The organism is Pseudoalteromonas sp. SA25 (assembly GCF_011378705.1).
Classification (GTDB): domain Bacteria; phylum Pseudomonadota; class Gammaproteobacteria; order Enterobacterales; family Alteromonadaceae; genus Pseudoalteromonas; species Pseudoalteromonas arctica.
In genome coordinates this window covers 1-57671 of the sequence record NZ_WTKV01000028.1, presented here as the reverse complement: position 1 = coordinate 57671, position 57671 = coordinate 1, and the positions used below count along the sequence as shown (strand labels likewise).

Below are 57671 nucleotides of genomic sequence, written 5' to 3'. Positions count from 1 at the left end.
CCTTAATGGTAGTAATCTGTGCCACGTATGTTGCTATGTGTAATTGGTTTTTCTGGCTCTGTTTGTTGTGTGGGTAAGGGCTGTTGATCTAATCCTTTTTGCAGCATCTGTTTAATTGATCGCAGGGTTGTCGTATCCATGCGTATTGCTCGGTAACATGCTCGCTCGAGGCGTTCCTTTGAATACGTTTTAGCTAAACTTAACACCCCTAAACAGGTGCGATAAGCTTGCTCAGGATGACGTTTGCTATTAAGCAATAATTCAACAACTTGATGAGTATAATCACCGATACTCAACGCCCATGAGCGTAAATTTATCGGTGACTGCTCATGCTGTTTTTGATGCGCCTTTGGCATATGATGTGTCTGTGTCGTATGTCCGCCTAAGCGGTTTGAACGAGGATGCTGTGCTATTAAGGTGCCGTCATGATAAAGCTGCACTAGCTGATTGGATATGTGTGCGCGTAATTGTTTTTTAACCCACAGATAAGGCACGCTGTAGTAATGTTTTTCTATTTCAACATGGTAATCAATATGTACACGTACCGTTTTAATTTGTGTATATTGATAGGGCTTTTTAGGTAGTGGTTTTAATGCATTTTTATCCACCATATCAAATAGCTGTTTGCGTGATTGTTGATACTGCTTCATCACCTTATTGTTCATCATATCCAGTAGCTTTGCTATTTCATGATTTAGTTGCGCTAAGCTGTGAAAGGTTTGGTTACGCAAGCGTGCCATGATCCAACGCTCAACAATTTGTACACCTACTTCAGCCTTCGATTTATCTTTGGGTTTATAAGGTCTAGCCGGAATGACAGCAACATTAAAGTACTCGGCTAACTGGTGGTACGTCGGATTTAAATCAGGCTCGTAGCGACAGGTTTTACTGACAGCACTTCTGAGGTTATCGGGAATAACAACGTCTGGAACACCGCCTAAAAATTCAAAGCAACGCGCATGACTCATTACCCAATCTTCAAGTTGCTGGCTATACGTTGCCTCGCTATAGGTATAATTTGATGCACCTAGCACAGCAACGAATATCTGGGCAGTACGCTTTTGCTGTGTCGTCGGACAAGTAATGGTAATTGTGGGGCCACAATAATCCACAAACAGCTTTTCACCCCCTTTATGTTGCTGACGCATTGAGAGTCGTTGCGTACCTAACCATTGTTTATAAGCACGGCAGAAGTGACTATAGCTGTAATAAGGCTCACCTACTTTTTCAAGTAATTCATCAAACACGAGCTGCAATGTTAGGTGTTTATGTTGTTTTAAGTCTTTAGTGATATTTAACCAATCAGGCGTTGGGTACCTTTTCTTACGTGTTGAGAAGCGTCTGAGTTTAGTGCTGAGAAATGTATTTTGCTGTTTATCATCTGGTATTGGCCATTGATTTAAACCTAACTCATTGGCCTTTTTAAGGTAATTAGCCACAGTACCAGGTGAAATATTTAAACTTCTGGCAATCTCTCGATGGGATAATTGTGCTGAATATTTCAGCCGTAAAATGGAATGTAATTTACTCATAGATATAAGTCTTGTTGTCATTATTGTTATCCTCATCAAACGATTCAGATAACGGTTTAACACACCTACAAAAATGATAAAACGTGAACTCAGTTACGAGTGGTATTAAGCTTTGATCAGCAAAATCATTAAGAGCGTAAAAGTGATCATTTACAAGTGATTTTAGTGATCAAAGCTTAATGAGAATAAGCGATCGAAGTTAATGCCACTGGGTGATCAAAGCTGGGGAGAATATGTACTAAGGGGTGCATGAAGCCTTAAATTCACACTTTTAAGGCCGTTATTTTGCCTAAAAACCACACTCAAAAGGTATGCTTGTGGTCAAAAAATCAGACTAACTAAGGGGTGTGTGAAGCCTGAAAATCACACTTTTAAGCACCGCTTTTTGCCTGAAAACCACACTTTTAGGCACGCTATTTTGCCTGAATATCACACTCAAAGGTGTGCTTGTGGTCAAAAAATCAGACTAACTAAGGGGTGTATGAAGCCTTAAAACCACACTTTTAGGCACCGCTTTTCGCCTGAATATCACACTCAAAAGGTGTGCTTGAGGTCAAAAAATTAGACTGGCTAAGGGGTGTATTTGGCCTAAAAACCACACTCAAAAGGTGTGCATGTGGTCAAAAAATCAGACTAACTAAGGGGTGTGTGAAGCCTAAAAATCACACTTTTAAGCACCGCTTTTTGCCTGGAAACCACACTTTCAAGCCCCGCTTTTTGCCTGAATATCACACTCAAAAGGTGTGCTTGTGGTCAAAAAATCAGACTAGCTAAGGGGTGTATTTTGCCTAAAAACCACACTTTTAAGCACCGCTTTTTGCCTGAAAACCACACTTTTAGGCACGGCTATTTTGCCTGAATATCACTCTCAAAAGATGTGCTTGAGATCAAAAAATTAGACTTTCAAAAGTCTGGATATGAAGCCTGGAAATCGCATTTTTAAGCACCGCTATTTCTCCTGAAAACCGCACTCAAAAGGTGTGCTTGAGATCAAAAAATTAGACTTTCAAAAGTCTGGATATGAAGCCTGGAAATCGCATTTTTAAGCACCGCTATTTCTCCTGAAAACCGCACTCAAAAGGTATGTTTGTGGTCTAAAAATTAGACTCCTCAAGGCTGGATGAAGACCAGAATTTACGTTTTTAACATCGGTTCTTAGCTAGTAAATCACATCAAAAATACGTCCCTATCAACTTGGATATGGAACACTACGGATACGTTATTTTGTCTATTTAAGTTAAATACACCTCTTTTTTTCTCCTCCGTATTTATGGTTTTGTGCAATGAACAGCTCACTTTCCGAAGCGCTTTACCTAACCACACAAGTACTTCTCTACATGAAGGGGTTTCTGTACCGCCACGCCTGTCCAAACGATGGCGTTAAGCACTTTCTACATAAAATTCATGCCATAAACACTTTTCTGTGATTGCACTAACCAAGCACTGAAAAATGTTTTCTACATAAATTTCATGCCACAAGCATTTTTCTACATAAAGGGGTTTCTGTACCGCCACGCTTGACCAAACGATGGCGTTAGGCACTTTCTACATAAAATTTCATGCCATAAACACTTTTCTGTGATTGAACTAACCAAGCACTGAAAAATGTTTTCTACATAAATTTCATGCCACAAGCATTTTTCTACATGAAGGGGTTTCTGTACCGCCACGCTTGACCAAACGATGGCGTTAGGCACTTTCTACATAAACTTTCATGCCATAAACACTTTTCTGTGATTGAACTAACCAAGCACTGAAAAATGTTTTCTACATNCTACATAAACTTTCATGCCATAAACACTTTTCTGTGATTGAACTAACCAAGCACTGAAAAATGTTTTCTACATAAAATTCATGCCACAAGCATTTTTCTACATGAAGGGGTTTCTGTACCGCCACGCTTGACCAAACGATGGCGTTAGGCACTTTCTACATAAACTTTCATGCCATAAACACTTTTCTGTGATTGAACTAACCAAGCACTGAAAAATGTTTTCTACATAAATTTCATGCCACAAGCATTTTTCTACATGAAGGGGTTTCTGTACCGCCACGCTTGACCAAACGATGGCGTTAGGCACTTTCTACATAAACTTTCATGCCATAAACACTTTTCTGTGATTGAACTAACCAAGCACTGAAAAATGTTTTCTACATAAAATTCATGCCACAAGCATTTTTCTACATGAAGGGGTTTTTAACTATTTCCGATGTTGCGCTGGTTTTTAAGCCTCCGCGCTTGTGATGTAGGAACCATTTTCTACATCTAAATAGTTTTTATATAGAATAACGTAATCACACATTTGTTAAATACTCCGATCTTCCATCCGTTATCTTAGAATTTCGTTTTTTCGTGAATAAAAAGTTTCGGCAAACCACTAAAGCATTAAATTCTAAAAACCATCTTTTTTTTGACTACTTGCGATTTTTTATTCAAATAAGCGTTTTATTTCGACAGTGGACATAAAAATACGTGGCAATCTGTATTTTTTTACAATTAACGAGAGCGTGATAAAGATGCGAGATAATTTAGCAGGGCCTTTAAATGCCACTCAAGATAACGCACTTCAGACTTTGACTGATTTAATTGATGCTAACACTCAAGCGCAAGCTGAGATAAAACGTAAAGCAGAAGACATCGTTCAGGATTACTTTTCTTGGTGGAAACCAATCCAAGTTGTCAAATTGGCCGCTGGGGAAAAAGGGGATGCTGGTTTTCTGCATCCTGCCGTTCGCGTCAGAGTGAACACAAATAAAGTCTACATCACTTGGGTGTCTCACAAGTATGAATCCTATAAGCGAATAAATCCTAAATGGTCAAAGGAAATTCCTCTTACCAAAGCAGGTTATTCAGACGCAAAACTACGTGCAAATTGCTTAGATTGGGAAGTTGAAAAAGTTCTTGACACAGAAGCGCAATTAAAACCACTGCGCACGATATTAGAAGTCCTCCATGAGCACAAAGTTAAATACCGTAAATTAATTAAAGCACTTTCAACTAAAGAGGAAAAAGCTGGATGAGCATTCGACATAAAACAATTGTTACTCCAATTAAACTGCAATCACATATTGTTCACTCATTTTTAGAAAGTGAGGGTGAGCGATTAATTTCATCTTACAGCCGCATAGGTTCGTTGTTGCTTTTAACATCTAGCGAACTAGAGCTGCATAGAAAAGTATCAACTTGGCAATCTAAATTGTTAGAACTACTAAAAGGCGAAGCGTTTAAGTTGGGCGCCCAGAAAAAAAAGTACACTGAAGAACTGCCCAGCTACGAAGAACCTGTTGTTATGACTCCTGAAGATTTTGTATTTCAAGCGGCTATTTCGCACCCCTGCCTTTGGCCGCTAATTGACTCAATTAAGAAAGTAGACTTTGAAGCGAGTGAAATCGAAAATCTTTGGCTTGCTGGGTTTATTGATGATGAAGCTCGCTATATCTGTCGCAATCGCATAGTTAATATTTTTCGCAGTTTTAACTCACGCATTGAGCGTGCAACATCTCCAGGGAAGAATCGTAAAGGAGGTCGATTTACGGCCGTGCAATTAATCCAAATGTTGCGCGGTGGTTTTGAGTTGTAGGTTGATGACAACGCAATAACGCAAGAAATTGCACGTTACAAAAAAATAGAGCAAGGCGAGGATAATGCAGACGCTGAATCTCAACCCTCTGAAGTCGAACCCATAGAGAGCACAAAGCAATCTGCCTGAATGATATGTAGAGATGCGGCGACAAAATTTAGTTGCCGCACTCCTGAGGAGGACTATGTTAAAATTCTTACTTGGTTTTCTGCTGCGCTTTGCCAAAAAGGGTTACACCTTTTGCGTGCAAAAAAGGAAAATTAATAAAGCCGCAAAAACGAAGGATGAAGTATTTTCTAAGCTAAGCGCACCTGAGCAAATTGTTCAGAGAAATTTAGAGCATGTGCTTTTAGAAAATGATGAACTTATACGTTATACAAAAACAGTTTTTGGTTTTTGTCCTGAATGGGATGATAAGGTTAATTTTAAAACGCTCTTTCTCGGTGTTATTGAGAATTACGCTCGGTACTGTTTAACGCTCCCAGCTTCCGAAGGCTATCATCATTCCATTAGCTATGGCCTAATTAACCACAGCCTACAAGTGGGAAACCTTTCTTTAAGAAAAGCAAAAAGTCTATTTTTGCCGCACAAGTTTCCTTTGGACGTTGAGAGATTAAGAAAAAAACGATACCACTACGCAGCTTGGTTGTGTGGCCTTTTGCACGATGCTGGAAAGTTACACACTGACATTCTTGTAACCGCAAAAGATAACGCTGAACTTATCTGGTATCCGACCGATGAAAGCTTGGCTAGTTGGATGATTAAAAATAACGTGAGTGAATACACGATCAAATGGAGAAGAGATCGACTTCACAAAAAGCATGAAACTGCTTCACTACATTTTTTCCAACAAGTGTTAACACCGGAAGCTCGAAAATATTTAAACACCTGCCCTGATGATTTGTTCGTGGAGATTTCCGACGTGCTTGGTGCTCACCATAGAAAAATGCAATATTTGCATACATCGTTGAGGGTTGCTGATTCCGTTTCTACTGCTAACGATATCCAAGTTGTATGGGATGAGAAGCTTGGCGCCAGAAAAGCAGCATTCCACGAAAAAATAATTAAAACGTTGCGCTCTCTGTCTTCTGATTGGTTTGAGAAGGGTAAGGCGTTTGCGATTGACGATGAAATTTACCTGAGGTGGCCGGAGTGCTTTAGCGAAGCAGCTGAAAAGTTACACGAGATTGATAAGACTATCCCAAATAGCAGTAAAGCGGTCAGAAAGGCGCTCGCTGACAGAGGTGTAATTCGCGATGTTTCGGATAATGAGTATGCCTTATTTTTTTTAGGTGAATACTCATCCGAAGAAGCTTATGAATTTTTGTTATCAAGCGAAACGAAGAAAGGTGTTGGCCTTCTTCGCGTTGAGTGGCCTTCTCATGTGATAGGAAGCCAACCTATGCCTGACAATACGCTTGGCTTACTCAAGCTTGATGTCGAAGGTAACTCGATTAATTACACCAGCAATCCTCCTGAACACATTTCCGTGAAGCTCCAAAGTGAATATTTAGCTGAGAAAGAACGTGCGAAAAAAAATGCATTAAAGCTAACAACTGAAAAGCAGGCTTCACCACAGTCTAGCGAGCCAACACAAGCGGGTGATGCTACAGCGACTACTGTAAGCGCCCCAGCAGCTAACGAGTAAGGCGATAAGCCTCACAATGAGCCAGTGCAAGCTAGTGGTCTAAATAACACGTCTGAGAGCAGTACAGGAGCCCCAGCAGCTAAAGAGCAAGGTGATAAGCCCCACGATGAGCCAGTGCAAGCTAATGGTCTAAATAACACGTCTGAGAGCAGCACAGGAGCCCCAGCAGCTAACGAGCAAGGTGATAAGTCTCACAATGAACCAGTGCAAGCTAGTGATGTAAATAACACACCTGAGAGCAGTACAGAACCACCAGCAGCTAAAGAGCAAGGTGATAAGCCTCACAGTGAGCCAGTGCAAGCTAATGGTCTAAATAACACGTCTGAGAGCAGCACAGGAGCCCCAGCAGCTAACGAGCAAGGCGGTAAGTCTCACAATTAGCCAGTGTAAGCTAATGGTCTAAATAGCACGTCTGAGAGCAGCACAGGAGCCCCAGTAGCTAAAGAGCAAGGCGATAAGCCTCACAGTGAGCCAGTGCAAGCTAGTGGTAAAGCCAATACAAACAGCGCTAGCAAACCTAAAGCAGCTAAAAAAACAAGCAAAGCCAAGTCAAAACTTGAAAAACCAGTTAATAAAAACGCTGACCTTTTTAAACCAACGATAATTGTTGACGCTAAGCCAGTTGATTTGGAGCTTGATACTGAAAATCAAAGCCCTACTTTGAATGAGGAACCATCCAAGATGGCACCAGTTTGAGTGCGCTACCTCGGAAGATATAAATGTGATCACTGAGGTACTTAAAAATGGAAATATTTTCTTTAACGACAATGAATATTTCATTCAAGTCAATGAGGTGTATGCAAAACTTGAGAACAACTTACTTGAAGAGAGATTATTTAGCAGTAAGCACCTAATAGCTAACCCCCCCTCATGCCTCAATCAAAGTACTTCTATGTGAAAGGTGTCCCCTTTATCAAAAGGGGTCAAGTACTTGCTGAATACCTAAGCAGCAAGGCTGCACACAAAAAATATCATATTAGCAGCGTGTGAAAACTCTTTAGCCAAGAATGATGGCGACGGTAAAAACAAACATTCTCCACAACCAGTAGAGCCACCAGCGCCAGCAGTAAAGACTCAGAACGAAGGTGATGCTAAAAACAAACTTAGCACTTTAGAAATGGCTCGCGTTGGCATTATTAATGAACTTAGAAAACTTGATGTATTGAACGATGAAATAAAAGCCGCTGCAAATACTCTGAATACTATTTTTACGATTGAATGTTACACGTTGAACGCCGAGAGCATTCTAATTATCGATACGAGCAAGGTTTGTGAACTACCCAGCGACATATCGCTTCGTTCTGATCACTAGGCTTCCACAGTCTAACTTTTGTGGCTAGGCTGCTTCTTTTTTCTCAGCTCTTTTAGCAAACTTCGATAGCTTGAATACTTTCGTTTTAATAGCTGATTTCTGCTGAGATATGGGGTTTACCCTTGCGACGATACCAGCCGCAATTAAATCTAATTCACCTATTCTAGCTATACTTTTTTCGCCGATAAGTCGCGGTTTTGCTGCTTTGCGCAAGCTATACAGATGAAGTTTCTATCACTCAATGTAAGCACATGATGCTGTTCGCATTTGTGACAAATTCCTATCGATTTTTCAAACCTGCCAATCTCGTGATAAAGCTTCCCTTCAAGCTCGCCTTCAACGATGGCGACCAGACCATCAATCGATTTTCGAAAATCCACAGCATCGCGGTGTAAATAAATACGCTCGGGTTCAACAAACATTTTCATCAGGCAAACTCGCGTAACAATTGGCTGAGGTAAGTTGCAGATGTTGTTGATGGCAAGCTGACTTTTACTTTGCCAACCGTGAGGGTTATCGGCTGTTGCGGCTTGATAACGTCAGGTTGTTTAGTGGTTTTGGCGCGAACAAAATTGCCAGATAATGCTTTTAGCTTGTTTTTTGCGGCATAAAATGTTGTTTTTGATAAAGCATTTTGCTGACAATACTCAGTGATAGTTAAATCACTCGATTGTTGCTCTTCTATAATATTACGCCACTGCTCAAGGCTACGTGTTTTTCTCATGGCTATCTCCTAATTGAAATTCGGAAATAGCTTAATCGTTTTGACGAATTATTAGCAGGTGCGCTTTACTAGACACTTACTTTCAAACCTCTGTAAGATAATTTCACACGTCCAGAAATAATATAAATGCTCTGTGATTTATTTTTAAAAGTACAAATATCTTTAGTTGAGCCCGCAAGTTAATTTACGGCAGCTATGAGCGATAACCCAACGATCAATGATTACGATACCAGTTAAAGTTTACCCCTTTGTTGCCTTATTATTCTTCAGAAAGAGCTTTATATAAAATGAGGAGATAGCGATAGATTAGTCAGTGAATCGATCACGAAAATTTTAATTAGCAAATATACACTTATTCAATTTTTACTGTTGACTATTTAAATACCCAAAGAGATGCTTGTCCCGAGTCCTAGGACTCGGGACAAGTTGCTGGAGGGTAGATGAAAAGTCAAGATGTTTTATTATTACTAAAATTGATCTCGCTGCATGTGGGGCTTGATGGGAAAGATGGTGATTCGGACATTATTCAAGTGGATGGTACTTGGGAGGATTGGGATGAAAAGGGGTTAAAGCCTACTTTTACCGAAATGGACCAAATTGAAAGCCGATTTTCCTTAAGAAACTTAGAAAGTTTAACTGGGATAAGTAAATCTCAGATTAGTCTTAGCCTTAATCGGATGTATTCCGTAGGGCTTGCAAAAGTAGACCGCAAACTTCAAGTACCTAAAACAAATACTAAGGCTTTATTGGAGTTTATTGCCTATGGTATTCGATACGTTTTTCCTGCAAAAGAGGGAGTGATTGGCAGAGGGATCGCTACGTCGATAGCTGCCCCTGTTCTCAGAGGTAAGTTAATGACGTCTGGAGAGCTTCAGCCTGTATGGTCAAATCCAAGGGGTAATACTAAAGGCATGTTAATTGAGCCATTACACCCTAAAGTATTTTTAGCAGTACAGCAAGATGCCCAGTTGTACGCGATGCTAGCGTTAGTTGATGCGATAAGAATAGGTCATCCACGAGAACGAAATTTAGCACTAGAAATGCTCAATAGCATATTTAAGGTAGCCAAATGAATACAATCAACCTTCAAAAAGAGATGTTAATAAAAGTTGCTACTGCACTTGGAGATGACTTAGTAAGATCAATGGTATTTGTTGGGGGTTGCACCACAGGGCTATTGGTCACGGATGAGTTTACTAAAGAGCACCGACGATGTTGATTTGATTGTTGATATCATGGGGTATGCAGCTTGGACTGATTTGCAGGAACAACTTAAAGTGAAAGGGTTTTCTATTGACATGGGCGAGGATGTTATGTGCCGCATGATACTTGATAACCTTAAAGTTGATTTTATGCCAGTTGATGAGAAAGCGCTTGGTTTTACTAACATATGGTATAAAGACGCAGTAGCAACCGCCGAAGACTACGTGCTGAATGATGCATTAACCATTAAATTAATAACGCCAGAATATTTTGTAGCCACAAAGCTCGAAGCCTATTTAGGAAGAGGGAAGGATGATGCTCTTTCAAGTCATGATATTGAAGATTTACTTAATATTTTCGATGGTAGAGCATCAATAGTTAATGATATTTTATCAGCCTCAGAAGACTTGAAAAATTATATTAGCAAACAGCTTAATAGTTTAATGGAAGATGGTAATTTTGAGTATGCAGTTCAGGGAACTGCTAGGAATAGTTTAGACAGAGAGCAGTTGATCTTTGAGCGTATCGAAGGCTGTATTGTGTATGGCTGACCCTTCTTCACTAAAACTGATACACCGGACTCAACAAGGATTCGAACGAGCAGAAAACAAAGATTATTTTTCGATAATAAATACTGACTTCGGTACTTGGGTATTCGTAATTGATATATCTACCTCATCAATCGCTACAACAAACCTAGCTAAAAGGTTTAGCGAACATTTCTATGCTTGCCTCCAAGGTTTACTTATAAACAGTGTTTAGTTTTTTTCAGAAAAAATAACACAAGATAAACCTCAATTAGAGGATTATTTTGAAGACGCAGAGAAGCGTAATCAAATTATCCAACAGGCTTTCAGCGCAACTAAAAAAGAATTGAAAATAGGTATTGCCAGCTTTTTATCACTGTACCGTAATGATAGCTCCAATAAAATTTATGGCTTCTGTGCAGGTGATTGTCGCTTAGGTTTATTCAACAATAAAAGTATTCAATGGTTATCACCTGTTCATACTGGGGCGAACCCATTGGGTAACGATTTTGAAAGTTCGATAAGCTCAGTTCCTGAACGCCATATATTAACTAAGAGTTTAAACTTAAGGCGTAAATTTGAACCTGAAACGTTTGAATTAGACTTTTTAATTGATAATATTTTTGCTTTAGCAACAGATGGCTTTTGGATGGAGTTAGATGAGGCGCAGCAGCAAAGCTTCATCAATGAACCTGATGTATGTTTGGCTGATAGAGACTTAGTTGACGATACTTCGGTATTACTTATTACCTGGTCAGCTCTAGAACAAGAGATAGAACTCACATTTGAATGTAGTTTAACGTTTGGATTAAAGTCATCACCAAAAAAATAGCAACACCGATAAATGAAAACCTACTGATTATTAACAGCAGAAGTCTTTAATTTATTAGGGATGTCTACAAAACAGAGAATAAGAATGAACATTAGCGATTAGCCAATTTAATAAGTGCTATTTACTAAAAAGTCATAGAAATCCACGAATGTAATTGATTCGCTAAAGTGAATACTCCGAGCTAGCTTTTACAACGATCAAATAAAAAGCAGATACCTAATTCGCATCTGCTTTTAAATTGTAAAACCACAGTGCTAAGCGCTGTGGTTTTTAATTTTTAACGAAGAATATTTAATTAAGCTTGAGGTTTAATTAAGTACTTCTCGCCTGTTGCTTGTTTAGAATAAGCCGCGATTGATTGTAAATGTAATACCTCAGCTAATGACACTTCGTGTGTGTAGTTGCTCGCAAATGTAGTTGTGATTTCATCAGCAACGCGTTTGCGCATTTTCATTACTGTATCTGTGCCTAATTTACCTAAAGCATTAAATAACAAGAACCCGTTTACAGCCCAAGCAAAGCCAAAGTTACGGTTTAATGTAATAGGGCCGCGGTCTAGTGCGCCATAAATATACACTTGTTTAAATGTATCAGAGCCATAAATTGTGTGCTCTTTCATATCACGCGCAGCTGCAACTTCCATACAGTTAAGAATGTCACTTGTTAGTTGGCCGCCACCAATAGGGTCAAACGCTATAGTTGCACCGGTTTCGATTATTGCAGCTGTTAGGTCAGCAAGAAAAGTGTCGCTGCTTGAGTTAACAATATATTTTGCACCCATATCGCGCAGTAACTTTTCTTGTTCTGGTTTGCGAACAATATTAATTAAATCAACGCCATCAGCAATACAAATACGGTTTAGCATTTGGCCAAGGTTAGAAGCTGCAGCAGCATGAATAATGGCTTTATGGCCTTCAGCGCGCATGGTTTCTACCATTGCAAGTGCGGTAAGTGGGTTAACAAAAGATGATGCACCTTCTTTAGCGGTAGTCCCTTCTTTTAGCTCTAGGCAACTTTGTACATTGGCACATATAAATTGACGATACGTACCGCCGCCAATTACTGCAACGGTTTTACCCATTAATGCTTGTGCGGCTGGTGATGAGCCTGCTGCCACTACGGTGCCTGCGCCTTCATTTCCTACGGGCGTTGCTTTTCCAACACGGGTTTTAAGTGATGGCATAAATTGAGCTGGAACATCGGCAGTAATTACCGGGTCTTCATCAGTACCCGATTGCTTTGCAGTAGACATATCAGCTGCGCTGAATAAAGCGCCTAAGTCTGATGGATTTAATGGTGCAGCTTCAATGCGAATAACCACTTCATCGGCATTCGGCTTTGGCATCTCGATGTTTTTTAAGGCAAGTGTTAGTTTATTGTCTTCGCTGATAGTTGAAGTAAGTTGGATATTTTTATCTGTCATAGGTGTCCCCTGCAAAGAATTAAATTTGTTAAGCCAATTACATTATGGTATTGGCGATACTGTGTTAGTAATTAAAATTTAGAATAGATTACTTTTATAGCTACGCGTTATTTAGCGTTTGCTGCTTGAATTTGCGCTTTTACTTTTTGCATAAATTCAGCCATATTTGATTGGCGATCGGCCTCTATGCTTTGGGCAATGGCTAATTGGCTCATTGATTCGTTCCACTCTTTCATACCGGGTACTTGTGCAAGTACATCCCAATCAAGCTGGCTTGAGCCAAAGGCGCTAACTATGGTGTTTACGTAATAAACATAAATGTCTGCCATTGTAAATTGCTCGCCTGCAATCCAAGGTGAAAACTTACACACGCTACTCAAAGCGGTTACGCCACGCGTTAATACTTGGCGTACTTCGGCTTTAGTTGTTTCAGGTACTTCAGCGCCTGAAAATACATAAGGGATGAACCGTCTGCTTGGCAGTTCAAAATAAAGCTCTGCCATTTTCATAATTTGACGTACAACTGCGCGCTCACCTGCATCTTCAGGGTATAGCGGGGTTTGTGGGTACGACTCTTCTATAAAGTCGCAAATAACACTCGACTCAGAAATATTAAGGCCATTAGCTGTTGTGATTGCAGGCACTTTGCCTGCAGGGCTGATTGCTAGTAACTCTTCACTACCGCCGTAAACAAGGTGTTCTTTAAATGGCAGTTGTTTGTGTAAAAGTACATGTTTAACTAGGTTGTAATAGTTGCTAGCAGCAAAACCGTGCAAAGTAATCATAAGTCAGCTTTCCATCATTAACGTGAAGATACTCATTGCCAAAAAATGCAATTTAAGTCCCTGTCTTTAGGTTGAGTACATTATTACTTGTTTTAATTTGCTTATATATAGGGGAAAATGCGAATCACTTTTGTCTTTAAGACAATAAAGCATTTTATGTAATGGAGAAGCGACTTGGATCAACTAAAAGCCATACGGTATTTTATTAAGGTGGTTGAAACGGGCAGTTTTACCAAAGCCGCCAAAGCATTTGATGTGCCGCCCTCGTCGTTGTCACGGCGAGTTGCTGATTTAGAAAAAAGCCTAGGGGCGACGCTTTTAAAGCGTTCTACCCGCATAGTTAAATTGACCGAAGTTGGGCAAATTTACTATAACGATGTTCAGCAAATATTAAATCAGCTAGAGCAAAGCCACGAAACTGTGCGCAGTTATCAAACAACACCAATGGGGCGATTATGTATAAGCTCAATGGTGAGTTTTGGTGACAAAATATTACTGCCACTGCTTGATGAATTTAGCGCGCTATACCCCGAAATTATATTAGATGTTAGCTTAAGTGATGAGCTGTCGACACTCGGGCGTGACGATGTTGATATTGCTATTCGCGGTGGCTATGCGCCAAATGAGCGCGTGTTGGCAATAAAACTGATGGATAACGGCTTTATTCCTGTTGCGTCACCGAGTTATTTACAAAAATATGGTGTACCTACTAATGTTATGGAATTAAAGGGCCACAGTGGCCTTTATTTTAAAACGCCAGCGGGGCCAACACCTTGGTTATGTAAAGTGGATGAGCAATGGCACGACGTTTCTGGGCCTGCGGTCGCTATTTCAAATAACGGATCGTGGCTGGCTAAAAAAGCGTGTAATGGCGAGGGCATTTTAATGTCAACTCGATGGGCGCTCGACTCATACCTTGAGTCTGGCCAGTTGCAAGAGCTTAAGTTTGAGCATGAATTAGCGATAAGCCAAAATGCGACTATGGCGGTTTATTTGTTGTATCAAAAGCAGCGTTATTTAGTACCAAAGGTAAAAGCGGCGGTCGACTTTTTAGTACAAAGAATAAAAGAAACAAATGAAGAGTAATGAGCGAGCAGAATAACGCTTAAGAGTCCGGTGGGTAGTAGATAAATAGAGTGGTGAATTGGTGAATTGTCGGATGGCGCTGCGCTTATCCGACCTACGCTTATTCGATTTAGATTTATGCTTATTTAATTTATTAATGGGTTGTTTGTATAAATAATAGGTAAAAAACGTCTCCTTAAGCTAAAGCTTTTAATGCTGCGACCGATAAATTACTTAATAGGGTTTAGCGATTAAGGATAATCATGGTTAATAATGCACTTGGCAGCCAGTCTAATTTAAGCACTTTACTTGCTCAATCAGTTAATAACGCTAACCAAACCTCTGTGAGTCCTTCGCTACTAACCGGTAGCGACCTTCAAGCTATTAATGATTTACAAACTAACGCCCCCAAAATATCCGATGAGTTATTAAGCCAGCTAAATAACGAAACTATTGACGAAGCACTAGTCAGTAATCAAAAAGTAGAGGACGTTTTACAGCAGCAACTTACCTCGTTATTTACAATTTCAAGCACGCCGAGCACGCTTAACTATAAACTCTCCGATGAAGAACTTGCCCTGCGCACCGTAATAAGCTCTCAGCATGAGGGGTTATTAAAAAACGAAAACAGCACCCAATTAATTGAGCGATTAAATACATCAGTTAAAAATATTCAGGGTGCTTATGCTAATACCAGCGATATTTTATCGAGTTTAGGTCAGCTTGGGCATGAGCAAAAAACGTTTTTAGCCTCAAGCCAGCAACGTGTTGAGCGCTCGCTTAATCCTTATATGGAAAGCCTTAATCGCGCAAAATACGAGGATGACGATAACTACCTGTTTGAGCTCTCGGTAAAAACTAAAGAAGGTGATGTTATAAACATTACCTTTAACTCATCGCAAGGGTACGATGAAAAAACAGGTGAAGCGATAGATGGCTTTAGCTTAAGTTACGAAGTAAATGGCGATCTATCTGAGGCTGAACATGCGGCTTTAACACAGGTTATGGCGGGTGTTGGTGAAATGGCCGATGAATTTTTTAAAGTGAGTGAAAATTCATTCAACCCTCTTATAGTCCCAAATCAAACAGACATGAGCTTAGATTTTTTAGCGGGCTTTAATAGTGAACAGTTAGCCGGTTTTAATGTGTCGTTTTCAACAACGCAAAATGATGCGCTTGATACTGCAGAGAATACTCTTGATTTAAGTTACTCCATTGATGAAGCACCAAACCAGCAAGCACTTGTGTTTAAAGCCGTAGGTGGGCAAAACGACATTGATTTTGCACTCGATATGTCAACCATTGGCGCTAAAGACACGCAGCAAATGCAGCAGTATTTAGCGTCGCTCGATCAAAGCCTGGAAGATAGCAGAGTAAACAGTACCCAGGACGATAAAGAGTCGGCATTTGGGCGCAAAGGCGACGAGGCAATGCAGCAAGGTTTTGCATTGTTTAAAGGCGCATTTACAAGTATGTCATCAGCGGCTGAGCGTTATAGCAATTTGGAGTCGCTTGCAGATCAGCACTTTAATGACGGGCGCGCCATGGTTGCCGATTTGGTTGATAACATGATTACAAACGATGTCCGTTACCAAGGGCTAGGTAATAAAGCGCCAAATACATTGGGTGCGGGGATTTCTAAGCTCGCTGATTTTGATGCTACATTTTCTTATGCGCTGGATAACGGCGATTATCAACCTAAAAGTACAATTGAGCTAAGCCAAGCGACTGAACAAGCCCAATTAGGGGAGCTTAGCGGTGTAACGCAAAGTAAAAATGTAAGCAGCCACTTTGATTATCAATACAGTCGCCCTGATTATTACGACAAAGAAGAGAGTTATAACGTAAACACCGCCGTTAAAAATAAAGAGCTTGTGGGGCTTGATCAGTCTCACGAGGTTGATGTAGATACAAAAATGTTTGAGTTTAATCCGCAAACTAATCAATACGAGCTGCAAATGGCGATGCAAGAGCAAACAGTTAGTAAAAGCGACATTCGCTTAATTGACGATATTTGGCTTGAAGAAAACGAAAACAGCTACAACATGAATAAAAAAGAGCGTGTTGAGAGCGACGAAAAGCAAGACGAGTTTAAAAAAACAAGCAGCCATTCCCATAATAAACTAGTTACCCTAATTGGTGACTTAGATAAGCTAGCTGAGAATAAAGACGTAAGGCGAGAATATTTAACTAACTTATCGCAAGTTAACTTTTTTATGGATAAAAAGTAACGGTTTTGAGTTGTTCACTCCACACTCAATATTGGGTATAGTCGTTTAATAGCTAAATTAATACCTAAATTAATACCTAAATTAAGAGCAACCTTATGTTTAAAAAATTAATTTTATTGTGTGCTTTAAGTATGCCGCTTTTAAGCTGCGCTGCTACAGCGCCATTTTCGGGCGAGATAAGTACGCAAGCACTGTTAAGCGACTACGATAAATTTAACGAACAATACAAAGCGTTCACGCCAACAGCACAAGACATTGCCCTAATGCAAAAGCTAGAAGGCAAAGAGCTAATTGTATTATTTGGAACGTGGTGCCACGACAGTGAGCGCGAAGTTCCAAAACTCATTAAGTTACTTTCTACGTCGAAAGTACAACTTGCAAGCATTGAATACGTGGCCGTAGGTTACAACAAGCAAGACGATGCAGGCATTGCAGAAGCTAACGATTTACAATACACACCTACGTTTATAGTAAAACAAAATGGTAAAGAGTTAGTACGCGTAATTGAAAAGCCAACGGGTACATTGGCGCAAGATTTAACGCAGGGTTTGTAAATAGAGCTTGTTCGTATTTGGGGTTAACGATTTAGCAAATAGGTTTATAAGTTAGCTGTTGGGCCGCTATGAATAGTTTCCTGATACTTTAATGTTTAAGGCCAAAATTTACCCCCCTTTGGCTGAGCCAAAATAGGAGTTCAGCTATGGTTTGTATATCAATTAAAACAAATAAAAAACTAATTAATCTACAAACTCGTTATGGTGTTTCTTAATATGCCTAAGGATCTACGTAAAAATTTGATTGCTGCGATTCTTAGTCCTTTAATTGCGTTACCAATCCTTGGTTTTTGTTATTTTTATGCGGGCATAGAAAACTATACTTCTGTGAGTTCGTTAATTTCAGATGTTGGTTTTGGTGTATCAATAGGGATGGGAAGTTTATTTTATTTCTATCCTTTAATGTTCATTTACGGATTACCTATTAGCTTATTACTCCAAAAGTTAAATTTATTTAAATTACCTGTAGTTTTAATCTTAAGTATACTTCCAGTTTTTTTACTTAGTCTTTTTAGTGAATTTAATCGTGCAACATTGGTTCTTCATTTATTAGTACTTTCAATGGGTTTAACTAGTTGGCTTATATATAATAAATTAAGGTAACACCACAACAAGCGATTAATGTTACACAACCATTTTCTTACTCGACTTACAGCTCAGATCAAACATTATTCACTAAATAGGCTTTTTTCGAATGCTTGTGCGGCATGTGAAGAGGGTCTGTCTTTATAGTGTAATTGGTATAATGGTCTTGATAACTCGACGTTATTTGGCTGTTTTAGCCGTGTTAATTTACCTAACTGTACTAAATCCTCAGTGACTACATTAGGCAATAAAGCAACGCCCATTCCTTGTGCTACTGCCCTTGCTATTGCTTCATTACTTCCGAGCTGCATACTATTTTTTGCTGTAATGCCATGTTGCTGTAGTAATTTAACCGAGACCTCTAAAGTGCCCGAGCCTGGTTCGCGCAGTAGCCAAAACTGTTTGTTTAACCATGCTTTTAAGTCTTTCGTGGGCTTAAAGTTACTGGGTATAACGACACTCATTAAATCGTTTTGCCAGTGCTTACTTATAATATGCGGCTGGGTTGGTGTGCCTTCAACCAGTGCTAAATCTATAGTGCATTCAAGTAGGGCGTGCTCAATTTGCGCGGTATTGGCAACTTGTACTTCTACTTTTATATGGGGGTATTGTGCGCAAAAATTGGCTAAATAGGGCGGTAGCCAATAGCTGGCAATGGTTGTACTAGTGCCTATAACGAGCGTGCCACGCTTAAGCCCTGTGCGTGATTTAATATCTTCAATGGCGGCTTTTTCAATGGCAAAAATGCTACGTGCATGATCATACAAGGCTTGGCCGCCCTCGCTTAAGGTAAGCTTTTTGCCTTTAGATGCACGCTCTATAAGTTGAATATTTAGCTGATACTCAAGCTCTTTTAAAGCTTTAGATACAGCAGGTTGGCTTATAAAAAGCGCCTCAGCTGCGCCTGAAAAACTACCAAGCTTTGCTACCGTATGAAACACCCGTAGTGCATGCAAGTTCATTGTGCCTCTCAAATTACATAATCTTAAGTTATCGAATCATGATTTTAATGTATTGGAGTTATATCTTGCGCTTTCTTAAAATGAAGTCAATTAATTACGATAACTTTATTAAGGGATGATTATGCTTAGTGCAATTAAAGATATATCACTGCACTTTAGTATTAATACTAAACAGTATACCAACTCGCGTTGGTGGCTAGGAATGCTATTGGTTATTGTTTTAGCGGGTGTTGCTGTTGCGCTGAGTAAGATGCCGGTAATACAAAGTGCCCAGTTTAGCTCCTTAACTATTGGTATTGTGCTAGGCATTATTGTAGGTAACAGTGTGTTTTCGCGCATTGCGACTCATACCGATGTGGGTGTTGATTACGCTAAAAGTATTTTACTCAAAGCGGGTATTATTTTATTTGGTTTTAGAATTACCTTTGCACAGGTAGCAGGCGTTGGCTGGAGTGGATTGCTAACCGACATTGTTATGCTCAGCGGTACGTTTATATTAGCAATGCAGCTTGGTAAACGTGTATTCAAGTTAGATGAGCAAACGGTAATATTAATTGGTGCAGGTAGCTCTATTTGTGGCGCAGCAGCTGTAATGGCAACCGAGCCTGTAATAAAAGCGCAGGCGCATAAAGTATCGGTAGCTGTAGCAACGGTGGTGGTATTTGGTACGTTGAGTATGTTTGCCTACCCAATCATGTTTGAGTATATGGGGCTGAGTGAGCACGCATATGGTATTTTTGTAGGCTCAACCATTCATGAAGTAGCGCAAGTAGTTGCAGCGGGCACAGCTGTAAGCGCCAATGCAGCAGATACCGCCGTTATAGAAAAAATGCTACGCGTGATGATGCTTGCGCCATTTTTAGTCGCTTTATCGTTTTGGCAAAGTAAAAAAAGAGCAAAGGCAGGTAATACTATAAGTAATGAGGATAATAAATCAGGTATTAGTATTCCTTGGTTTGCGGTGTTATTTATTGTGGCAAGTGGTATGCATTCACTCTCTATTATTCCTCAAGTGGCTACAAGCGCAGTTGTTTGGCTTGATAATATATTACTCACTATTGCGATGGTAGCTTTGGGTTTACGCACACATGTTGGGGCAATTCGCCAAGCGGGTATTAAACCGCTGTTACTGGCGCTGTGTTTATTTTTGTTTTTAACGTTAGGCGGTTACGTTATTAATATAGGCATTGCTGAGCTGTTTTAAATTGTGGATGAATAACCTGAATTCTGGTTAAGAGATTTAAAAACGCTATAAATATAACGATATTTAAGGCTATTTCTCTAGCTAAAAATAGCTGCTTGAGATAGATTTATTATCCAGAACTCAGGTTAACTAGATTGGCGACTTAAATTGGCCAATCAACTTCGTTTATGTTATCGAGTTGCGTGCTGGTATTTTTATTGCCTTGCCATTTATTAGTGTAAACAGCGTGTGGGTCAGACTGTAACGTTTGTTTTTCAATATTAAAGTGCCTACCACCACGCGGATCTACGCCTACACCTGCTATGTATTGCCAGTTCCCCCAGTTTGCTGCTACATCGTAATCAATCAATTGCTGTTCAAAATAAGCCGCGCCGTAGCGCCAATCAAGACCAAGTTCGTTAACTAAGCAGCTTGCGGCAATTTGCCTTGATCTATTTGATATATAACCGGTCTCATTAAGCTCGTTCATAATGGCATTGACTAATGGGTAGGGTGTTGAGCCATTACACCAGGCAGCAAATCGGTTTGGCATAAACGTAGTAAGGGGTTTTGTTTGCTTTTGGCCTTTAAAGCTAAACAAGCTTTTACCTGCCTTAAGTGCATGCCATTTAAAATACTCCCGCCATAGCAATTCAAATTTAATCCAGTAGGTAGACTCGTTTGTTATTTGGTTATGTTCGTACGCCTCAATGGCTTTATAAACTTGCCGCGCACTTACACAGCCAAAAGCAAGCCAGCTACTAAATTTTGTGGTGTTACTAAAGCCATCAAGCTCGTTTCGAGTTATTTTATAAGTACTTGGTAGCAAGCCTGAAAAGTATTGATTTAAATGTGTTTGCGCACTTTTAAGCCCGCCATGCATTACTGCGTTGTTATAATTAGTATGCTCATTAAGCTCAATTGGGTTTGCAGCACATAATGTTATAGGCTGAGGGAGTAAACCTGTAGGCAGAGCTGAGATTGTTATAGGTATGTTTATCGCCTCTACCATTTTTCTAAATGGGGTAAAGCTTTTAGGCAGCTCGTCTAAATCAAAAGGGAGGTCGCTTTGTTGAAATAAGGTGTCTTGTTGAGTTGTTTTAAATATGACATGTGGGCAATGTGCTTTTAGTCGCGCGAGTTGGCGCTGCTCATAGGTTCCAACGAATTCACTGCACACTACTTCATCAATGTGTTGCTCAGCTATGCGCTGCTTTAAAACACTAACAGGTTCGCCCTCAAGTACGTGCAGTGTTTGCCCGCGCTCAATAAGCTCTTGTTGCAGCTCATACAAGCTTTGCATTAAAAACTGTTGTTTATGCACACCATATGGCTTGTGTTGGTAGTTATTATTTTTAAACCAGTGTGGGTTTATTACAAATACAATATCGAGAGCACATTGCTCAGTAGCAAGTCCGCTTAAAATAGGATTGTCGTCTATTCGTAAATCGTTTTGTAGCCAATATAAAATGCGTTTGCTCATAGGTTTGCTCTGGTTTTTAAACTCTAAAGCTTTACGAAGCAAAAGCGGGTGAGGATTAATGGTTAGGTATTTTAATTAAGAAAGGATGAGCAAGTGTGACTTGCTCATATAGGTTTACTTAGAAGATTGAGTTGCTTGGCGTATGTTTTCAGATATATAGGCAATTAAATAAACGAAAACAGTTAGTGGTGAACCAAGTATAAATAAGGCAATTTTGTACTTATTAGCAATAGTTGATTTAGGTAATGTGATTGCAAAGCAAACGCTAATGGCTAACCAAAAGAAAGCTAAAAGTGGTGATATGTTTGATTGAGAGTTAGATAAATCACAAGTGCCAAATGAAATACTGGCAATAGATGCGTTACCTATTTCTATACACTCGTTGCTGTTGATAAGGTTTAGTGTAATTACTGTTATGATTAATACTAGTAATAGAGGTAATAAGTGTTTCATATTTTCTTCCTTAATTGTTTAATTTTATGGGTCGCTCTACAGCGCCTAAATAAATTAAACCGTTAGGTAAGAAATAACGATAACAGAGCCGTTAACTAGTTATTATAAAGTTATAAACATGGTATTACCTTGGTTATAACTTTTATAAGTCATTACTATTCAATAGGTTGTGTTTTTACTTCAGCTATAAGCTGATAACCTCGCTTCATTACAGACTTTATATATTTGGGGGTTTTTGTGTCGTTATCGTTAAGGGCCACACGTAGTTTGCTAATAACTCGCCTAATTGCGGTGTCGGTCACTATTTGATTCTCCCATACATTATTGTGTAACTCTTCAAGGCTAACTATTCTTGGTTGTTGCTCTATTAAATAGCTAAGTACCTGCATGCATTTGGGCTCTAATGTGTAGAGGTTATCTTCTTTAATTAAAGACTGCTGCAGACTGTCAAAAGTGTACTCGCCAATTGTTAGTTGACTCACCCTAGTTTTATCAATGACGGATTTTGCATAATCAGGGTTAGGTTGGGTTTTATTTTCTGTCGTATTTAAGTGTTTTTTATAAAGCCGAGATACCATTATTCCGGCTAAATTCATTAAAAGCACTAGCGGGCTGAGTGGGAATGCACAGAGAAAAAGTAAATATTTAAAACCTACGTGTAAATTTGGTTTATTAAGAGTCTGTCCGAATAACACGTTTAAAAGCATCCATATAATAAAATAAGGCGTAAGGGAAATTGAATCTGTTTGCTCCCCACAAACACCATATTTTACGCCCTCTATGTAGTTTGATACGTCTAAACAAAAAGCATTAGCTTGGCTGCTAAATAAAATGAGTGATATAAAAATAAGTAGGTGTTTCATTAAAAAGTCCATTTAGAAAGAGGCGGCAAATAATACCGCCTCCTTGAATGTTAAATAGCCGATTTTTGCTCTGCAATCCAATCGTTTATTACGTCTTCAAGTACTGCCATAGGTAGCGAGCCTTGGCCGATTACGGTGTCGTGAAAGCTGCGAATATCAAACTTAGCCCCGAGTTCTTTTTCGGCTTTTTCACGCAGTTCGCGTATTTTTATTTCGCCCATTTTGTAAGAGAGCGCTTGGCCTGGCCATGAAATATAACGATCTATTTGATCCTCCACCGAACTTTGTGGCAAAGCAGTGTGATCTGCCAAGTAGTCAATAGCCTTTTGGCGGCTCCAGCCAAAGGCATGAATACCGGTATCAACAACAAGCCTAACTGCACGCCACATTTCGTAGCCTAAACGACCAAAGTCGCTGTATGGATCTTGATAAAAGCCGGCTTCTTTACCTAAACGTTCAGTGTAAAGTGCCCAACCTTCGCCAAATGCTGAGTGGCTAAGTGTGCGTCTAAACTGGGGTACGTCTAATTCCATCGCAATCGCGTTTTGTAAATGATGCCCTGGTATTGCCTCGTGCAGGCTAAGTGCTTCTAAATTATATAAAGGCTGTAGCTTAGGTGTAGAGGCTAAAAAGTAAGTACCAGGGGAGCGATTATCAGCAGGTGGCATATAAAACGCGCCGCGACTCGCTGAGCCTTTTATTGTAAAGGTGTTACGCGGTAAATGATTGAAGTAGGTTGGTAACTTGCCATACATTTTTTGCGTAATAAAGGCTGTTTTTTCAAGTAAGTCTTGCGCGTCTGTTGCGTAAAATTGCTCATCGGTCGCTAAAAATTCTAAAAACTCAGCATAGGTGCCATCAAAACCTACTTTATCAACGATGTTTTGCATTTGCGTTTTTATACGCGCCACTTCTTTTAAGCCAAGCTCATGAATTTGCTTTGGTGTGGCATTGGTTGTGGTGTAGTAATTAACTGCATATTTGTAATACTCAAGCCCGTCTTTAACGCTTGAAATACCTGGCTCTGTTCTACAGTTCGGCATGTAATCGTTTTCAAAAAAGTCGTAAAAGTGCTGATAAGCCGGGACTACTTTTGAGCTAATTAAGGCTTTTGCTTTGTTTTGGTATGTGGCCTTTTGCTCTGCTGTAAACGTATTTGGTATACGTGTAAAGGGCTCGTATAAGGCACTGTTTTCAGGTTGCTTAACAATATGAGCGTTAATGCTCTGGCTGTAATTTTCAAATGTTTTGCAGTAGTGCGTATACCCCAGTTCAATTCCTTCCTTCATCAAGTTAATGTTTTCTTGGTTAAAGCGAGGGTAGTCGGCAAGGCTTACTAAAAATGCGTTGTAATCATCAGGTGTTAAAAATGCCATATTAGCCGGTGCTTCGGCAAAGTAGGTATGCCAGCCACTTAAAAAGTTAACCTGAAAATACTTATCTTGAAAAAGGTAGCTTTGCTGCTCTGTTTCTCGCTCGTATTTAAATAAACGGTAGTTCATTAGTTGCGAGCTGCTCAGCGTTTTAGGATCTATTTTACTTAAGCTTTTTATTACACTGTTATTGTAAGCTTGGCGCTTTGCAATGGCTTGTTCGGTCCAATTTGGTAATGTACCATTTGGCTTCCAGCCGTCTGGGTCGGTACGAAAGAATATTTTTTCGGCTTTTGCATTTTGCCAGTGGTTATCAATAATGGTTTTTAAATCTGCATTGCTATCGGCTGCGCTCGGCAGTGATGCTACAGCTAAGCAAATAGCTAAAATTGTTTTTTTAAACATAGTCATCCGTTATTGGCGAGTTTGTTATTATTTATCGCGCTTTTTTATTTTAATTTATGCTCAATATAGTACCAAGTTAACTTAATCAATGCGCTTACTTTTATAACCTGTAACTCTTGGTTTTACTTTTTGATTGAACAAATTTCACTGCGTAACTGATTGGCGTACTAGTTTATTGTTTTATCAGCGTTTAGAATGATTAAAACTTATTATAAAAAATGACCGTCATGTTTAATAAAGTAATTACCTTAATTGATGAAGCAAACAACCAAGACCCAAATACTGAGCAGCACAATAGGCAAAGCTTTCCAAAAGAAAGCTTATACGGCTTGCGTATGAGCGAAATGCTAACTCGTTTTAAACCAGATGCCGATGCACTCATGCAAGTTGCAGTGCGTGCACAGCATATTCAGCGTTGGAAGTCGCCACGTAGTGACTTTGAAATGAACAAGCAGGGTTATCATCAATGGCGCAGCGCACTTTATATTTTTCATGCGTCACTAGCCGTTGAATTAATGAAACAAGCTGGGTTTAACGATACGGACCAAAACCGTGTTTATAACGCGGTTGCTAAAAAAGATATTAAGCGCAATCCAGATAGCCAATTAGTAGAAGATGTAGCGAGTTTGGTGTTTATTGAACACTACATGCTTGGGTTTGCCAGTGCAAAACCAGATTACAATGAAGAAAAATGGATTGGTATTATTCGCCGCACATGGCAAAAAATGTCAGATGAAGCCCATGAGTTTGTACTTACAGGTAATATTACATTACCAGATCCACTTGTTGGGCTTATTCATAAAGCGCTTGAGTAAAGTAGTGTAAGCTAGGCATTAAAATAAAAAGGATTTTTAGAATGTTATGCCCACGTACAAATGCCTCTCTTGAGCCGTTATTAATTGGCGGTATTACTGTTTACACTTCAGTGCAAGGTGGCGTATTTTTTGATAACAGCCAAATTTTTAAGTTTAGCTCACCAGAGTTAAAGCATGGTCAGGTATTACTTAAGTATTTGAGTAATTATACCGAAGGTGAGGGTGATGTCTCATCGCGAGTAAATTGCCCTAAATGCCCAAGTATTGTGATGATGCGCCGGTATTTTTCGCCAGTAAAGGCTGTCGAAATAGATGAATGTCCAGGCTGTGCAGGAATATGGCTTGATAGTGGCGAGCTGGAAAAAATACACGAAAACCACCTAACACCCAAAGAGCGTAAGCTGTTAGCTCATGAAATGGCAACCAATCATGGGTTTATAACTATTAAATCACCTACTTCTAGGTTTACGCCAACTAATAAAAATAAAAGTGCGCATGAAACCACCGTTGAGAACTTGGTTCGCTTAGCTTTACTTGGTTTGTAACTCTTAATAACATATTAAAACAAAAACGGCGTACTAAAAAGTACGCCGTTTTTATTGTAATAAACTAACTCTTGAAAAGTTTATTTATTACGGTTTTCTTTAGCAAATGCACGTATTTTACGCTTTTGCGACAGTGTTACTTTATTAACACGACCAGCAAATGGGTTTTCACCTTCTCTAAATTCGATTTTGATAGGTGTGCCCATAATTTTAAGCGCTTTACGGTAATAGTTCATCAGGTAGCGTTTATAACTATCTGGTAAATCTTTAACTTGGTTACCGTGAATAACAATACGTGGTGGGTTATAACCACCGGCATGCGCATATTTGAGCTTAACACGACGACCACGAACAAGTGGCGGCTGGTGATCGGCTTGAGCCATGTCCATAATACGACGTAACATTGCAGTACTTATACGTTTAGTCGCTGATTCATACGCTTCGTCAACAGACTCGAATAAATGACCAACACCTGTACCGTGTAGTGCAGATATAAAGTGTAGGCGTGCAAAGTCAATAAAGCCTAAACGGCGATCGAGCTCTGATTTAATACGATCTTTAACGTAATCGTCTAAGCCATCCCATTTGTTCACTGCAATTACCAATGAACGACCTGAGTTAAGAGCAAAGCCTAATAAGCTTAAATCTTGATCAGAAATACCATCGCGAGCATCAACAATCAATAACACAACGTTACAATCTTCGATTGCTTGAAGCGTTTTAATGACAGAGAACTTTTCAACTACGTCGCTTACTTTTTTACGCTTACGAACACCTGCGGTGTCAATTAACACATACTCTTTTTCATTTCGAGTCATCGGAATGTAGATAGAGTCACGTGTTGTACCTGGCATGTCGTATACAATTACGCGATCTTCACCCAGTATACGGTTTGTAAGCGTTGACTTACCAACGTTAGGACGACCAATAATCGCAAGCTTTACAGGTTTGTCTGCAAATGCCTGGTGATCGGTATCGCTGTCTTCATCTTCTTCGTAAAGATTAATAAGCTCTTCGTCATCGCCTGTTACGTCTTCGTCTTGTGCAGCTAATTCAGCAATAAGCGGCTGAAGTGTTTGCTCAAGTAATAACGTAATACCACGGCCATGCGATGCAGCAATGTGATGAATTTCACCTAATGATAATTGGTAAAATTCAGCACAGTTTGAATCTGCATCAATACCATCGGTTTTATTGGCAACAACAAAACACTTTTTATCTTGTTTACGCAAGTGATTAGCAATTGCTTGGTCAGCTACGGTCATACCTACACGAGCATCTACTAAAAACAGAACAATGTCAGCTTCTTCAATAGCTAGCAGAGATTGATCTGCCATTTCGATTTCGATGCCTTCTTCTGAGCCATCAATACCGCCCGTGTCTACCACGATAAATTCATAGCCATCGTAACTAGCTTGGCCATATTTTCTATCTCGTGTTAAACCTGGAAAATCGGCTACGAGTGCATCACGAGTACGTGTTAAACGGTTAAATAATGTGGATTTGCCCACATTGGGTCGCCCAACTAGAGCGATCACGGGAAGCATAAACTACCTCTTTAAAAAACAACAAAAGGCTTCGCAGTGCGAAGCCTTAAAAAAACCATATGACTATTAGTAACTTAGTTTGGTATTTTTACCATACTAACTTCACCATCACGGGTGTATAAAATTAGCTTATCGTCGGCAACAACTGGCTCAACAAAAAAGCCCGAGCTGTCAAAGTCTTCACGAGATACTAGCTCGCCAGTTTCTTTATTTAGCCAATGTAGGTTACCTTCTTGGTCGCCTAAAGCTAAGTGGCTACCTGCAACTGCAGGGCCTGTTAGGTACCAACCGCGTAGAGCGGGTTGGCTCCAACGTTCAATACCTGAATTTTTATCTAATGCGTAAATAACACCATCGCTATCTACTAAATAAATTGTTTGTGCATCCATCGCAATTTCGCGGTAGCTGCTGTACTCGCGTTTCCATACAACATTGCCAGAGCGAATATCTACAGCGGCTAAGTTGCCGTTGTAAGCTATAGCGTAAGCGTATGGACCGCTAATAAGTGGTTGAGTGTCTACGTCAACTAGGCGTTCAAATTCTGATGCGCCTTTAGCAACCGCAATTTCTGCGCTCCATGCTGAGTAACCACTGTCTGAAATTAATACGCTCAGTTTGCCTGTTTCAAGGCCAACTAATACACCACCGTTAGCAACGGTTGGTGAGCTTTGTCCGCGTAATGTTAGTGGTGGAACTTCTTGTTCAAAGCTCCAACGCTCTTCGCCTGTATCTGGGTGAAGGGCTAACAATTTACCAGAGCCTAAATTTACAAATATTAAGCCATCGCCTGCTGTTGGTTTAGACAGAGATTCGCCTGGTACGTTTTTACGCCAAACTTCTTCACCAGTTTCGCGATCAAGAGCAATAATAAAGCCGTGTTCAGAACCAATATAAATTTTACCATAGGCTTGCAAAATACCACCTGATAATTTTGCACTACCGTTGTCAGCCCAAGGCCAAAACGATAAATCTTGGCGTACATCGGTTTCCCATTTTGTATCGCCATTATCAAGCGAAAGCGCTTCTACTTGGCCTTCGCGGCTAGCAACATACACAGTATCTTTGTAAACTGCGGGTGTTAAACGAGAAAAATAATGCTCTACGCCATCACCTACAGATTCTTGCCAAACAACGTCAGTTTCAAATTGGTTTACAATTTCAGGAAGTACTAGTTCATCTTCATCATCACTTGATGAACAACCCATCAATGTTGCCATACATAGGGCAAGGGCTGCTGTTGTAAATTTTTTCATGCCTAAAACCTTATGCCGCTGGGCTAGTTACTGCTAGGTCATCTAACTTAATTTGTAATAGTGGGTTACTTGTTAATCCACCCGCATCTATTGCTGCTTGGTATGCAGTACGTGCTTGATCTTTATTACCTTGCTCAGTGTAAATATCGCCTTTAAGCTCGGCCACGTTTGCATTGAACGCTTCAGGTAATGGTGCATTTAATGTTGTTAATGCATCGTCATATTTAGTTTGCGCAATTTGAACACGTGCTAAACGTGTAATCGCAATTGCTTTTAATTCTGTATTTGGCGTATTAGACACAACCCAGCTTAGCTTTTCGCTTGCTACGTCTAATTTTTTCGCTTCTACTGCGTCTTTTGCAGCAACGAATGCAGCAAGTGTTGCGTAGTTTGTGTCTTTATTTTCGCTAATAAACGCATCAGCTGAAGATAATACATCGTCGCTTTCAACAAGCGCTGTATATGAATCTGATGCTTTCTCAGCGGTAGTAATTTGGTTTTGGTTATATGCTTTCCAGCCATATAAGCCACCTAGGCCAACAAGTATACCTAGCGCAAGTGAAATGCCGTTTTCACGGAAAAAGCGTTTAATGGCTTCTGCTTGTTGTTCTTCTGTTGAATAAATATCCATTCTTACCTCTAATGTTCGCTTAGCCGTTAATAAGCTCAGCTAATAGCGCTTTAGCTTGTTCTAATTCTAATGTGACTTGTTCTTTACGCTCGCGTAAATACTTGATGGTCACAACGCCTTTTTCTAATTCATCTTCACCAATAATCACTGCAACAAGTGCATCGCTTTTATCAGCACGTTTTAATTGTTTTTTAAAGTTGCCGCCGCCCGCATGTACCATAACGCGTAAACCCGGTACGTCTTTACGTAGTTGTGCTGCAATTGCAGGAGCTTGAATGCTTGCTTTGTCGCCCATTGCTGCTAAATATACATCAGCATTACGACGAATGTCACCTACACACTCAAGTGCTTGTAGTAATAATACTAAGCGCTCTAGACCCATTGCAAAACCAACTGCTGGCGTTGCTTTGCCGCCAAGTTGTTCAACTAAGCCATCGTAACGTCCGCCAGCACATACAGTGCCTTGTGCACCTAAACTGTCGGTTACCCATTCAAATACAGTGCGGTTGTAGTAGTCTAAACCACGTACTAACTTTTCATTAACCGTATATGAGACGCCAGCAGCGTCTAAACGTTCACATAAATTTGCAAAATGTTCTTTTGATTCAGCATCTAAATTTTCAGACAATTTAGGCGCATCAGTTAAAATTGCTTGTACGTCTGGGTTTTTGCTATCAAGTACGCGTAATGGGTTTGAATACATACGACGTTTTGAGTCTTCATCAAGCACATCAATGTGTTGCTCAAGGTAGGCTACTAACGCATCACGGTAATCTGCACGCGCTTCGTTAGACCCTAAAGAATTTAGCTCCAAACGAACGTGCTCAGTAATACCAAAAGCTTCCCATAGTTGCGCTGTTAATAAAATAACTTCTGCGTCTATATCTGCTGTAGCAATACCAAATGTTTCTAAACCAAATTGGTGAAACTGACGGTAACGACCTTTTTGCGGACGCTCGTGACGAAACATTGGACCCATGTACCAAAGGCGTTGTTCTTGATTATATAGTAAGCCATTTTGGTTGCCAGCACGTACGCATACTGCGGTGCCTTCTGGGCGAAGTGTTAATAAGTCGCCATTGCGATCGGCAAAGGTGTACATTTCTTTTTCTACTATATCGGTAACTTCACCAATAGAGCGTTTAAATAAGTCGGTTGATTCTACAATAGGAAAACGAATTTCTTGATAACCGAACGATGCTACTGTCTCGCGTAAAATGTTTTCTACTTTCTGCCAAACTTGTGTATCGCCCGGCAGACAATCGTTCATACCGCGAACTGCCTGAATTTGTTTTGCCACTGATAAATCCTAAATGCTGTTTTTTTGTGTAATGAAAAATGCTTACACAACAAGAATGCTAAAAATTGACCCGCCATTATAGCGTTTTAGCTATAAAGGTAAACGCCAAACACCGCTGTTTGGCGCTTTATGCGGTATTTATTCGACTATTTTTATGTCAATCGGTGTTTGGCTCTGCTTTTTTTCTATAAAGTCGCGTACATAACCTTCAAGCTGGTCAACAATGTTGTTGTTATCAATGCGTGCTTTTTGGCGTTCGCCATTTATATACAAACCAGAACGACGATTTGCACCGGCAAGCCCTATATCACTCACAAGCGCTTCACCTGGTCCATTTACAACGCAACCAATTACCGAAACTGACATAGGTTCGATAATATCCTCTAAGCGCTCTTCAAGTTGGTTCATGGTGCTTACTACATCAAACTCTTGACGTGAGCAGCTAGGACAGGCAATAAAGTTAATTCCACGCGAACGAATGCGCAATGAATTTAAGATATCAAAGCCGACTTTAATTTCTTGAACAGGATCGGCAGCAAGTGATACACGCAGGGTATCGCCAATACCTTCGGCTAATAACATACCTAAACCTACTGCAGATTTAACAGAGCCTGAGCGCATGCCGCCCGCTTCGGTAATACCTAAATGTAGTGGTTGGTCTATTTCTTTAGCGAGTAAGCGATATGCTCCTACCGCTAAAAATACGTCAGACGCTTTTACTGATATTTTAAATTGGTCAAAATCAAGGCGGCGCAATATATCTACATGGCGCATTGCTGATTCTAATAAGGCTTCTGGTGTTGGTTCGCCGTATTTTTCTTGTAAGTCGCGCTCTAGTGAACCGCCATTTACACCAATACGAATAGGAATGTTGTGCTCGCGTGCTGAGTCTACTACGGCTCTAATACGCTCTTCACTACCTATATTCCCCGGGTTTATACGCAGGCAATCTACACCGTATTTTGCTACTTTTAAGGCAATACGATAATCAAAATGAATATCGGCAACTAGCGGAATCGTTACTTGCTCTTTTATACTTTTAAACGCTTCGGCTGCATCCATTGTTGGTACTGATACACGGACTATGTCGGCACCTGCATCTTGTATTGCCTGTATTTGTGCAACAGTTGCATCAACATCCATGGTGTCGGTGTTGGTCATTGATTGCACTGCAATAGGGGCACCATCACCAATAGGGACGTTACCTACATTGATTCGGGTGGATTTTCTGCGTTTAATTGGAGATTCTGAAAACATAGCGACTACTCTGCTAGTGGTAATGTAAATTTGGCTAAACGGTTTTGAGGAAATGCAGAAACATCTACAGGTTCACCGTTTAAAGTAATGTCTACAGCGTCATGCTTACCAAGCACAACTGAAAAAGGAGGCGTACCGCTTACGGTCATAATGTAGCCTGCTTTTTTAACGCCGAATGCTATTTTTTCGCCTTCGCCGTCGTAAATTTCAACCCAACTTTCGCCATTAAAGTTCATGACAATTGTACTGCTAGCATCGTCTTGACTTGCGCTGTTAGAAGCAATAGGAGCCGTTTCTTTAACTATTTCTGGGCTTGTTGATGTTTCACTAGACGTGCTTTGTGATTCTAATAATGATTCATCGTCAATTTCGGCTTGTTGCTGTTGCTCTGAAATACTGGGTTGAGCGGCTTGGCGCTCGCTCATTTTTGAGTTGGCAACGTTTATATTACTCGTTTGCTCTTCAATAGGTGTCGCGTTTTGCCAAAACCATAAAGCAGATGAGCCAATAACAATCGCTAAAATTAAATAGCTAAAAAACATTAAACGACTGTCGTTTGCTTCTTTTTCTGTACGGCGTGAAAAACTCTGCATATTAGCGGGTTTAGCCGGCTCTGGTGGGGCTGGCATCATTGCTAAAATAGGTGCGCTATCTACTTTTAATTCACGGCAATAGTTTTTTATATAGCCTTTAACAAAAGTAATAGGGCCGAGCAATGTAAATTCATCATTTTCAAGGCGTTTAATTTGAAGTTCAGACAGCTTTAACGGTGCAGCAATAGTCGCTATGCTAACGTTCGCTTGTTCTCTGTGGTTTTTTAATATTTGGCCTACAGTTGGCTGTTCGCTCTGTGTTTGCGTATTTTCTTCATTCATAATGTGTATGAGTCTGGATCCACTAGTAAAAGTTTGTGCCCTGGTTTTAGTGCTATATCAGGACTTAATTTATTCCATCGCATTAATTCATCAATTAATACATGCCGCTGGGTAGCTATATCGTAAAGGGAATCACCAGCTTTAATTTCGTAATAAATATTTGGATCGTTTAGGTATATTTTACTTCCATTCATTACTCGATCCGACTCTTTTAGACCATTCCATTGCAGGAGCTTTTGTAGTTTAACATTGTATCGCACCGAAATGCTAAATAGGTTTTCGCCAACAGCAATTACGTGAAATGGCACGCGTAAAGGCGATACTTTAGGGTTAAGCATTGGGAGCTCTGTTTTTTGTACTGCTTCGTAACTTTTAAATTCAATATCTGCATCATTTTGATAGCTGCTATTTTCAAATACAGTTGTATTTTTAGTCGCTTCGTAGAATACCACGTCACTACTATTTTTTTGAGCGGTAACTGCAGGAACTGAATTACTATAGTTACTAGTTTGCTGCGAATTAAACTGGCCTGTTTTAGGTGCGCCAAACGAAATTATTGTAACTTCGTCATCAGCTTTAGCTGGTTGTTTTGTTGCTATAACTTCTTTTTGAGGTTCGTAAACGGACTTAGCTTTTTTAGGTGCAGCTACTACGGAATCTGCAGAGTCGTGCTCAGTAGTAAGTGCAAGCATAACAGCCGATGTATCGGTAGGGTTGCTTGGTGCGACGACTTTAGGAGCTTCTTCTTTTTGAGTTGTTATTTGTTTTGCTATTACGGTTGCTTCATCGGCTTGCTTACTGACCGTGTTTTGTACTGCCTTAGCTTGCTTTTCTCTTACTATAACTGAATTTACATCTTGGTTATTTGCTATTGCGATCTTTTTATCTGTTTTTTGCTCGTCGTTTGTTACCAAGCTTGTTGAACCGTCTTGTGGTGAACGTTTCTTTCTGATTACTTTTATTTTTGGTTTTTTTGAACTAACGTGCGCGCCGCTTTCGTCATTTTTTAGTTCTTTTAACTGCGCTTTACGGTATTTTTCTCGCAGTATTTCAAACTCATTAAAACGTGTTCTTTTCTCTTTTAATGCATAGGCTTCGTTACTGCTAGAGTAAGTTTGTAAAATAGTGCTGGAAATTTTTTCAGCCTCTTCTATTCTGCCCATTCTGTTTTTTACAAGGTAGCTAAGCATTAATGCGCGAGAGGATACTCGACCTGTGCTTTCGTAGCGCTTTAAAAGTTCACTGGCTTTGTATAAGTCACTTTTTGCGTAATACAGCGCTGCTAAACTAATTAACGTAGATGTACGCTGAGAGCTGTGATTAAGTGCCTGTTGAAAGTAACTTTCTGCATTTTCAAAATCATCAAATTCAATAGCACACAAGGCTAAATTTTCGTAACTTTCGGCAACGCGAATATAACTTGGTACTTCAATGGCTTTTAAAAATTGATCAGTTGCACGATCGTATTCATCAATACCACATAAAAACACGCCGTAGTTATTAAGGGTATTAGGATCGTCAGGCTTTATTTCGAGTGCTTTTTGGTAGGCTTTATCAGCTAGCGGGTTTTCGCCTACTTGTTGATAGTAATAAGCAAGAGAGTAATGTACTTCAGGTAGGTCAGGAGCAAATGCAGCTGCACGTTCTAAATTGTATTTGGCTTGAGAGTTATTACCCGTTTTTAAATACTGTAGGGCTAAAGCAATTCGTGTTCGTGCTGCGCCAGTATTATTAATTTTATTTTCGACGACGGGCTTATTACTGCCGTTATAACTACTTTCGCTAACACAGCCACTTAAGGCAAGTGTTGATAGTGTTATAGCAAGTATAGATCGCATTACCTTATCTCTTTATTTTTAGTCCATTTCGCCTATCTTACCTAAAACCTTTATTCTTGCATCATTTATTTAAAAATAAACAACTTAACTGCCCTATATGACTTATTCACATAGGGCAGTTACAGATTATGCTTGGTGGATATTAACGCTAATTGCGTTATCGTCACGCATTTTCTTTTTAGCTAAACGTTTAGTACGGTCAACTACGTCACCGACTAACTGTCCGCAAGCGGCGTCAATATCGTCCCCGCGAGTACGACGAACAATACAGGTAACGCCTGCTGCTTGTAATACTTTTGAAAAACGGTCAATACGGCTATTGCTTGAGCGCGTGTATTCATTACCCGGGAATGGGTTAAACGGAATAAGGTTTACCTTACAAGGTGTGCCTTTTAACGTTTGCACTAATGCATGCGCCTGATCGGTGCTGTCGTTAATACCGTTAAGCATCACGTATTCAACCGTTACATCTTTATTTGCTTTTGAGCCATCGATATAACGACGACACGAGGCTAAAAATTCTTCAATAGGGTACTTTTTATTAACTGGCACTAAAATGTCACGCAGTGCGTTATCTGGTGCGTGAAGTGATATAGCCAGTGCTACGTCAATTTTCTCTTTTAGTAAATCAAGTGCAGGTACAACGCCTGAAGTACTTAATGTTACGCGGCGCTTAGATAAACCAAAGCCCCAATCGTCCATCATTAGTTCCATTGCTGGCACTACGTTTTTAAGATTAAGTAAAGGCTCGCCCATACCCATCATTACAACGTTAGTTACTGGGCGCTTTTCGCTATGACCATCAAGGCCTATATCTTTAGCTACACGCCAAACTTGACCAATAATTTCAGATACTTTTAAGTTACGGTTAAAGCCTTGTTGAGCGGTAGAACAAAAAGTACACTCAAGAGCACAACCCACTTGTGATGATACACATAAAGTAGCGCGTTCTTTTTCAGGGATCCAAACGGCTTCTACTTCTTGACCACCTTCCAGAATAAGTGCGTATTTAATAGTACCGTCGCTTGCTTGTTGGCGAACGGTAATTTCTGGCGCTACAATTTCGCACTCAGCTTTAAGTTTTTCTTTAAGCTTTTTGTTTACGTTGCTCATATCGTCGAAGTTATCTACGCCAAAATGATAAATCCATTTCATCACCTGGTCACTACGAAACGGCTTTTCACCGAACGATGCAAATAGCTCGCGCATTGCTTCTCGGTTTAAATCTAATAAGTTAATCTTTTTTTGCTCGGTCATGAAACAACCTCAATCGGTGACGGTGGAGATAAAATTTACGAGGACGAATTGTACACAATTCACTCACTTTAATCATTACGTAAAACATCATGAGTTTCTGATTAATACTTTACGTAATGACTAAAAAAGGGCCCGAAAGCCCTTTTCAATATGTTAACGAATTCGAATTAACGAGTACGTGAACAAAGCTCTTCGTCAGCGAAGAAGTACGCGATTTCGCGAGCAGCAGATTCAACAGCGTCAGAACCGTGAACAGCATTTTCGTCGATGCTATCAGCGTAGTCTGCACGTAAAGTACCAGCTAGTGCTTCAGCAGGGTTAGTAGCACCCATGATTTCACGGTTTTTAAGAACAGCGTTTTCGCCTTCAAGAACTGTAACCATTACTGGACCAGATGTCATGAAAGATACTAAAGCACCGAAGAAAGGACGTTCGCTATGTTCAGCGTAGAAACCTTCAGCTTTCTCTTGTGAAAGGTGAACCATTTTAGCTGCAACGATTTTAAGGCCAGCAGATTCGAAACGGTTGTAGATAGCGCCAATGTGGTTTTTAGCAACTGCATCAGGTTTTACGATTGAAAAAGTACGTTCTAAAGCCATCTTTATGCTCCAATAATTTTAAGTAAAAGTGTGAATATTAACGGGCGCGAATTATACGTGTTTTAAGTGAAAAATCCTAATTTTATTAAAAACCAGTTTGGTTGCCGTTTTGTGATCTCGATCAAACGCAAATTATTGACCGCATTTATACTGCCGCGCTTCTGTTTACTTATTTGTTAATGACTAATCTGAATTTTGCTTGGGATAGATTTATTTTTCAGAGTTCAGGTTAACTACTTATGCAACTGGCTTAAACCCAGTTTGATGTATGGAGCGCACATGTCACCCGCTATTTCTTCAATGCCTTTTATTCCTGAATTATTATGCCCCGCAGGCAGTTTAAAAAACATGCGCTACGCGTTTGCTTATGGCGCAGATGCGGTTTATGCGGGGCAGCCTCGTTATAGTTTGCGTGTGCGTAATAATGAGTTTGATCTAGACACTCTGAAAGTAGGCATTAGTGAGGCGCATGCGCAAAATAAAAAGTTTTATGTTGTGTCTAATATTGCACCGCACAACGCTAAAGTTAAATCGTATTTACGTGATATAGAACCTGTTATTGCGATGCAGCCCGATGCGCTGATTATGTCAGATCCTGGTTTAATTATGCTTGTTCGTGAAAAATGGCCAGCCATACCTATTCACTTATCAGTACAGGCGAATGCGGTAAATTACGCGAGTGTACAATTTTGGGCAAAGCAGGGAATTGAACGCGTTATTTTATCGCGGGAGCTGTCGCTCGAAGAAATAACCGAAATACGCACACTCTGCCCAGACACCGAACTTGAAGTATTTGTACATGGTGCGCTTTGTATGGCGTATTCGGGGCGTTGTTTACTCTCCGGTTATATAAACAAGCGGGATCCAAATCAAGGCACATGTACTAATGCATGTCGCTGGGATTACGATGTAAAACCTGGTGTTGAAAACGAAACCGGCGAAATGGTGCATAAAATTGACCCAAAACAGGTTATTCCTACACTGGGCGAAGGCGCGCCAAGTAACGATGTATTTATGCTAGAAGAACAAGGCCGCCCTGGTGAGTACATGCCTGCATTCGAGGATGAGCACGGCACCTATATTATGAACTCAAAAGATTTACGCGCTGTGCAATACGTAGAGCAGTTAACAAAAATGGGTGTACATAGTTTAAAAATAGAAGGGCGTACTAAGTCATTTTATTATGTAGCGCGCACAGCACAAGTTTATCGCAAAGCAATAGACGACGCAGCTGCGGGTAAACCATTTGATACTAACTTATTTAAAACTCTCGAAAATCTAGCGCATCGTGGTTATACCGAAGGCTTTTTAAAACGCCACGCTCACCAAGATTATCAAAACTATGAATACGGTCATTCGGTATCAACTAAGCAGCAATTTGTGGGAGAAGTACTTGAGCGCTGCGAAAATGGATTAGTTGAAATAGACGTTAAAAATAAATTTTGTACAGGTCACTCCTTAGAGCTTATGACACCACAAGGTAACATTACTTTTAAGCTTGAATATATGGAAAACAAAAAGGGCGAAAGTATTAGCGATGCTAAAGGCTCCGGTCACATTGTAAAAATACTGCTAGATGAAGACATTAACTTAGCGCATGCTATTTTAATGCGTAATCTTGAGGAACACCAAGATACTCGTAATCCATTTAAACAAGCTGTTTAGCTACAGCTGAATATAGTTTTTTTCAAAAAACTCGGGGTTATAAAAACCCCGAGTTTGCGACTTTATTTAAAATAATATTAATTATTTTTCAAGTTGCTTTAGCTTATCTCTTCGCTCTTTACGTTTTTGTTTTAATGTTTTGCTTGCATGTTTTTTAGGTTTTTCTTTACTCATTACAAATAACTCCAATTAAATATATAAAATTAATAAATAAAAATTGAAATAATTTACTCTATATTTCCTCCTTAATATTAATGGCTATTATTTCCCAAAGGTGGGATTCCCCAGCTTCTTTATATTCAATAATATGATTTATTTTATGCCCTAAAAGAGCGACCCCAAGAGGAGAGTGAAATGATACGTCACTAATAAAGTGCCTTCGTTGGCTTGGAGGCACTAAAGTTATGCGGCGCTTAAAACCGGTGGTTATATTTTTAATGACCACCGTGCTATTAATTTGTACATGTGGATTGAATTTTGACCAAGGCCGTTGTGAATACTCGACTTCTTGTAGTAAATACGCAAGCTTCAGCGGTTGTAATAGTACCGCTGCGTCTGTGAAGTCATTTTTAGACAGGAAAGATTTTTTACGCTCGAACAGAAAAGAAAGCACGGACTAATCCCAGGGCAAGAGCATGAAAAAACACTATAAATTCAATACCTTTTCAAGATAAGCTGTACTGCGCATCGCTTTCTTCTGCTTTGCTGGCATACCTTTACTGAAACTGGTTTCAGCCTTTAATTGATTGAATGCGATATGCCTCAGCCCTGTAAATACTGGCGCTGCACCTTCGCGCCTAATTCGGCACTCATCTTCTTTAAATCCTACGTCTAAACGCCAATGTAATCCATTCTCTATTTGCCAATGTTGCCGCGCTGAACTTGCCAATTCTTCCGCCGTTAAATGTGCTGAACTGATATAGTACCTATAACATAACTCATTGCTTAATTTACCTTTTTCCTTTCTGTAGGAAACAATAACGCCCACTGTTTTTGCCCCTTCCCAGTGTATCGTTTCTGATAAATAACTTACGTCATGGCGCACTGCACAACACCTAAACTCCTCTCTGTTTTTTTGATAATCAGCTTCATTAAACAAAACCCCTTTAGACGCTTGTCGTGTTATCTCCGGTATTGAAGCCCCCTCTATTTTCGACAGGAGTCCTTTATGATTTGCCTTCACTGCTAGAAGGTAATCAGCTTCTTTGCTCACTATTTTTTCTGCAATTGATTTTTGACACCCCATGGCGTCAATTGTGACTAAGCAGCCTTTTATCTCAAGTAACTCTAGAAGTGTTGGTAACGCTGTTATTTCATTCGACTTTTTATCAACAGGGCATTGCGCTAAAACGACACCATTTTCGCATGCAAACGCACTGATCATATAAAGTGCATCGCGCCTATCCGATTGATTAAAAAACCCTTTTAACCGTTTTCCGTCAATAGCCACGACATCGCCCTGGGTTAACTTAGTACATGCTTTCATCCAAGAAGAAAAAGAATCTTGAAATTGCGTCATATCAATACGGCTTAGTACGCGGGCAATTGTGTCATGGCGAGGGATACCTTGCTTTAGGGGGACATATTTCCTGAGCCAATCTAATCTATCATGACCAAAATCTTCGATATCTTCCCAGCCTTGGCATCCAGACACAACAGCGCTGACGGCTAAGAATATGATATCAAATAGTTTATGGACCACTTTACCTTGTTGGCGAGGATCATCGATTGATTCGAAATATTTAAATAGCTGAATATCAAGCATGAGAATGCTCTTTGAAAAAAGGAGTATAAGATCATACTTTTAAGTCAAGGTAAAGTTCGTGATCTTGCCCTGGGACTAATCCCCACAAAAACTAAATCGAATTTAAATATATTAAGGTACAGTGTAACTGCCGAGTGTAAGGGTTACACTCGGCTTAAATTCCGAAGGTGGTATTTGTTTTTAGCAGGTATGTGATTAAAGTAAACATATTGTCCTCTTTGTTTAAATCAATCATATTGAGTTTAAAAATAAAGTCAATTGAGTTTTAGGTTAAAAATATATTGTCGATATAATGACAGTTTAAAACTGTTTTTTATGTTTTTATAAATTCGTTATTTTTCACTGAAGTGTTGTTATTTCTGTGTGTTAGTTGCTCACTATGTGATTGAAGTTAATCGACTAAATTGTTAAGTGCTATTTATGAGATCTATAGTGCCACTTATGCATGTTTATAATATTTATAGATTAAATATACTGGTGTTGTTGTTTATTAAAGTGTAATTGTGTGGCTAGTATTTTATTATGTGAAGCCTAAGCTGCTTATTTTATAGAGTAGAAGCTAGGTATCGGGTAACGCTCTTGTAGTGGCTACGTGTTTTACAGCTGAACCTTTATGTAATAGTTACTCCATTCAACAATGTTAAATAACCACTTTTTATTCGGGTTAATCAAAGTAAATTATAAAGGGTCTCATTTATATGTGGATAATTTTTGCATTACTCGCCACTGTTTTTTTTGGTGCGCGAGGAATAATGTACCAATGGACGTCGCAAAAAAAGATTAATCGTAATCTATTATTATTCGGTGTTTTTTTTGTAGGGTTCATAATTAGCGCGCTAGGTACTGTAATATTTGAACACACATGGTACGGCTGGGCTGACATTACTGTTGGACTCGCTTTAGGTTTTGGATCTTTTGCGGCTAATGGGTTTTTGCACAAAGGGTTTTCGGTTGGGAAAGCGTCTTTAATTAGCATCCTGTCGGGGTTAACGCCTTTATTTGTGCTTTTATTTGCCTTTTTATTATGGCAAGAAACCTTAACTGTTATTCAATTAATCGGCTTTTTTATTATTTTTGGCGGTCTTTATATTATTCGCTATTCCAGCGATATCTCATTAAGTAATTTACAAGGTGCGCAATGGGGATTACTCGCGGCACTGTCCTTTGCGTTTAATGATTTAATGGGTAAGCAATCAACGCTTCTTGAGGCGGATACGTTTGCAACTTTAACGTCTATGTTTGGTTTTGGTAGCTTTCTTTTTGCCGTTAGTTGGTTAGTAAAGCGTAAAAAAATGCTAGCAGAGCAAGGCTCTTCTCAAGCGTATTGGTCTGCCGGTAAAACATTTTCGTGCGGGTTACTTATTGGTTTAACAAATGTAGCTGGCATGGTTGCAATAATATCGGCTTTTGCTATTGGTAATACAGGGTTAGTTTCAGCGATTTCAGGTATGAATATTTTAATTATTTTGTTGTACTCACGCATCATTCTAAAAGAGTCTTTTACACGGCAAGAAGTTATAGGATTAACAACGGCATTTTTAGGTGTAATTGTACTAAGGCTTAGTTTTTAAAAGATGAATTAGCTTAATTACTTTGCTGTGAAAAGCCTACACTGCTACATTTTAGTGAAGTGTTGCAGTGTATGCTCTATAAGTAATCGCACTCGATAAGGGATTTGTTTTCTGTCGCGATAAAGCATAGAAAATGGCTGCCCTTTGCTTTGCCAATCAGGAAGAATGTGTTTAAGCTTTCCGGCTTTAATAAGTGGTAATGCTATATAATCAGGGATGTAGCTAATACCCACACCAGACTCAACTGCTTGTTTCATCATTTGAATTTCATCAACTTCTAATCGAACATGTGTGTTTGGATTAAAACTGTACTCTTCACTCGTTTGCTGATTTTTTAATTGCCACGGTACCAACCCAACGCACGTAACTTTTGGGTGATCTTCTAATTGCTTAGGATGAGTGATGGATTGATAATCATGATTTAAGTGAGTACATAATATATTGTGAGTAAGCTTAAGCTCCCTAATAACCCAATTATCAATGGCAGGATTTCTTACTCTAAACGCTATATCAATCCCTTCTTTTTCAATATCAATAAGGTTATTTGAAAAGCGTAAATCTAGTTGAATATCGGGATACTGCAGTAAAAAATCACAAAAAATAGCACTTAAAAAATGTTTACCCATGTAAATGGGTGCACAGATCCTAATTTTCCCTTTAGGTTGGTCTTTCTCATCACAAAGTGCTTGCTCTATACACTCTACTTCATCAAACAGTTTACGATAGCGATCGTAATATAACTCGCCAGTATGCGTAAGTGTTACCCGATGAGCATCTCGATTTAGTAACGTTAATTGCAGAGCTTGCTCTAATAAACGTATTCTACGGCTCAAAGTTGATAGTGACATATCAAGGCTTGTTGATGCTTTTTTAAAGCTACCTAGTTTTACTATGGTGCAAAAGTAACGTAAATCATCGAGAGAATAACTAGCTGCCATCAGAACTACTTTATTGTTTAGGATGTAGGAATATAATATTAACAGCGACGCTTTAAAATTTCATTAGAGATTAAGGGGGGAGGGAAGAACTGAAATTAGGCAACCAAATTTTATGTGATTTTAATTTAATAACTCTCAATAAGAGCACTGGTAAATAATGTAACTCAATCTGATCAGCTAAATGAATTAAAAGTAGTTTGAAGTTGTGCTTGTTAGAGTCATTGAAATAGATTTAGAAATGTTAATTAGAAATAAAGTTGCCGCGCCTTTTTAGAGGTATAAATAAAACGATACTTTTAAAAATTAAAACCTCGGCACAAGTAAAGTAAGCAGCGAGGCTTTATAAATAGCTCAATACTATTAAGCTTAATACAATTAACGACCCGTTAAATGCTTATTCATGGCGTACGTGTTATCAAGCTGTTGCTCTATTAAACTAATCGTTTGTTTATTTACGTCTAATGCTTTAGCTGTGTCTTTAAAGTTTAAAATAATCTCTGCTATTTCAGATATTATAACTTGTACTTGTTTCCAGTTTGCATAACCTGCTGCAGAGGCCAGCTTTTGAATCGCTTTTAGTGGCGGGTTTTTTCCAAATCCAGCAAACGAAGTAGCATGCTCATTAAAAGGGTGAGGACTAAAAGTTACATCATAAAAAGGCGCTAAATCCCACTCACCAGAATCACCTTGTAAAAAAGCCCAGTTTTTACTGTGGTCATCTTGGTTACAGCTAAATAAATTAAACATAGCCCGACGAAATTGTAATTGCCCTGCAGCAGGTGATTTGCATAAAACACGGCTCGCTTTAATTAAATCCTCATAATCTAATGTAGGTGTGCGAAAATCAGCATCTAGCAAGCCACATGCACTATGCATATGTTTGCAGCCCATTTTATCACCCATTAATTTAAACCTATCGAATCGTTTTAAGGCAAGCCATTGCTTTGCACCGGTCCCTTCTGGGGCGGGTACCAGTAACCTCTGAGGAGGGTTTAATCCCGCTTGTTCAGCTAAATTCAAATACACAGCTTCACATAACCCTTCCTCATGTCCTAAAGCGAGGTTTTTGGATGTGAATTTTATTAACCAAGCATCATCACCTGTTTTAGGTTTTGTTCTACATTCTTGTATATTATTGTCAGGAAAATAAATTTGGGCTTTTGGGCGTGCACCGCCGGAGCTACCAGCAGCCACTAACGCAGAAAGTACTTCTTCTGTTTGTCCTTCAAATATTGCTTGGGCTTGTTGGCCTAATGTAGCAAGACCAGCTTCATCGTCATTTGTGTCATCATAATGAGTTTCAGGTGTAAACGATAATGCTCCCATAGCCGAATGGCCAACAAAAGATAAGCGGTCCATTGCGGTAACAAAGTTAGGCATTATATTATTTTGTCTGAATACACGGTCCTGTAGTAGTAGCCCCCACCCATCAGGTAAACAATCAGAAAAGACCCCATGCAATCCATTATGTGGGCTTTTGGGTGCTAACTGAACATCTCTATTGAAGGCGAGTGAGAATGGCGAAAGATTACCGTATGTGTCTAAATAGCCTTGATCAAATTGAAAGTAAACACCTTGTCTATTTTGAGCAAGTACACCAACCATTGACTCTGTTGAGTCTGACAGTGTACGTTTTACTTCTAGCTTTTCTATGGGTTTAAAGGCCATTGTTTAATACCTGAGCAATAGACGTTGGCGCATTCTTACCTTGAGTTGGCGCTTTTGTTAATTCATATAAACGAGTCAAATCGTCGAGAGATTGCCACAAAAGTAATAGCTGCCTGAATGAAATAAGTCCTGTAACCTCAAACTTTTTTATTGTAGAAGCAGGTACCGTACTTTTTTTAGCTAACGCCTCACGTGACATCTTTGCTTTTTTGCGGTGTTCTTTTAGATGTTCAGCAAAAGCTAGCTGCACATCACCTTCGCTTAATAATAAATAATTAATAATAGAACCTCAAAAAAAGACATGTGCGTATCTAAAATGGATTTTAAACAAGGTTAATGGATACTATAGTGTCTATTTTGTTGCGAGTAAAGCGTTTGATACGTGTTAATGCCAAGCAAAGTCGATACCGGCTAAACTTATTTAGGATCCCTATACAATAGAATATAAATCAAATTAAAAACTTAAAAAATTAAAACGCACATTAGCGTTTTTTCGTTCCTCAGAATAAATGCCTTTTAGGGATCTTTAAGCCGCATTCTAGGCCTTAAAGTGACTTATTGGTCACTTTAATTCTCGTCGTTTATATCAAAAAAGTTAAGTTTTTTTACTTAATCTACTTTTTTAGCTTGTTTAACAAGCCTAATTAGAATTACTGCTAACACAGTAGCCGGTAATAGCCATATAAAATCACTCATTTTAAATTCTCAATATTTGAAACAATCTCTTAACCTTAATGTTTTTGATGTGTTTTGCAAATTTAAGTCGTTTGTTTTATACCTTTCAATTTTTATACCTAGTTAGTTTTAGGACAAATTAACGAGGAAAAATCATGAAAGATCAAAAGTCGCAGTTTATTCGCCAATATGTACGTGCTAGTAAATCACCGTGGGAAGATGCTTCAACCATTTTGTTTTTGCTGATGTAGTTGATAAGCAAACGAAAGAGTTGGGCTTCACAAACTACATTTATTTACACCGAGATAGCGTGGGGAGTGTCCTGGGTATCAGTATTTCTCAACAATTATTAGCTGCTAATCCTGAGTTCTCAGAGAGGTATTTGGAAGGTATTGAGATGTATGCTTTTTTACTCATACATATTGAAGACATAATAAACTTTTGCAGCTGCAGAAGAAAGTTGGTTACGGTTAATAGAAAGCTCATAAACTCTGGCGAGCCATTGGCTCGTTTTTTTACTTTTAAAACCGTGGTTTAATTTTTTTCATAAAAAATTAAAATAAACTATAAAAACGACGCAAATTTTTCTAAGTAGAAACTACTTAATGATGAGCCCATAAAAAGGGTATAAGGCAACTAAACCGTTTAATTGCATTCAAAAAAAGACAAGGAAAAGTTAAAATGACTTATAGATACACATCTACTTTAGACATGATCACTTTATTAGAAGAAGTACAGAAAATCATCCGTGATAACGATTACAAAATCAATAAGCTTATGCTTACTAAAGATACCCCCAACTTCAAAGGGTTATGGTCCATTGTTGAACCGCAAGTTTTTGCAAATAAGCAACTTAACTATCGAGGGGTTAAAGTGCTTATGTATAAGCTGATGACATGCTTAGTTCGAGATGCTCATCAGCAAGTACAATCCTATCCAGAATACGACGATGAGTTCTTTGGTGAATACAAGGAGGAATACGGTGATGAACCTGAAGAACATTTCGATGAAGAGCGTTTTATGCGTGAAGTGCGAAAGTTTGTAAAGGAGCGCGAAAAAGAATAAAACAGGATAAATAGAAGTTATTTTGCATATAAAATAACTGCCTAATCATTACTCCTAAAATATACCATGAGTCATCATTTGCAGACTCGTTACTTAAATTTTATTTGAGTAGCTTTTTAGAAAACATTACTTGGGGGGCGTGATGCAAATGTAGCGTCTTGTTATGACTTCACAAAAGGGTGGGTTCATTAACTATGTAGGGTAAGGCTTTTATTAGAATTAGGACAAATTGTAAAGGGGAGTAGACTAACGTCTGCTCCCCTTTGCGCGTTTGGGTGTAGTGGCATAGCTAATAAATTGCTAGGGTTAACAAAAAGGGGATTAGCTCTAAACCAATCTGAGGCTAATTCACTGCTTGATAATTTTGATTCATCTATGTTCATATTTTGTGTCCTTCATGAGTATTCTAAATAAAGTTTGAATGCTTCCCTAAATCCAAATGTTCTCTAAGCATTTAGAGTTCATCATATCGTTAATCTCTATAAATTTTAGATATGCTTTTCCTTTTTTTAATGATTTATCGTTGATACCAAGATTCGAATTTTGGTAAGTAATGGGCGTGACATTTATATAGTGAAAGCTATCAAGTCTAATTAAAACCTTGTTTAAGCTGTCGTTACTAATTTTTGAGTTGAGCTTTTTTGATATGAGTTCATGAAGCGGAGTTAGTTCAATATAGGCGGTCTCCATATTTGTAAAGTGAACCTCTAAATTATCTTCACCATAATATTGATACACGAGTTCATTTGTACTGCAAATAAAAACAATTCCTTCACCTGCATTGATTTGATCCAAAATATTAAACAATCCTAATGCCACTTTAATATCAATAGGCTTCAAATTGGGATTTGAAATCACGTTATTGGTAAAAGATTCAAAGCTATCGCGAGCTTTGTCAAAAGAAAATCCTTTCTCACCGTTATTATTTTTAGTGTACTTTTGCAGTAGTGGCCTATGTATATAGATTTTACTATTTTTGAGATGCTTTTGAGTGAGCTTAGTATTTTGATGCTTATTCTTTAAAACAATGGGGTTATCTTCTGAGCCTGGTTTTAAATTAACTTCTTCCATATAAAGTCCATTTCAACGTTATCGTCTATATATTGCTATAATATTCATTATAAAACAAATACTTATTTTTTTTACGTTTGTTTTTTTAAATAAAAAAGAAAATTTTTTTTTATTTACTTTAAGTTCAATGGTTTATGCCGTTTTATGTTTGGTTTTGTCGCGTGATCTAAAAAGTTTTTAGACAGTTACTATGTACTCGTTGATTAACAATAACTAGGTACATAGCATGAACACAACCCCTCAATTAAAACGTATTGTGGCACACTTTGCCACTGAATTATTAGAAGAGTTCGACGTAGAAGAGCTTTGGCAAGATAAGCTATTTAAAAAGGCTTTATGTAACATTTCTGGTTTTAGCTATACGAATTTACATGGTTTAGATGTTGATGATTTGATAACCCGATTAGATCATTTAGCAATCAACACAATACCTAAAACGTTACAAAAAAATGTGCATATATTTTGTAACGCGTTTGGACTGCCAAAAACGCTTACTCCTTTAGTTATTTTTTCGTGCTGTATGACGCTCAGTAAACCATTACGCGAACTTGTAGAATACTTACGTGACGATTACGCGGGCGTTATTTTAGAAAAAATAGCTTACGTTCTTGATATTGATGAAGCACTACTTAATAAGCAAATTAGTTTGGTTATTGAATCTGGCATGTATTCAATGGATATGGAGATATTTGCTGGAGAAGATGAGTTTTTAATTTTACCAAACGCAATTGCTAAAAGCCTTCTCGAGGGTAAGTTAAATAGTGAAAGTGATATTTTATCTAACTTGGTCACTCCTTGTGAAGCTTCTGAACTTAGCGCTTCTGATTTATCTCACTTAGATTTAAATACTTTGCTTAAAGCTACGCAAAATGCGACTAAGACGGGTGGGCAAGCATTGAGTATTTTATTTTATGGTGTGCCAGGTTCGGGCAAAACTTCATTGGCTAAATATATAGCGCAAGCCTGTGGTTCGCAATTGCTTAAGGTGCAAGCTAAAGGCAGTAACTTAATAAACCCAACAAACGAGATCGATAGCCGAAGCGCAAGCTCTGAGCTGCGTTTAGAGCACTTTAATGTGGTGAGTAAGTTGGTAGGCAAGCGTAAAAAAACAATGCTGTTACTGGATGAATGTGAAAATATTTTCGAGCGTGATTTATTCTCTAAAAGCTTTTCAAAAGAGTTACTTCATACCTATATTGAAAATCATCCTGTAGTGAGTATTTGGATCACAAATCATCTAGAAGATTTACCACAGAGCGTTATTAGGCGGTTTAATATTGTTTACGAAATTCCTGAGCTAAACAAAGCAACTAAAGAAAAAATGATAGGTAAATATGTTAAAGGCTTGAGTGTTGGTAACAGTTTTGTAAGTCAGTTAGCTGCTCAAAAGAATTTGCTGCCAGCTCATATTGCTAAAGCAGTACATGTAGCGAGGTTATGTGGGTTTAAAGCTCAAGAAGCACGTGAATGTATTGAAGAGAATATTCAAGATACTTTAACTGCATGCGGCTTTTCGGCTCACGAATTAACTTATCAAGCAGCGCAAAAGTTTAATCCTAAAATGATAAATATAGAGTCAGAATATGCATCACTCGAGCAGGTCGAAGAGGCTGTAATTGAGTATTCGAGTTCACGAACCCTGCTAACTGGCCCGCCAGGCACAGGTAAAACAGCCTTTGTAAATTACTTATGCGAAAAAGCTGATTTTAAACTTATATCTGTTAAAGCATCTGACTTATTAAGCAAGTGGGTTGGCGAAAGTGAGCAAAATATCGCTCAACTATTTAAACAAGCTACACAAGAAGGAAGTGCAATATTTATTGATGAGGCGGATAGCTTGCTATGCAGTCGCGAACAAGCGACGGCAAATTGGGAAGTGCAAACAGTTAATGAATTACTATGTCATATGGAGCAATTTCAACTCCCACTTTTTGCAGCAACTAACTTTGCTAAAAATTTAGATAAAGCGGTAATGAGGCGATTTGATTTTAATTTAAATTTAACCTATTTGACTCCGGTACAGGCTAAGCAATTATTTAAAGATACATTAGGCCCAGGAGTGTTAAATAAGCACTTAATGCATGAGTTATTCAAGCTTACAAAGCTCACACCAGGTGACTTCGCGATTGTAAAAAGGCAAATGAAGTTTTCAAAAAAGCGAATGACTCAAGAGCGAATGTTATCGATTTTACAAGAACGAAACGATTTAAAGAAAGGTGAGAAGCAAAAAATTGGATTTGTTTGAAAGTTAAAGAGCTGAGATGTAATGTACTGAACTTAATATAAAATATAAAGAGGTGAGGATGAGGTTTTCAAAACTAGCAAAAGAGAGCTTAGGTTGTTATGTATATTGCTTAATAGACCCTATTAATGATGAAATTTTCTATATAGGTAAAGCGTCTAAAAATAATAGGGCGTTTGATCACTTAAAAGAAATAGGAAAGGAATCAGCTAAGGCTGATCGTATTTCAGATATAAGAGCAGCAGATGAAGAGCCTCGGGTTGAAATTTTAAGATATGGCTTAGATGAAAGCACTGCATTTGAAGTGGAAGCAGCGATAATTGATACAATCGGTTTGGAAAACCTGACAAATGAAGTCAGAGGGCACGGCATTAAAAAAGGGCGTTCTACTATTGAAGAGATAGAAAGGTTATTTTCATCTGAGCCACTTTATGTAGGTGATATTAAAGAAAGATGTATTCTTTTTTATATAAATAAAACTTACTCACCAACTTTAAGTGAAACTGAGCTGTATGACATGACTAGACAATTTTGGCATATGGTCTCTAAAGAAACTAGGGAATCAGGAGAGTATAAAACTGCATTAGCTATCGTTGATGGCGTGGTTGTTCGAGTTTACTCGATAGAAGCTTGGTTCCCTGCAGGATCAACTCTTTCATCTAGAAATTATGGTGGAAAACCAGATAAATGGGAATTTGTTGGTCAAGGTCTGAATGGTCATGAATTATACGGACGCCGTTTAGTTGATTCAAACAGCCAACCAATAGTGTCCATGCAGAAAGGTTATAGTTATTTACCAACTAAATGATATGACATGATTTCACATCGTCATTTATCTATTTTAGAGCTTGTGCCCAAAGCGCCAAGTTCTATCTCAACCCAGCTGCTACAGCAAAAACTGCTTGAACAAAGCTTTGATATTTCAACCCGCATGCTCCAGCGTGATCTTCAATCACTATATGATCAAGGCTGTTTTGGGCTTGAAAAAGATATGCGTAGTAAGCCTTATGGTTGGTCTATTAATGCACTGTGGCGAAGTGGTAACGCAAAAGTAATGAGCATTGAAGTAGCGGAACATTATTTGTTGCTGGAGCAATTACTACCGCAATCAGTCCCGAGTGACGTTAAGCAGTCAGTGCATATTAAAGCAGAGCAGGCGTTAAAGCGTGTTAATGGCCATCTGCCTGAGTGGCTCTTAACTCTGCCTAAACCTTCCTTAAAAGTGAATGTTGATACTCAGTTAGTTGCGCAAATTGAGCATTCGATTAAGCATAAGCGTGCAGTGAGTGCTGAGCTCTATAGGGTGCTTTATGATGAGGCACATTGGTTAAAGTTTGCTGAATTAAGCTTTTATAACTTAGTTGAGCAAGGTGGCGTGTTAATGGCGCAGTTTATGGTGGGGTCGCTTCACAATAAATGTTACCAGATGCCGGTTTACCGCATTCGTAATGTACACATTTTGCAAAAGACACGACGTGAGCCAAGTGCTGAGCAATTAAAGTCGTTACGTAGTGCTATTAACAAAGGAATGTCGCAAGAAGCTATAGAATTAGTAATAAAAGTACCTACCCATTCGGCGATTAATCAAGAGTTTATTGAGCTTGGCGAGTTGATTGACAAGCAAAAGGTTGATGATAAAAATGTATTAGTTACCTACCAAACTATTGATACCGAGCAATTGAGCGATGAGTTATTTAAATGTGCTCATTGGCTCGAGGTTATTAAACCTGAAAAGCTGCGACAAAGAATTGTTAGCAAGCTTAAAGCGGCTACAGCAAACTACCTTTAATTGATTTAAAGCTTAGGTGCGTCAAAAATTGACGCACGTGTTTGCTATGCTCCTTTTAAAGTTAAGGAGTAGTTATGTTTCAATTAATTCAGCAAAATGATGGTTTATCGATTGGCGTATTTGGTATTGGTGGGTGTGGCTGTAATACGCTTAACAGTATTTTTGAACAACGCGAGTCTGATCAGGCGCACTTGTATAGTGTTAATACCGACAAAGTAGTGCTTGAGCATACGCAAAGTGATGAAGCTGTGCTTATAGGGGCTGAGTTAACTCATGGTTATGGGGCCGGCGCCGATCCTAAAGTTGGGCTGCAAGCGGCGGAAGAAAGTAAAGATCAGCTTTTAACGTTAATTAATGGCTGCGATATAATACTGTGTGCAACAGGGTTGGGTGGCGGTACTGGGACTGGCGCTAGCCCTTACATTGCGCAACTTGCTAGTGAACAAGGTAAACCCATTATTTTTGTTGCTACATTGCCATTTAGTAGTGAAGGGCAGTTTAGAAATAATATAGCGCAAGCAGGTTTAAATGAGCTTAAAGAGCATGCTAATGCTGTTATTACGCTCCCAAACGATCAACTTATTGAAGTGCTAGGTAACGATATAGGATTATTCGATGCGTTTAAACACTCAAACCAAATACTTCACTCACTGATCAAGTCACTAATCGATATGCTGTGCTTTCAAGGCCTAATAAACGTTGATTTAAATGATTTTGCCAAAATTATGGACTGCCAAGGCGATGCGGTATTAGGTGTTGGTAAATGCAATGAAGAAAGTGAGCTTACTACTGCACTCAATGGGGCACTTAATAACCCGTTAGTTAACCAGGTCGATATGTCATCAAGTACGGGGGTAATTATACAAGTAAATTGTAAAGATGAGATTTCTTTAGGAAGTTATAATCTAATTACAGATACTGTGCGCCAGCAGGTAAGTCCTAATGCTTTGGTTATTTGTGGTGTTTCAAAAATTGAAAACTTAGCAACCAATTATGAGCTATTAGTTATTGCTACGGGCGCGAGTTCAAAAATGGTCGTTGATAAAACTCAAAGTGATTCAAGTCCTGACATCGCGACCAGTAAACCAAAGCCATCTGATATTTTTGATATCCCTGCTTTTATAAGAAATCAATCTGCACCACCTAGTAAAAGCGCTTTATAGGGTTTGCAAGCAAAGACAGCGGTATATAGCTATGTGTAAGCACAACCACAGGACGATTTAGATAGAAATTTATTAGCTTTGTTATAACCTATATAAATAAAGGCTTTGCGGATATTTATATTGATTAAGATCAACAAAGCAATAGGAAAAGATAGGCATAATTCGCGGCTGTAATTTACACCCAAAAATAAAATGATGCGTTACGAATGTGTGTTACGATTTAATGAAAAACAGTGGTTTTTTATTAAACTAAAGTTGTTTTAAAATCAGTCTAATTGCATCTATTTTTATTTTATCTATATGTTTTGTATCGACTTTAATTGGAAAAGCAAAAAGTGGCTCTACTCATAAATAGCAAATGCATTAACTGCGATATGTGTGACCCAGAGTGCCCTAATGAGGCTATCTATATGGGCGCTAAAATATACCGAATAGATGCTAGTAAATGTACTGAGTGTGTAGGGCATTATGATAAACCTACTTGTGTAAGTGTTTGCCCTATTGACTGTATAAAGCCCGATCCTAATAAGCGTGAAAGTTTAGATGAGCTGGCTGATAAATTTGTGTTGTTAACTAACTTATAACTTGTTTAGGTATTTTGCTAAGCCGCTTTTTACTATTGGCTAAAAACTATCTACATTACTTATTTAGCTTGTAGCTAAAGTCCGCTGTCATGCATTTTTAGTTTCAATCAAATTTTATTACCTTCATTAATTATCAATTATATTGTGTTACCTTAAGGCTTTATAAACTCAAGTATTAATCTAAGTTTTAGATTGCATTCTATAGGAGTCTATTTTGCATATAGGTATTAACGCTATTCAGGCTGTATCTTCAAAACAAGCAATATTTATTAATGATGAGTGCCGAGTATTTGTAATTGGCGATCTTGATGGTGATTTACCTGCCTTAAAAAGCGCACTTAATAACGTAAATTTTAACCCTGAAAGAGATACTTTGTTTTGTCTAGGCGATTTTGTTGATCGCGGGGATAAAACATATGACTTATTTACATACTTACAAGCCATTAGGGCATGTATGATATTAGGTAATCATGAGCATTTAATGTTGGAATCATTATTAAGTAATGATGAAGCGGCTTTTAAATTATGGACTGACAATGGTGGCAATTGGCACAAGTCGGTATCGAGTGAAAAGCTCGATATTATGTGCGATGAGTTACTAACTAAACCGCTTTCAATAGTACTTGAGTATCGTGGTTATAAAATTGGGTTGTCTCATACATTTGCACAATCGTGGGATTGGGAAAATTACCCTGATGATAAATCGGTGATTGTGCAATCTCTATTGTGGGATCGCGAAGTAGTTAAACAAAATAAGGTAGTTAAAAGTCATGGAGTCGACTTTTCAATACATGGACATAACTCAACTAAAGCACCTTTCTGGGTGGGTAATAGCTATCATATAGATACCAATTATTATGGTGGAAAGCCGACATTACTCGAGCTTTCAGAGGTTATTGCTACGCTTGATTAACCAAGCGCTATTTAGCAATTGTTACTTCTTTCAAATATCATCCGGCAGTTTTGCTTTTTAAAGTATAAACTGCTGACTACCTCATCTAATTATCCCCTTCGTTTTTTGTATACACTTTATGATGATTTTTGCACTGTAATCATTTCATTAAGCTATTAAATACCACAAGGCCGCTCTTAGTTTGTTAATTGAGAGCGGATTTGATGTGTGGGCTGGGTTTTAACTTTCATTTAATAGGTATAAATACAGTTAAAAGAGACGTTTATTTAATTTAATATTGTTGGTTAACAAACGGTTAAGTTTGGCTGTGTAGAATTGGGAACAATTTTTGCCATTACGTGAATAATTTGCGTAAAAGGACTAACTTCTCGCTTTAGTTTTATGAGCAGATTTAAATGGAACAGCCTCTCACATGATAGTAGCAAGCATATACCCTTTTCCTTTTTCAACGTTTTGTAAGTCATCACTTTATGTATCAATTTTTTCTGCTTTGGGTTCTACGTGTGCTTTTGCAGCGCAAGAAAACGAAAACTCGCAGCACACAAAATATATAGAAGTAATAGAAGTACGTGGTATCCGTTCAAGCATGGCCGAAAACTTAGATGTAAAACGCATGTCTGGCTCAGTGGTTGATGCAATTACCGCGGAAGACATTGGAAAATTCCCTGATAAAAACGTAGCAGACTCTCTTCAGCGCGTACCCGGTGTGGTAATTGAGCGTGACGGTGGGGAAGGTTCGTCAGTCAGTATTCGTGGTTTGTCGTCGGCGCTAACTTTTACACAGCTTAATGGTAATTTTATTGCGTCTTCCCCGGGTGAACCTTCGCGTTCATTTGATTATGCTTTGTTACCGTCTTCGATGATTGAAAGTGTAGAGGTTTATAAATCGCCAGAGGCACGCTTAGATGAAGGAGGGGTTGGTGGTACTGTATTAATGCATAGCCGAAAGCCTTTGAGTATGGATGCAAACTCAGGTGTATTTAATGTAGAGAGCACTTACGCTGATGTTACAAAAGAGTACGAACCGCAGTTTACGGGCTTATATTCATGGAAAAACGACGACGAAGACTTTGGTGTATTAGTTGGCTATACCTATCAGGAGCGAACAAACAGAACGCTTTCGGGCGGAACTGATGCAAATGTATGGCGCTATGCGGGCGGTGGGAAACCTACAGATATAAACAGTAACGCAGTTGATAACAATAACGGCTGGGATACTATTAATGATGCAAACGGTAATAGTTACGATGGTGTTTGGTTTCCACAAGTTGTGCGAGGTTCAGTTCTTAACGAAAAACGTGAGCGCGAAGGAATTCAATTTAGTACGCAATGGCGACCAACAAATCGTTTAGAGCTAGGATTTAATTACTTTGGCTTTACACTCGGCCAAGACAGAACTGAATCTGTGATTGATATACCTGAGTGGTCTTTAAATTCTGATTTTTTAACTGATGTAAATCTTGATGAGTCGAGAACTATTGTTACTGGTATGCAATACGATGCAATGGCAAGCGGTATTGAAAGTGATATGCAGTTTCCGTGGATGCGCGGCAGTTATGTACGTGAAGAATCCACCTCCGATACCTTTGATTTTAATTTAACTTATGAAGGCGATAATTTTAAAGCGCGTTTTGTCGTGGGTAATACAAAATCAGAAGGAGGACCAGAAGAAAGTTGGGAAGCTGCATATAAAAGTTCAAACGCGGTCGAAAACGCCATTGCTATTCAAAATGCTGCTCAAACGGCTGGCTGGTCACTCAATCAAAATAATGTATCACTTAATATTGACCCTAATGCACTAGCTAACTTGCAAAGTGGAATTGGAGGCGGTCGTGATTCGGGCTCTTCAAACTCAAGTTTTGTACGCAGTGAGTTAGAAGAAGATTATTACCAAGCTGATGTGGATCTTTATGTTGATTGGGGCTTTTTAAAAACAATTAGAACCGGTGTTAAATACCGTAACTCCACGCTTCATCGTGAAACTGGCAATACATTCTTTTTAGATCCTAATTTTGATATTGCTGCGGGCGAAGCAAGCGAGCAAGGTATTACGCGTTTCGACAGCTACCAATGGAATGGTGGAATGCCATTAGCTCAAAATGTATTTACTAGTGAGAGTAATATTGTTGGTGGTTTTGATATAAACCAAATGCCAAGTATCGACTGGGATAAATATCGCGATATGGTCACTGCTAGCTATGTACCTTATACACGTATTGAAGATAACTTTGTTTACGACATTGAAGAGAAAATATCTGCTTTTTATATTCAAGGCGATTTTGAGTTTAGTGAAGTAAGAGGTAATTTGGGCGTGCGTGTTGTGCAAACAAAAACACTTACTTCATCTACTGACTTATATACCTACCAATTAGATCACACAAATGACGAAACAGGCGAGCCAGTAACTGGTGACGCACGCTTTGTAGAAGACTATCAATTAGTCACTCAGCAAAACGAAGACACTCAAATACTACCAAGCTTTAATATAGCGTGGGATGCAACTGACGATTTAGTTATTCGTGGGGCAATAGCAAAAGTAATGTCTCGTCCTGATTACAGCGATTTAGGTGCGCAGCAGCGTATTACGTTTGTATCGGATGAATGGGCAAATGATAGAGCTGCATTTAATGAACAGCCAGGTTTTAGCGGCAGTGGTGGTAATAAAAACTTGAAGCCATTTGAATCGGTGCAAGCTGATTTATCTATTGAGTATTATTATGCAAAGGGTTCTGCGGTTGGATTGGCACTTTTTCATAAGGAAGTAGATAACTTTGTTGTGCCACTGGTAATTGATGTAGAGCAAAACTTTGCCGGTAAAAATAATATAGTAGATGCAGGAACCATTAATATAGCTCCGTACAGTACTGTAGGTAATGGTACCGATGCAGTATCTAAAGGCGCGGAAGTATTTATCCAGCATGCGTTTGTTAATGGTTTTGGTTTTTATGCAAACTACACCTATAACAAAACCAATAAAGCAGATGTAACAGTAAATGGTGAAGAGTTTGGTCAGTCGGCATTAATAGGCAGTGCAAAGTATCAGTACAACACCTCTGTTTATTATGAAGGTGACGCTTTTAATGTGCGCGCTTCATATAACAAACGAGGGGAGACAGTATTAGGCATTAATAGTGGGTTAAATGTATATCAAGATCCATACGAACAGGTTGATGTTAATGCATCGGTTAATTTGTATGAAGGGCTAAGCTTAACAGCTGCTGTTATTAATTTAACTAAGTCGGAATCGGTAACGCGTTTAGGTGATGATACAGATGCACGATTACTTAATTCAAGCTATTCAGGGCGACGCTATTACGCAGGCTTTAATTATAGTTTTTAATTAACGGCATACGTAATACTTTATTAAACGCCAACTAAAAACTGTAGTTGGCTTAGCCTAACGCACCTAATATTGTAGTTTTATGTATGCACATAGTTTAACTGCTCATATGTTGGTGGTTTAATAGGCAAAAAAAGCCCTGCAGCCCTTTATTTGTATAGCTTTCATACTAAATTCATTTAATTATCAAAAAGCTGAAATAAAACATTGACCCCCGCTCGAATCTCCCTATAATGCGACCCCACTGAGACGGGAAACGCCAACGCATAGCGAGGCACGAACTACTCAGAGAGTTAAATAAAACTTCGGTTTTGAATCTTCTAAAAAGAAAGTTTAAAACTAAGTGTTGACTCGAAAAATAAAGGGTGTATTATTCGCATCCCTTGAGGCGCTAAAGCGACTCAAAACGTTCTTTAACAATATAAAGCAATCATCTGTGTGGGCACTCGTACAGATTGAGTTCTAACAGCCAACCTGCTTAGGTAGTGAGGCAAACAAATTAGAGTCTCAATTGAAAGCTGAGTGACCAACAGAATAGTTATTTCGGTAATTATTCGGCACAGTCAATTCAATATCGAAAG

Annotated in this window: 50 protein-coding genes; 25 read left to right on the top strand and 25 right to left on the bottom strand. The window is 38.9% G+C overall.

From position 1 onward, the window contains the following. Nucleotides 1-2: 2 nt before the first annotated feature. A complete protein-coding gene (istA, locus tag GQR45_RS18740) occupies nt 3-1553 on the bottom strand; it encodes an IS21 family transposase (RefSeq protein ID WP_165726727.1) in 1551 nt (516 codons plus the stop codon). Nucleotides 1554-4049: 2496 nt separating this feature from the next. On the opposite strand from istA, the gene mobI reads away from it, so the two are divergent. The 5 genes from mobI (at nt 4050) to GQR45_RS18715 (ending at nt 7457) form a co-directional block, all read left to right on the top strand. Continuing rightward, complete coding sequence (mobI, locus tag GQR45_RS18735; RefSeq protein WP_165726726.1) at nt 4050-4553, top strand: conjugative transfer protein MobI(A/C); 504 nt, start codon at nt 4050-4052, stop codon at nt 4551-4553. Further along, nucleotides 4550-5113, top strand: coding sequence for a hypothetical protein (locus GQR45_RS18730; RefSeq protein ID WP_165726725.1), 564 nt, complete (start codon nt 4550-4552; stop codon nt 5111-5113). The genes mobI and GQR45_RS18730 overlap by 4 nt, the downstream gene beginning before the upstream one ends. Before the next feature lie 184 nt (nt 5114-5297). Then, nucleotides 5298-6761, top strand: a complete 1464-nt coding sequence (gene mobH / locus GQR45_RS18725; protein ID WP_165726724.1) for a MobH family relaxase — start codon at nt 5298-5300, stop codon at nt 6759-6761. A 24-nt stretch (nt 6762-6785) separates the two neighbouring features. Continuing rightward, nucleotides 6786-7142 carry a hypothetical protein gene (locus tag GQR45_RS18720; RefSeq protein WP_165726723.1) on the top strand — a complete coding sequence of 119 codons (357 nt, stop codon included), beginning with the start codon at nt 6786-6788 and terminating at the stop codon, nt 7140-7142. Nucleotides 7143-7235: 93 nt separating this feature from the next. After that, a complete protein-coding gene (locus GQR45_RS18715; protein ID WP_165726722.1) occupies nt 7236-7457 on the top strand; it encodes a hypothetical protein in 222 nt (73 codons plus the stop codon). 783 nt (nt 7458-8240) lie between these two features. Here GQR45_RS18715 and GQR45_RS21445 read toward each other — a convergent pair. Beyond that, entirely contained in the window at nt 8241-8453 is a 213-nt protein-coding gene (locus tag GQR45_RS21445; RefSeq protein ID WP_240920284.1) for a hypothetical protein, read from the bottom strand. 47 nt (nt 8454-8500) lie between these two features. Next, nucleotides 8501-8797, bottom strand: coding sequence for an IS66 family insertion sequence element accessory protein TnpB (locus GQR45_RS18705; protein ID WP_165726721.1), 297 nt, complete (start codon nt 8795-8797; stop codon nt 8501-8503). Nucleotides 8798-9237: 440 nt separating this feature from the next. Between GQR45_RS18705 and GQR45_RS18700 the strand changes: the two genes are divergently transcribed. From GQR45_RS18700 to GQR45_RS18690, 3 genes are all read left to right on the top strand, one after another. Next, nucleotides 9238-9870, top strand: a complete 633-nt coding sequence (locus GQR45_RS18700; RefSeq protein ID WP_165726720.1) for a hypothetical protein — start codon at nt 9238-9240, stop codon at nt 9868-9870. Nucleotides 9871-9984: 114 nt separating this feature from the next. Next, nucleotides 9985-10551 carry a hypothetical protein gene (locus tag GQR45_RS18695; RefSeq protein ID WP_240920282.1) on the top strand — a complete coding sequence of 189 codons (567 nt, stop codon included), beginning with the start codon at nt 9985-9987 and terminating at the stop codon, nt 10549-10551. 472 nt (nt 10552-11023) lie between these two features. Further along, a complete protein-coding gene (locus GQR45_RS18690) occupies nt 11024-11359 on the top strand; it encodes a hypothetical protein (RefSeq protein ID WP_165726719.1) in 336 nt (111 codons plus the stop codon). Nucleotides 11360-11654: 295 nt separating this feature from the next. Here GQR45_RS18690 and GQR45_RS18685 read toward each other — a convergent pair whose 3' ends face one another. Continuing rightward, a complete protein-coding gene (locus GQR45_RS18685; protein ID WP_165726718.1) occupies nt 11655-12782 on the bottom strand; it encodes a zinc-binding dehydrogenase in 1128 nt (375 codons plus the stop codon). Nucleotides 12783-12889: 107 nt separating this feature from the next. Further along, nucleotides 12890-13567 (bottom strand): glutathione S-transferase family protein, encoded by a 678-nt coding sequence (locus tag GQR45_RS18680; protein WP_101216273.1) that lies wholly within the window; start codon nt 13565-13567, stop codon nt 12890-12892. A gap of 174 nt (nt 13568-13741) precedes the next feature. On the opposite strand from GQR45_RS18680, the gene GQR45_RS18675 reads away from it, so the two are divergent. The 4 genes from GQR45_RS18675 to GQR45_RS18660 all read left to right on the top strand — a co-directional run bounded on the left by GQR45_RS18675 (nt 13742) and on the right by GQR45_RS18660 (nt 18020). Continuing rightward, nucleotides 13742-14653 carry a LysR family transcriptional regulator gene (locus tag GQR45_RS18675; RefSeq protein ID WP_165726717.1) on the top strand — a complete coding sequence of 304 codons (912 nt, stop codon included), beginning with the start codon at nt 13742-13744 and terminating at the stop codon, nt 14651-14653. Between the two features lie 242 nt (nt 14654-14895). Continuing rightward, a complete protein-coding gene (locus GQR45_RS18670; protein WP_165726716.1) occupies nt 14896-16863 on the top strand; it encodes a hypothetical protein in 1968 nt (655 codons plus the stop codon). Between the two features lie 95 nt (nt 16864-16958). Continuing rightward, nucleotides 16959-17417: a thioredoxin family protein gene (locus GQR45_RS18665; RefSeq protein WP_165726715.1), complete on the top strand. Its 459-nt coding sequence runs from the start codon at nt 16959-16961 to the stop codon at nt 17415-17417. 216 nt (nt 17418-17633) lie between these two features. Beyond that, nucleotides 17634-18020, top strand: coding sequence for a hypothetical protein (locus GQR45_RS18660; RefSeq protein ID WP_010554981.1), 387 nt, complete (start codon nt 17634-17636; stop codon nt 18018-18020). A gap of 65 nt (nt 18021-18085) precedes the next feature. Here GQR45_RS18660 and GQR45_RS18655 read toward each other — a convergent pair whose 3' ends face one another. Then, nucleotides 18086-18964 (bottom strand): LysR substrate-binding domain-containing protein, encoded by an 879-nt coding sequence (locus GQR45_RS18655; protein WP_165726714.1) that lies wholly within the window; start codon nt 18962-18964, stop codon nt 18086-18088. Between the two features lie 121 nt (nt 18965-19085). On the opposite strand from GQR45_RS18655, the gene GQR45_RS18650 reads away from it, so the two are divergent. Beyond that, nucleotides 19086-20168, top strand: a complete 1083-nt coding sequence (locus GQR45_RS18650; protein WP_165726713.1) for a YeiH family protein — start codon at nt 19086-19088, stop codon at nt 20166-20168. A gap of 142 nt (nt 20169-20310) precedes the next feature. Here the strand turns inward: GQR45_RS18650 and GQR45_RS18645 are convergent, their stop codons facing one another. The 4 genes from GQR45_RS18645 to GQR45_RS18630 all read right to left on the bottom strand — a co-directional run bounded on the left by GQR45_RS18645 (nt 20311) and on the right by GQR45_RS18630 (nt 24724). Next, on the bottom strand, nt 20311-21630 hold the full coding sequence (locus GQR45_RS18645) for a DASH family cryptochrome (protein WP_165726712.1): 1320 nt from the start codon (nt 21628-21630) through the stop codon (nt 20311-20313). 114 nt (nt 21631-21744) lie between these two features. Next, on the bottom strand, nt 21745-22083 hold the full coding sequence (locus tag GQR45_RS18640) for a transcriptional regulator (protein WP_165726711.1): 339 nt from the start codon (nt 22081-22083) through the stop codon (nt 21745-21747). 155 nt (nt 22084-22238) lie between these two features. Beyond that, on the bottom strand, nt 22239-22946 hold the full coding sequence (locus GQR45_RS18635; protein ID WP_165726710.1) for a winged helix-turn-helix domain-containing protein: 708 nt from the start codon (nt 22944-22946) through the stop codon (nt 22239-22241). Nucleotides 22947-22996: 50 nt separating this feature from the next. Next, nucleotides 22997-24724: a DUF885 domain-containing protein gene (locus GQR45_RS18630; RefSeq protein ID WP_165726709.1), complete on the bottom strand. Its 1728-nt coding sequence runs from the start codon at nt 24722-24724 to the stop codon at nt 22997-22999. A gap of 227 nt (nt 24725-24951) precedes the next feature. Between GQR45_RS18630 and GQR45_RS18625 the strand changes: the two genes are divergently transcribed. Further along, a complete protein-coding gene (locus GQR45_RS18625) occupies nt 24952-25539 on the top strand; it encodes a DUF4202 domain-containing protein (protein ID WP_165726708.1) in 588 nt (195 codons plus the stop codon). A gap of 41 nt (nt 25540-25580) precedes the next feature. After that, on the top strand, nt 25581-26084 hold the full coding sequence (locus GQR45_RS18620) for a zf-TFIIB domain-containing protein (RefSeq protein ID WP_165726707.1): 504 nt from the start codon (nt 25581-25583) through the stop codon (nt 26082-26084). Nucleotides 26085-26164: 80 nt separating this feature from the next. Here GQR45_RS18620 and der read toward each other — a convergent pair whose 3' ends face one another. The 9 genes from der to ndk all read right to left on the bottom strand — a co-directional run bounded on the left by der (nt 26165) and on the right by ndk (nt 36641). Then, nucleotides 26165-27631, bottom strand: a complete 1467-nt coding sequence (der, locus tag GQR45_RS18615) for a ribosome biogenesis GTPase Der (protein WP_024592997.1) — start codon at nt 27629-27631, stop codon at nt 26165-26167. Between the two features lie 74 nt (nt 27632-27705). After that, a complete protein-coding gene (bamB, locus tag GQR45_RS18610) occupies nt 27706-28884 on the bottom strand; it encodes an outer membrane protein assembly factor BamB (protein ID WP_165726706.1) in 1179 nt (392 codons plus the stop codon). A gap of 10 nt (nt 28885-28894) precedes the next feature. Continuing rightward, nucleotides 28895-29515: a tetratricopeptide repeat protein gene (locus GQR45_RS18605; RefSeq protein ID WP_007583431.1), complete on the bottom strand. Its 621-nt coding sequence runs from the start codon at nt 29513-29515 to the stop codon at nt 28895-28897. A 19-nt stretch (nt 29516-29534) separates the two neighbouring features. Next, complete coding sequence (gene hisS / locus GQR45_RS18600; RefSeq protein ID WP_024604284.1) at nt 29535-30815, bottom strand: histidine--tRNA ligase; 1281 nt, start codon at nt 30813-30815, stop codon at nt 29535-29537. 138 nt (nt 30816-30953) lie between these two features. Next, complete coding sequence (gene ispG / locus GQR45_RS18595; RefSeq protein WP_007583427.1) at nt 30954-32072, bottom strand: flavodoxin-dependent (E)-4-hydroxy-3-methylbut-2-enyl-diphosphate synthase; 1119 nt, start codon at nt 32070-32072, stop codon at nt 30954-30956. A gap of 5 nt (nt 32073-32077) precedes the next feature. Beyond that, a complete protein-coding gene (locus GQR45_RS18590; RefSeq protein ID WP_007583424.1) occupies nt 32078-32947 on the bottom strand; it encodes a RodZ domain-containing protein in 870 nt (289 codons plus the stop codon). Beyond that, nucleotides 32944-34785 carry a type IV pilus biogenesis/stability protein PilW gene (pilW, locus tag GQR45_RS18585; protein ID WP_165726705.1) on the bottom strand — a complete coding sequence of 614 codons (1842 nt, stop codon included), beginning with the start codon at nt 34783-34785 and terminating at the stop codon, nt 32944-32946. The genes GQR45_RS18590 and pilW overlap by 4 nt, the downstream gene beginning before the upstream one ends. Nucleotides 34786-34911: 126 nt before the next feature. After that, nucleotides 34912-36042: a bifunctional tRNA (adenosine(37)-C2)-methyltransferase TrmG/ribosomal RNA large subunit methyltransferase RlmN gene (locus tag GQR45_RS18580; RefSeq protein ID WP_007583420.1), complete on the bottom strand. Its 1131-nt coding sequence runs from the start codon at nt 36040-36042 to the stop codon at nt 34912-34914. Nucleotides 36043-36209: 167 nt separating this feature from the next. Further along, entirely contained in the window at nt 36210-36641 is a 432-nt protein-coding gene (gene ndk / locus GQR45_RS18575) for a nucleoside-diphosphate kinase (protein WP_007377442.1), read from the bottom strand. A gap of 279 nt (nt 36642-36920) precedes the next feature. Between ndk and yegQ the strand changes: the two genes are divergently transcribed. Beyond that, nucleotides 36921-38306, top strand: a complete 1386-nt coding sequence (gene yegQ / locus GQR45_RS18570) for a tRNA 5-hydroxyuridine modification protein YegQ (protein ID WP_165726704.1) — start codon at nt 36921-36923, stop codon at nt 38304-38306. Between the two features lie 232 nt (nt 38307-38538). Here the strand turns inward: yegQ and GQR45_RS18565 are convergent, their stop codons facing one another. Together GQR45_RS18565 and GQR45_RS18560 are read right to left on the bottom strand one after the other, a co-directional pair. Next, on the bottom strand, nt 38539-38919 hold the full coding sequence (locus GQR45_RS18565; RefSeq protein WP_024604280.1) for a GreA/GreB family elongation factor: 381 nt from the start codon (nt 38917-38919) through the stop codon (nt 38539-38541). 33 nt (nt 38920-38952) lie between these two features. Beyond that, on the bottom strand, nt 38953-40071 hold the full coding sequence (locus tag GQR45_RS18560; protein ID WP_165726703.1) for an ISAs1 family transposase: 1119 nt from the start codon (nt 40069-40071) through the stop codon (nt 38953-38955). A gap of 698 nt (nt 40072-40769) precedes the next feature. On the opposite strand from GQR45_RS18560, the gene GQR45_RS18555 reads away from it, so the two are divergent. Then, entirely contained in the window at nt 40770-41642 is an 873-nt protein-coding gene (locus tag GQR45_RS18555; RefSeq protein WP_010554966.1) for a DMT family transporter, read from the top strand. Nucleotides 41643-41686: 44 nt separating this feature from the next. Here GQR45_RS18555 and GQR45_RS18550 read toward each other — a convergent pair whose 3' ends face one another. From GQR45_RS18550 to GQR45_RS18540, 3 genes are all read right to left on the bottom strand, one after another. Then, nucleotides 41687-42580, bottom strand: a complete 894-nt coding sequence (locus GQR45_RS18550; protein WP_165726702.1) for a LysR family transcriptional regulator — start codon at nt 42578-42580, stop codon at nt 41687-41689. A 375-nt stretch (nt 42581-42955) separates the two neighbouring features. Beyond that, nucleotides 42956-44248 (bottom strand): type II toxin-antitoxin system HipA family toxin, encoded by a 1293-nt coding sequence (locus tag GQR45_RS18545; RefSeq protein ID WP_165726701.1) that lies wholly within the window; start codon nt 44246-44248, stop codon nt 42956-42958. Next, nucleotides 44238-44528: a helix-turn-helix transcriptional regulator gene (locus GQR45_RS18540; RefSeq protein ID WP_165726736.1), complete on the bottom strand. Its 291-nt coding sequence runs from the start codon at nt 44526-44528 to the stop codon at nt 44238-44240. Before GQR45_RS18540 ends, GQR45_RS18545 begins: the two co-directional genes overlap by 11 nt. 1076 nt (nt 44529-45604) lie before the next feature. On the opposite strand from GQR45_RS18540, the gene GQR45_RS18530 reads away from it, so the two are divergent. Next, the gene (locus GQR45_RS18530) at nt 45605-45988 is read left to right on the top strand and encodes a hypothetical protein (RefSeq protein ID WP_240920280.1); all 384 of its coding nucleotides are present in this window, start codon (nt 45605-45607) and stop codon (nt 45986-45988) included. A gap of 429 nt (nt 45989-46417) precedes the next feature. Here the strand turns inward: GQR45_RS18530 and GQR45_RS18525 are convergent, their stop codons facing one another. Then, the gene (locus tag GQR45_RS18525) at nt 46418-47059 is read right to left on the bottom strand and encodes a hypothetical protein (protein WP_165726700.1); all 642 of its coding nucleotides are present in this window, start codon (nt 47057-47059) and stop codon (nt 46418-46420) included. A gap of 226 nt (nt 47060-47285) precedes the next feature. Here GQR45_RS18525 and GQR45_RS18520 point away from each other — a divergent pair, with 226 nt between their 5' ends. The 7 genes from GQR45_RS18520 (at nt 47286) to GQR45_RS18490 (ending at nt 57090) form a co-directional block, all read left to right on the top strand. Beyond that, nucleotides 47286-49304, top strand: coding sequence for an AAA family ATPase (locus GQR45_RS18520; protein ID WP_165726699.1), 2019 nt, complete (start codon nt 47286-47288; stop codon nt 49302-49304). Nucleotides 49305-49362: 58 nt separating this feature from the next. Beyond that, nucleotides 49363-50109, top strand: a complete 747-nt coding sequence (locus GQR45_RS18515; RefSeq protein WP_165726698.1) for a hypothetical protein — start codon at nt 49363-49365, stop codon at nt 50107-50109. A 6-nt stretch (nt 50110-50115) separates the two neighbouring features. After that, nucleotides 50116-51090, top strand: coding sequence for a WYL domain-containing protein (locus GQR45_RS18510; protein WP_165726697.1), 975 nt, complete (start codon nt 50116-50118; stop codon nt 51088-51090). 74 nt (nt 51091-51164) lie between these two features. Next, the gene (locus GQR45_RS18505; RefSeq protein WP_165726696.1) at nt 51165-52253 is read left to right on the top strand and encodes a cell division protein FtsZ; all 1089 of its coding nucleotides are present in this window, start codon (nt 51165-51167) and stop codon (nt 52251-52253) included. A 335-nt stretch (nt 52254-52588) separates the two neighbouring features. Further along, nucleotides 52589-52837 (top strand): YfhL family 4Fe-4S dicluster ferredoxin, encoded by a 249-nt coding sequence (locus tag GQR45_RS18500; RefSeq protein ID WP_165726734.1) that lies wholly within the window; start codon nt 52589-52591, stop codon nt 52835-52837. Nucleotides 52838-53051: 214 nt separating this feature from the next. Further along, nucleotides 53052-53750, top strand: a complete 699-nt coding sequence (locus GQR45_RS18495) for a metallophosphoesterase (RefSeq protein ID WP_165726695.1) — start codon at nt 53052-53054, stop codon at nt 53748-53750. Between the two features lie 412 nt (nt 53751-54162). Beyond that, on the top strand, nt 54163-57090 hold the full coding sequence (locus GQR45_RS18490) for a TonB-dependent receptor (protein ID WP_165726694.1): 2928 nt from the start codon (nt 54163-54165) through the stop codon (nt 57088-57090). Nucleotides 57091-57671: the final 581 nt, after the last annotated feature.

What these genes read in the sequence shown, in the direction of transcription:
- istA (WP_165726727.1), bottom strand. Translation starts at nt 1,553, where the DNA reads ATGACAACAAGACTTATATCTATGAGTAAATTACATTCCATTTTACGG.
- mobI (WP_165726726.1), top strand. Translation starts at nt 4,050, where the DNA reads ATGCGAGATAATTTAGCAGGGCCTTTAAATGCCACTCAAGATAACGCA.
- GQR45_RS18730 (WP_165726725.1), top strand. Translation starts at nt 4,550, where the DNA reads ATGAGCATTCGACATAAAACAATTGTTACTCCAATTAAACTGCAATCA.
- mobH (WP_165726724.1), top strand. Translation starts at nt 5,298, where the DNA reads ATGTTAAAATTCTTACTTGGTTTTCTGCTGCGCTTTGCCAAAAAGGGT.
- GQR45_RS18705 (WP_165726721.1), bottom strand. Translation starts at nt 8,797, where the DNA reads ATGAGAAAAACACGTAGCCTTGAGCAGTGGCGTAATATTATAGAAGAG.
- GQR45_RS18700 (WP_165726720.1), top strand. Translation starts at nt 9,238, where the DNA reads ATGAAAAGTCAAGATGTTTTATTATTACTAAAATTGATCTCGCTGCAT.
- GQR45_RS18695 (WP_240920282.1), top strand. Translation starts at nt 9,985, where the DNA reads ATGAGTTTACTAAAGAGCACCGACGATGTTGATTTGATTGTTGATATC.
- GQR45_RS18685 (WP_165726718.1), bottom strand. Translation starts at nt 12,782, where the DNA reads ATGACAGATAAAAATATCCAACTTACTTCAACTATCAGCGAAGACAAT.
- GQR45_RS18680 (WP_101216273.1), bottom strand. Translation starts at nt 13,567, where the DNA reads ATGATTACTTTGCACGGTTTTGCTGCTAGCAACTATTACAACCTAGTT.
- GQR45_RS18670 (WP_165726716.1), top strand. Translation starts at nt 14,896, where the DNA reads ATGGTTAATAATGCACTTGGCAGCCAGTCTAATTTAAGCACTTTACTT.
- GQR45_RS18665 (WP_165726715.1), top strand. Translation starts at nt 16,959, where the DNA reads ATGTTTAAAAAATTAATTTTATTGTGTGCTTTAAGTATGCCGCTTTTA.
- GQR45_RS18660 (WP_010554981.1), top strand. Translation starts at nt 17,634, where the DNA reads ATGCCTAAGGATCTACGTAAAAATTTGATTGCTGCGATTCTTAGTCCT.
- GQR45_RS18655 (WP_165726714.1), bottom strand. Translation starts at nt 18,964, where the DNA reads ATGAACTTGCATGCACTACGGGTGTTTCATACGGTAGCAAAGCTTGGT.
- GQR45_RS18650 (WP_165726713.1), top strand. Translation starts at nt 19,086, where the DNA reads ATGCTTAGTGCAATTAAAGATATATCACTGCACTTTAGTATTAATACT.
- GQR45_RS18645 (WP_165726712.1), bottom strand. Translation starts at nt 21,630, where the DNA reads ATGAGCAAACGCATTTTATATTGGCTACAAAACGATTTACGAATAGAC.
- GQR45_RS18640 (WP_165726711.1), bottom strand. Translation starts at nt 22,083, where the DNA reads ATGAAACACTTATTACCTCTATTACTAGTATTAATCATAACAGTAATT.
- GQR45_RS18635 (WP_165726710.1), bottom strand. Translation starts at nt 22,946, where the DNA reads ATGAAACACCTACTTATTTTTATATCACTCATTTTATTTAGCAGCCAA.
- GQR45_RS18630 (WP_165726709.1), bottom strand. Translation starts at nt 24,724, where the DNA reads ATGTTTAAAAAAACAATTTTAGCTATTTGCTTAGCTGTAGCATCACTG.
- GQR45_RS18625 (WP_165726708.1), top strand. Translation starts at nt 24,952, where the DNA reads ATGTTTAATAAAGTAATTACCTTAATTGATGAAGCAAACAACCAAGAC.
- GQR45_RS18620 (WP_165726707.1), top strand. Translation starts at nt 25,581, where the DNA reads ATGTTATGCCCACGTACAAATGCCTCTCTTGAGCCGTTATTAATTGGC.
- der (WP_024592997.1), bottom strand. Translation starts at nt 27,631, where the DNA reads ATGCTTCCCGTGATCGCTCTAGTTGGGCGACCCAATGTGGGCAAATCC.
- bamB (WP_165726706.1), bottom strand. Translation starts at nt 28,884, where the DNA reads ATGAAAAAATTTACAACAGCAGCCCTTGCCCTATGTATGGCAACATTG.
- GQR45_RS18605 (WP_007583431.1), bottom strand. Translation starts at nt 29,515, where the DNA reads ATGGATATTTATTCAACAGAAGAACAACAAGCAGAAGCCATTAAACGC.
- ispG (WP_007583427.1), bottom strand. Translation starts at nt 32,072, where the DNA reads ATGTTTTCAGAATCTCCAATTAAACGCAGAAAATCCACCCGAATCAAT.
- GQR45_RS18590 (WP_007583424.1), bottom strand. Translation starts at nt 32,947, where the DNA reads ATGAATGAAGAAAATACGCAAACACAGAGCGAACAGCCAACTGTAGGC.
- pilW (WP_165726705.1), bottom strand. Translation starts at nt 34,785, where the DNA reads ATGCGATCTATACTTGCTATAACACTATCAACACTTGCCTTAAGTGGC.
- GQR45_RS18580 (WP_007583420.1), bottom strand. Translation starts at nt 36,042, where the DNA reads ATGACCGAGCAAAAAAAGATTAACTTATTAGATTTAAACCGAGAAGCA.
- ndk (WP_007377442.1), bottom strand. Translation starts at nt 36,641, where the DNA reads ATGGCTTTAGAACGTACTTTTTCAATCGTAAAACCTGATGCAGTTGCT.
- yegQ (WP_165726704.1), top strand. Translation starts at nt 36,921, where the DNA reads ATGTCACCCGCTATTTCTTCAATGCCTTTTATTCCTGAATTATTATGC.
- GQR45_RS18560 (WP_165726703.1), bottom strand. Translation starts at nt 40,071, where the DNA reads ATGCTTGATATTCAGCTATTTAAATATTTCGAATCAATCGATGATCCT.
- GQR45_RS18555 (WP_010554966.1), top strand. Translation starts at nt 40,770, where the DNA reads ATGTGGATAATTTTTGCATTACTCGCCACTGTTTTTTTTGGTGCGCGA.
- GQR45_RS18550 (WP_165726702.1), bottom strand. Translation starts at nt 42,580, where the DNA reads ATGGCAGCTAGTTATTCTCTCGATGATTTACGTTACTTTTGCACCATA.
- GQR45_RS18545 (WP_165726701.1), bottom strand. Translation starts at nt 44,248, where the DNA reads ATGGCCTTTAAACCCATAGAAAAGCTAGAAGTAAAACGTACACTGTCA.
- GQR45_RS18530 (WP_240920280.1), top strand. Translation starts at nt 45,605, where the DNA reads ATGACTTATAGATACACATCTACTTTAGACATGATCACTTTATTAGAA.
- GQR45_RS18525 (WP_165726700.1), bottom strand. Translation starts at nt 47,059, where the DNA reads ATGGAAGAAGTTAATTTAAAACCAGGCTCAGAAGATAACCCCATTGTT.
- GQR45_RS18520 (WP_165726699.1), top strand. Translation starts at nt 47,286, where the DNA reads ATGAACACAACCCCTCAATTAAAACGTATTGTGGCACACTTTGCCACT.
- GQR45_RS18515 (WP_165726698.1), top strand. Translation starts at nt 49,363, where the DNA reads ATGAGGTTTTCAAAACTAGCAAAAGAGAGCTTAGGTTGTTATGTATAT.
- GQR45_RS18510 (WP_165726697.1), top strand. Translation starts at nt 50,116, where the DNA reads ATGATTTCACATCGTCATTTATCTATTTTAGAGCTTGTGCCCAAAGCG.
- GQR45_RS18505 (WP_165726696.1), top strand. Translation starts at nt 51,165, where the DNA reads ATGTTTCAATTAATTCAGCAAAATGATGGTTTATCGATTGGCGTATTT.
- GQR45_RS18490 (WP_165726694.1), top strand. Translation starts at nt 54,163, where the DNA reads ATGATAGTAGCAAGCATATACCCTTTTCCTTTTTCAACGTTTTGTAAG.